The 56,010-nt window shown below is 74.0% G+C and carries 54 protein-coding genes, 1 tRNA gene, 2 pseudogenes and 1 riboswitch (2 of these 58 only partly in view); of the genes and pseudogenes, 29 read left to right on the top strand and 28 right to left on the bottom strand.

Features of this window, described 5'->3' with window-relative positions:
• From JQN72_RS03135 to JQN72_RS03165, 7 genes are all read right to left on the bottom strand, one after another.
• Positions 1-206, bottom strand: partial view of a DUF6596 domain-containing protein gene (locus JQN72_RS03135; protein WP_307812389.1) — the beginning only. The gene continues 1,135 nt to the left of window position 1, outside the view; only the first 206 of its 1,341 coding nucleotides appear in the window; it begins with the start codon at positions 204-206; the stop codon falls past the left edge of the window.
• A gap of 4 nt (positions 207-210) precedes the next feature.
• Positions 211-573, bottom strand: coding sequence for a YciI family protein (locus JQN72_RS03140; RefSeq protein ID WP_204133711.1), 363 nt, complete (start codon positions 571-573; stop codon positions 211-213).
• Between the two features lie 172 nt (positions 574-745).
• The gene (locus JQN72_RS03145) at positions 746-2,599 is read right to left on the bottom strand and encodes a DUF2339 domain-containing protein (RefSeq protein WP_204133712.1); all 1,854 of its coding nucleotides are present in this window, start codon (positions 2,597-2,599) and stop codon (positions 746-748) included.
• Between the two features lie 106 nt (positions 2,600-2,705).
• A complete protein-coding gene (locus JQN72_RS03150; protein WP_204133713.1) occupies positions 2,706-4,127 on the bottom strand; it encodes a S1C family serine protease in 1,422 nt (473 codons plus the stop codon).
• A 66-nt stretch (positions 4,128-4,193) separates the two neighbouring features.
• Positions 4,194-5,681: a cell wall metabolism sensor histidine kinase WalK gene (locus JQN72_RS03155; RefSeq protein ID WP_204133714.1), complete on the bottom strand. Its 1,488-nt coding sequence runs from the start codon at positions 5,679-5,681 to the stop codon at positions 4,194-4,196.
• Complete coding sequence (locus tag JQN72_RS03160; protein ID WP_204133715.1) at positions 5,681-6,394, bottom strand: response regulator transcription factor; 714 nt, start codon at positions 6,392-6,394, stop codon at positions 5,681-5,683. The genes JQN72_RS03155 and JQN72_RS03160 overlap by 1 nt, the downstream gene beginning before the upstream one ends.
• 58 nt (positions 6,395-6,452) lie before the next feature.
• Positions 6,453-7,262, bottom strand: coding sequence for a hypothetical protein (locus tag JQN72_RS03165; RefSeq protein WP_204133716.1), 810 nt, complete (start codon positions 7,260-7,262; stop codon positions 6,453-6,455).
• Positions 7,263-7,373: 111 nt separating this feature from the next.
• Here JQN72_RS03165 and JQN72_RS03170 point away from each other — a divergent pair, with 111 nt between their 5' ends.
• Positions 7,374-8,312, top strand: coding sequence for a hydroxymethylglutaryl-CoA lyase (locus JQN72_RS03170; RefSeq protein ID WP_204133717.1), 939 nt, complete (start codon positions 7,374-7,376; stop codon positions 8,310-8,312).
• A 15-nt stretch (positions 8,313-8,327) separates the two neighbouring features.
• On the opposite strand, the gene JQN72_RS03175 is transcribed toward JQN72_RS03170, so the two are convergent.
• The gene (locus JQN72_RS03175) at positions 8,328-9,641 is read right to left on the bottom strand and encodes an MFS transporter (protein ID WP_204133718.1); all 1,314 of its coding nucleotides are present in this window, start codon (positions 9,639-9,641) and stop codon (positions 8,328-8,330) included.
• A gap of 172 nt (positions 9,642-9,813) precedes the next feature.
• On the opposite strand from JQN72_RS03175, the gene JQN72_RS18775 reads away from it, so the two are divergent.
• On the top strand, positions 9,814-10,212 hold the full coding sequence (locus tag JQN72_RS18775) for a cold-shock protein (protein WP_204133719.1): 399 nt from the start codon (positions 9,814-9,816) through the stop codon (positions 10,210-10,212).
• A complete protein-coding gene (locus JQN72_RS03185) occupies positions 10,212-10,958 on the top strand; it encodes a DUF3027 domain-containing protein (RefSeq protein WP_204133720.1) in 747 nt (248 codons plus the stop codon). The genes JQN72_RS18775 and JQN72_RS03185 overlap by 1 nt, the downstream gene beginning before the upstream one ends.
• Positions 10,959-10,988: 30 nt before the next feature.
• On the opposite strand, the gene JQN72_RS03190 is transcribed toward JQN72_RS03185, so the two are convergent.
• Positions 10,989-11,252: a DUF2530 domain-containing protein gene (locus tag JQN72_RS03190; protein WP_204133721.1), complete on the bottom strand. Its 264-nt coding sequence runs from the start codon at positions 11,250-11,252 to the stop codon at positions 10,989-10,991.
• A gap of 74 nt (positions 11,253-11,326) precedes the next feature.
• Between JQN72_RS03190 and JQN72_RS03195 the strand changes: the two genes are divergently transcribed.
• The 3 genes from JQN72_RS03195 to JQN72_RS03205 all read left to right on the top strand — a co-directional run bounded on the left by JQN72_RS03195 (position 11,327) and on the right by JQN72_RS03205 (position 14,791).
• Positions 11,327-12,829 carry an NCS2 family permease gene (locus tag JQN72_RS03195; protein ID WP_204133722.1) on the top strand — a complete coding sequence of 501 codons (1,503 nt, stop codon included), beginning with the start codon at positions 11,327-11,329 and terminating at the stop codon, positions 12,827-12,829.
• A 214-nt stretch (positions 12,830-13,043) separates the two neighbouring features.
• Positions 13,044-13,487, top strand: a complete 444-nt coding sequence (locus tag JQN72_RS03200) for a MarR family winged helix-turn-helix transcriptional regulator (protein ID WP_204133723.1) — start codon at positions 13,044-13,046, stop codon at positions 13,485-13,487.
• Positions 13,484-14,791: an MFS transporter gene (locus tag JQN72_RS03205; protein WP_204133724.1), complete on the top strand. Its 1,308-nt coding sequence runs from the start codon at positions 13,484-13,486 to the stop codon at positions 14,789-14,791. Before JQN72_RS03200 ends, JQN72_RS03205 begins: the two co-directional genes overlap by 4 nt.
• Before the next feature lie 192 nt (positions 14,792-14,983).
• Here the strand turns inward: JQN72_RS03205 and serC are convergent.
• Positions 14,984-16,075 (bottom strand): annotated as a pseudogene (serC, locus tag JQN72_RS03210) (phosphoserine transaminase); the annotation flags it as partial.
• A 289-nt stretch (positions 16,076-16,364) separates the two neighbouring features.
• On the opposite strand from serC, the gene JQN72_RS03215 reads away from it, so the two are divergent.
• Both JQN72_RS03215 and JQN72_RS03220 read left to right on the top strand, forming a co-directional pair.
• The gene (locus JQN72_RS03215; protein ID WP_204133725.1) at positions 16,365-16,658 is read left to right on the top strand and encodes a hypothetical protein; all 294 of its coding nucleotides are present in this window, start codon (positions 16,365-16,367) and stop codon (positions 16,656-16,658) included.
• A gap of 121 nt (positions 16,659-16,779) precedes the next feature.
• Positions 16,780-17,619, top strand: a complete 840-nt coding sequence (locus tag JQN72_RS03220; protein ID WP_204133726.1) for a nucleoside-diphosphate sugar epimerase — start codon at positions 16,780-16,782, stop codon at positions 17,617-17,619.
• A gap of 24 nt (positions 17,620-17,643) precedes the next feature.
• On the opposite strand, the gene JQN72_RS03225 is transcribed toward JQN72_RS03220, so the two are convergent.
• Both JQN72_RS03225 and JQN72_RS18165 read right to left on the bottom strand, forming a co-directional pair.
• Positions 17,644-18,756: a citrate synthase 2 gene (locus tag JQN72_RS03225; RefSeq protein ID WP_204133727.1), complete on the bottom strand. Its 1,113-nt coding sequence runs from the start codon at positions 18,754-18,756 to the stop codon at positions 17,644-17,646.
• Positions 18,757-18,831: 75 nt separating this feature from the next.
• Positions 18,832-19,725 carry an NYN domain-containing protein gene (locus JQN72_RS18165; protein ID WP_239100037.1) on the bottom strand — a complete coding sequence of 298 codons (894 nt, stop codon included), beginning with the start codon at positions 19,723-19,725 and terminating at the stop codon, positions 18,832-18,834.
• Positions 19,726-19,798: 73 nt separating this feature from the next.
• Between JQN72_RS18165 and JQN72_RS03235 the strand changes: the two genes are divergently transcribed.
• Entirely contained in the window at positions 19,799-21,079 is a 1,281-nt protein-coding gene (locus JQN72_RS03235; RefSeq protein ID WP_307812390.1) for an MFS transporter, read from the top strand.
• Positions 21,080-21,184: 105 nt separating this feature from the next.
• Complete coding sequence (gene pdxH, locus JQN72_RS03240) at positions 21,185-21,862, top strand: pyridoxamine 5'-phosphate oxidase (RefSeq protein ID WP_204133728.1); 678 nt, start codon at positions 21,185-21,187, stop codon at positions 21,860-21,862.
• A 157-nt stretch (positions 21,863-22,019) separates the two neighbouring features.
• Here the strand turns inward: pdxH and JQN72_RS03245 are convergent, their stop codons facing one another.
• Both JQN72_RS03245 and JQN72_RS03250 read right to left on the bottom strand, forming a co-directional pair.
• Positions 22,020-22,775: an SDR family NAD(P)-dependent oxidoreductase gene (locus JQN72_RS03245; protein ID WP_204133729.1), complete on the bottom strand. Its 756-nt coding sequence runs from the start codon at positions 22,773-22,775 to the stop codon at positions 22,020-22,022.
• Positions 22,772-23,512, bottom strand: a complete 741-nt coding sequence (locus tag JQN72_RS03250; RefSeq protein ID WP_204133730.1) for a hypothetical protein — start codon at positions 23,510-23,512, stop codon at positions 22,772-22,774. The genes JQN72_RS03245 and JQN72_RS03250 overlap by 4 nt, the downstream gene beginning before the upstream one ends.
• Before the next feature lie 97 nt (positions 23,513-23,609).
• On the opposite strand from JQN72_RS03250, the gene JQN72_RS03255 reads away from it, so the two are divergent.
• The 7 genes from JQN72_RS03255 (at position 23,610) to JQN72_RS03285 (ending at position 31,801) form a co-directional block, all read left to right on the top strand.
• The gene (locus JQN72_RS03255) at positions 23,610-24,824 is read left to right on the top strand and encodes an MFS transporter (protein WP_204133731.1); all 1,215 of its coding nucleotides are present in this window, start codon (positions 23,610-23,612) and stop codon (positions 24,822-24,824) included.
• A 9-nt stretch (positions 24,825-24,833) separates the two neighbouring features.
• Positions 24,834-25,532, top strand: a complete 699-nt coding sequence (locus JQN72_RS03260; protein ID WP_204133732.1) for a metal-dependent transcriptional regulator — start codon at positions 24,834-24,836, stop codon at positions 25,530-25,532.
• Between the two features lie 112 nt (positions 25,533-25,644).
• A complete protein-coding gene (locus JQN72_RS18170) occupies positions 25,645-26,439 on the top strand; it encodes a hypothetical protein (protein WP_239100038.1) in 795 nt (264 codons plus the stop codon).
• Between the two features lie 215 nt (positions 26,440-26,654).
• Positions 26,655-26,807, top strand: a riboswitch (cyclic di-AMP (ydaO/yuaA leader).
• A 2-nt stretch (positions 26,808-26,809) separates the two neighbouring features.
• Positions 26,810-27,625 (top strand): C40 family peptidase, encoded by an 816-nt coding sequence (locus JQN72_RS03270; RefSeq protein WP_204133733.1) that lies wholly within the window; start codon positions 26,810-26,812, stop codon positions 27,623-27,625.
• 218 nt (positions 27,626-27,843) lie between these two features.
• The gene (locus tag JQN72_RS03275) at positions 27,844-30,099 is read left to right on the top strand and encodes a bifunctional diguanylate cyclase/phosphodiesterase (protein WP_204133734.1); all 2,256 of its coding nucleotides are present in this window, start codon (positions 27,844-27,846) and stop codon (positions 30,097-30,099) included.
• Complete coding sequence (locus JQN72_RS03280; RefSeq protein ID WP_307812391.1) at positions 30,096-31,547, top strand: glycosyltransferase family 2 protein; 1,452 nt, start codon at positions 30,096-30,098, stop codon at positions 31,545-31,547. Before JQN72_RS03275 ends, JQN72_RS03280 begins: the two co-directional genes overlap by 4 nt.
• Positions 31,544-31,801: a hypothetical protein gene (locus JQN72_RS03285; protein ID WP_204133735.1), complete on the top strand. Its 258-nt coding sequence runs from the start codon at positions 31,544-31,546 to the stop codon at positions 31,799-31,801. Before JQN72_RS03280 ends, JQN72_RS03285 begins: the two co-directional genes overlap by 4 nt.
• A 14-nt stretch (positions 31,802-31,815) precedes the next feature.
• Here JQN72_RS03285 and JQN72_RS03290 read toward each other — a convergent pair whose 3' ends face one another.
• The 5 genes from JQN72_RS03290 to JQN72_RS03310 form a co-directional block, all read right to left on the bottom strand.
• On the bottom strand, positions 31,816-32,361 hold the full coding sequence (locus tag JQN72_RS03290; RefSeq protein WP_204133736.1) for an O-acetyl-ADP-ribose deacetylase: 546 nt from the start codon (positions 32,359-32,361) through the stop codon (positions 31,816-31,818).
• Positions 32,362-32,428: 67 nt separating this feature from the next.
• The gene (locus JQN72_RS03295) at positions 32,429-32,872 is read right to left on the bottom strand and encodes a PA2169 family four-helix-bundle protein (protein WP_204133737.1); all 444 of its coding nucleotides are present in this window, start codon (positions 32,870-32,872) and stop codon (positions 32,429-32,431) included.
• A 56-nt stretch (positions 32,873-32,928) separates the two neighbouring features.
• A complete protein-coding gene (locus JQN72_RS18820) occupies positions 32,929-33,408 on the bottom strand; it encodes a helix-turn-helix transcriptional regulator (RefSeq protein ID WP_204133738.1) in 480 nt (159 codons plus the stop codon).
• Positions 33,409-33,491: 83 nt separating this feature from the next.
• Positions 33,492-34,175: a DUF305 domain-containing protein gene (locus JQN72_RS18180; protein ID WP_204133739.1), complete on the bottom strand. Its 684-nt coding sequence runs from the start codon at positions 34,173-34,175 to the stop codon at positions 33,492-33,494.
• Complete coding sequence (locus tag JQN72_RS03310; RefSeq protein ID WP_204133740.1) at positions 34,172-34,807, bottom strand: DUF3105 domain-containing protein; 636 nt, start codon at positions 34,805-34,807, stop codon at positions 34,172-34,174. The genes JQN72_RS18180 and JQN72_RS03310 overlap by 4 nt, the downstream gene beginning before the upstream one ends.
• A 226-nt stretch (positions 34,808-35,033) precedes the next feature.
• Between JQN72_RS03310 and JQN72_RS03315 the strand changes: the two genes are divergently transcribed.
• Entirely contained in the window at positions 35,034-35,690 is a 657-nt protein-coding gene (locus JQN72_RS03315; protein WP_204133741.1) for a TetR/AcrR family transcriptional regulator, read from the top strand.
• A gap of 38 nt (positions 35,691-35,728) precedes the next feature.
• Here the strand turns inward: JQN72_RS03315 and JQN72_RS03320 are convergent, their stop codons facing one another.
• A complete protein-coding gene (locus JQN72_RS03320; protein WP_204133742.1) occupies positions 35,729-37,309 on the bottom strand; it encodes an FAD-dependent monooxygenase in 1,581 nt (526 codons plus the stop codon).
• Positions 37,310-37,808: 499 nt separating this feature from the next.
• Here JQN72_RS03320 and JQN72_RS03325 point away from each other — a divergent pair, with 499 nt between their 5' ends.
• Positions 37,809-38,792, top strand: a complete 984-nt coding sequence (locus tag JQN72_RS03325; protein WP_204133743.1) for an ATP-binding cassette domain-containing protein — start codon at positions 37,809-37,811, stop codon at positions 38,790-38,792.
• A complete protein-coding gene (locus tag JQN72_RS03330) occupies positions 38,789-39,547 on the top strand; it encodes an ABC transporter permease (protein ID WP_204133744.1) in 759 nt (252 codons plus the stop codon). The genes JQN72_RS03325 and JQN72_RS03330 overlap by 4 nt, the downstream gene beginning before the upstream one ends.
• 93 nt (positions 39,548-39,640) lie before the next feature.
• On the opposite strand, the gene JQN72_RS03335 is transcribed toward JQN72_RS03330, so the two are convergent.
• From JQN72_RS03335 to JQN72_RS18665, 3 genes are all read right to left on the bottom strand, one after another.
• Positions 39,641-40,456, bottom strand: coding sequence for a DeoR/GlpR family DNA-binding transcription regulator (locus JQN72_RS03335; protein ID WP_204133745.1), 816 nt, complete (start codon positions 40,454-40,456; stop codon positions 39,641-39,643).
• The gene (locus JQN72_RS03340; protein WP_307812392.1) at positions 40,456-41,052 is read right to left on the bottom strand and encodes a beta-galactosidase trimerization domain-containing protein; all 597 of its coding nucleotides are present in this window, start codon (positions 41,050-41,052) and stop codon (positions 40,456-40,458) included. Before JQN72_RS03340 ends, JQN72_RS03335 begins: the two co-directional genes overlap by 1 nt.
• A gap of 120 nt (positions 41,053-41,172) precedes the next feature.
• A complete protein-coding gene (locus tag JQN72_RS18665) occupies positions 41,173-42,504 on the bottom strand; it encodes a sensor histidine kinase (RefSeq protein WP_204133747.1) in 1,332 nt (443 codons plus the stop codon).
• 109 nt (positions 42,505-42,613) lie between these two features.
• Here JQN72_RS18665 and JQN72_RS03350 point away from each other — a divergent pair, with 109 nt between their 5' ends.
• Together JQN72_RS03350 and JQN72_RS03355 are read left to right on the top strand one after the other, a co-directional pair.
• A complete protein-coding gene (locus JQN72_RS03350) occupies positions 42,614-43,498 on the top strand; it encodes an ABC transporter ATP-binding protein (protein WP_204133748.1) in 885 nt (294 codons plus the stop codon).
• Positions 43,495-44,268: a hypothetical protein gene (locus JQN72_RS03355; protein WP_204133749.1), complete on the top strand. Its 774-nt coding sequence runs from the start codon at positions 43,495-43,497 to the stop codon at positions 44,266-44,268. Before JQN72_RS03350 ends, JQN72_RS03355 begins: the two co-directional genes overlap by 4 nt.
• An 18-nt stretch (positions 44,269-44,286) precedes the next feature.
• On the opposite strand, the gene JQN72_RS03360 is transcribed toward JQN72_RS03355, so the two are convergent.
• Entirely contained in the window at positions 44,287-44,958 is a 672-nt protein-coding gene (locus JQN72_RS03360) for a response regulator transcription factor (RefSeq protein WP_204133750.1), read from the bottom strand.
• A gap of 74 nt (positions 44,959-45,032) precedes the next feature.
• Here JQN72_RS03360 and JQN72_RS19030 point away from each other — a divergent pair.
• A pseudogene (locus JQN72_RS19030) lies at positions 45,033-45,938 on the top strand (acyltransferase family protein); the annotation flags it as partial.
• A 154-nt stretch (positions 45,939-46,092) separates the two neighbouring features.
• Entirely contained in the window at positions 46,093-46,401 is a 309-nt protein-coding gene (locus JQN72_RS18195) for a hypothetical protein (protein WP_239100041.1), read from the top strand.
• A 282-nt stretch (positions 46,402-46,683) separates the two neighbouring features.
• On the opposite strand, the gene JQN72_RS03370 is transcribed toward JQN72_RS18195, so the two are convergent.
• Positions 46,684-46,755: transfer RNA gene (locus JQN72_RS03370), tRNA-Arg, on the bottom strand.
• An 86-nt stretch (positions 46,756-46,841) separates the two neighbouring features.
• On the opposite strand from JQN72_RS03370, the gene JQN72_RS03375 reads away from it, so the two are divergent.
• The gene (locus JQN72_RS03375; protein WP_204133752.1) at positions 46,842-47,558 is read left to right on the top strand and encodes a hypothetical protein; all 717 of its coding nucleotides are present in this window, start codon (positions 46,842-46,844) and stop codon (positions 47,556-47,558) included.
• A gap of 77 nt (positions 47,559-47,635) precedes the next feature.
• The gene (locus JQN72_RS03380; protein ID WP_204133753.1) at positions 47,636-48,925 is read left to right on the top strand and encodes an MFS transporter; all 1,290 of its coding nucleotides are present in this window, start codon (positions 47,636-47,638) and stop codon (positions 48,923-48,925) included.
• Positions 48,926-48,947: 22 nt separating this feature from the next.
• Here JQN72_RS03380 and JQN72_RS03385 read toward each other — a convergent pair whose 3' ends face one another.
• Positions 48,948-50,072, bottom strand: coding sequence for an aldo/keto reductase (locus JQN72_RS03385; RefSeq protein ID WP_255541702.1), 1,125 nt, complete (start codon positions 50,070-50,072; stop codon positions 48,948-48,950).
• Between the two features lie 115 nt (positions 50,073-50,187).
• Between JQN72_RS03385 and JQN72_RS03390 the strand changes: the two genes are divergently transcribed.
• The 3 genes from JQN72_RS03390 (at position 50,188) to JQN72_RS03400 (ending at position 55,288) form a co-directional block, all read left to right on the top strand.
• The gene (locus JQN72_RS03390; protein WP_204133755.1) at positions 50,188-51,147 is read left to right on the top strand and encodes an AraC family transcriptional regulator; all 960 of its coding nucleotides are present in this window, start codon (positions 50,188-50,190) and stop codon (positions 51,145-51,147) included.
• Positions 51,148-51,273: 126 nt separating this feature from the next.
• A complete protein-coding gene (locus tag JQN72_RS03395) occupies positions 51,274-55,098 on the top strand; it encodes a DNA helicase (RefSeq protein WP_307812393.1) in 3,825 nt (1,274 codons plus the stop codon).
• A complete protein-coding gene (locus tag JQN72_RS03400) occupies positions 55,091-55,288 on the top strand; it encodes a hypothetical protein (RefSeq protein WP_204133756.1) in 198 nt (65 codons plus the stop codon). The genes JQN72_RS03395 and JQN72_RS03400 overlap by 8 nt, the downstream gene beginning before the upstream one ends.
• Positions 55,289-55,361: 73 nt before the next feature.
• Here JQN72_RS03400 and mscL read toward each other — a convergent pair whose 3' ends face one another.
• Positions 55,362-55,730 carry a large conductance mechanosensitive channel protein MscL gene (gene mscL / locus JQN72_RS03405; protein WP_204133757.1) on the bottom strand — a complete coding sequence of 123 codons (369 nt, stop codon included), beginning with the start codon at positions 55,728-55,730 and terminating at the stop codon, positions 55,362-55,364.
• 122 nt (positions 55,731-55,852) lie between these two features.
• Positions 55,853-56,010, bottom strand: the final stretch of a protein-coding gene (locus JQN72_RS03410; protein ID WP_204133758.1) for an SAF domain-containing protein. It continues 541 nt past the right edge of the window; only the last 158 of its 699 coding nucleotides appear in the window; its start codon lies beyond the right edge, outside the window; the stop codon is at positions 55,853-55,855.

Raw genomic sequence — 56,010 nt, forward strand, 5'->3', positions numbered from 1 at the left:
CGGGCGGTGACGGTCAGCCAGCCCGCCGGCCGCGGGGGGATGCCCTCCTCGGGCCATCGACGAACGGCCTCCGAGAAGGCCTCCTGCGTCATCTCCTCCGCGAGCGAGAGGTCGCCGAAGCGTCGGGTCAGCCCGGCGACGATGCGACCGAACTCGGCGCGGTAGAGGGTGTCGACGGTGGTGAGGGCATCCCCCGAGCGGGTCATCTGCTCACTCGCTGGCGAGCGGGCGGACCTCCACCCGCTGGCCGCAGGCGGCCGAGCCCTTGGCGGCGATCTCGATGGCGGCGTCGAGGTCGGAGGCCTCGATGACCCAGAACCCGCCCAGGAACTCCTTGCTCTCGGCGAACGGGCCGTCGGTGGTCGTGACGTCGCTGCCGGTGTTGTCGACGACCGTGGCACTCTCCGGCGGGGTGAGCCCGCCGGCGAAGAGCCAGGCGCCGGAGGCCTGGAGCGTCTCGTTGAACTCGTCCACGGCGGCGATGGCGGCCTCCATGGCCGCCTCGTCCGCGTAGACCTCTCCGGCCTCGTGGACGCCGGCCGCGTGGTAGACGCCGAGCATGTACTGAGCCATGGTGCTTCTCCTCCGTGTCGTGGCCACGGCCTCCTGCCGTGCCCTCACCCGTCCTACGAACGCGCGGTCGCGGATGCGACACCCACCTGCCGACAAATCTAGGACGCCCCGGGGCTGCCGGGAGGGGTGGGGTCCGGCGGACGGCGGGCCGCCTGCGAGCCGGCGCCCGGCGTCAGGCCGCGCTCTCGGAGGACTGCGCGGCCGGCGGGGTCCGGCGGACGTCCTCCCACGCGCGGGCGTAGCGGCTCCCGGTGGTGAGGAGCAGCAGCCCGGTGCCGATGAAGGCGAGCGAGCGGACGACGCCGTCGAGGGCTGCGAGGTCGAAGAGGAACAGCTTGGCGACGGCGACCGCGGCGACGACCAGACCCGTGCGCAGCGCGACGTCCGCGCCGCTCGCGTGGTCGAGCGACCACAGGAGCAGGCCCGCCGCGACCGCCATCCAGGCGAGCGTCGCGAACGCGTGACCCACGGTGAAGCCGGTCTCGGCGTGGGCGAGGCCCAGCCCCGTCATGGTGCCGAGGCTGACGAACAGGGTCGTGACGGCGCCCAGGCCGACGGCGAGGCCGGTGACCCGGGCGGCGGTCCGCAGTGGGCGGGGGACACCCCGGACGACCGTGGCCGCCCAGACGCCGACCATGCAGAGGACGACGGTCAGCACGCCGTCGAGGAACGTGACGGGCAGGTCGTGCCGAGCGGAGCTGCTCCAGTCGGTCACCGCCGCCGCGTGGTCGAGCCATCCGAGCACGGCCGGCGCGGACATGCCGGTGCCCAGCGCCAGACCGATGCGGGAGCGGGCGGTGCCGGCGACGGCGAGGTGGCCGAGCGCGAGCACGAGGAGCCCGGTGCCGACGAACGCGGACGGGGCCCCGGTGACGGCGGCGAGGACCGCCGCCACCGCACCGCCGCCGGCGGTCGTCGCGACGAGATGCGTGGGCAGCGGGCCGAACGGCGGCCGACCCCAGGTGGTCGCGGTGAGCAGCAGAGCGGCCGCGACGACCAGGTGGGTCAGGGTGTCGAGCGGCGCCTCCTGGGCGGCGTCGACCCCGAGCGTGGCGACCACGGCGAGACCGACCGAGACCGTCGGAGCGACGCCACCGACGCTCCGACGGGCCGCGTCCCCGGCCATGGCGAGCGAGGCGACGAGCACCACCGCGGCGACCGCGGCGAGCCCGAGCGCCTCGACCGGCGGCGGCGTCGTGGCCGCCGCCGCGAGGAGGGAGAGGACGGCGGGCACGGTCCGCACGACGGTGAGGACCGGGACGGCACGTCCGTCCGCCGCCCACCACCCGACGACGAGGAGGACGGTGAGCAGCGCCGAGAGCACCCATCCGGTGCCCCCGGCGACGACCGGGCCGAAGGTCCCGGCGCCGGCGACCATGAGGACGGCCAGGGTCTCGCTCGACCAGGCCCGGGCGAGCCCGAGCCCCGCGACGGCCACGCCGAGGCACAGGACGAGCCCGACGACCGGTGGTATCCAGCCGTAGGCCACGGTCACCGCGACGACGTCGAGGAACGCGGCGGCCGCACCGGTCGCGACGAGAGCCACCGCGGCAGTCCCCACGGGTCGTCCGAGCCCTCGGTCACGCGCCCCTCCACGCGCGCCGAGGACACCGAGGACGGCCGCGAGGGCGGCGCCGGCACTCACCCGGGCCGCCGGACCGAACCACCCGTGGCGGACGGCGATGACGAGGAGCATCGCGATCCCGGCCAGCGTGACGACCGCGCCGGAGACCGCGAGCACCCGGGTCACCGCCCCCTCGCGCCGGTACCACGGGACCGGGGTGGGGAGCGGGGACGAGGCCCGTGCGGGTCCTGGCAGCGGTGCGACCGGGACACCCCGGGTCACCGTCCCACCGGTGTGCGCGCCCGTGGCCGGCTGCGGCTCCGCAGCGCCCGGGGGGCTCGTCGCGGCATCGTGGTCGAGCTCGGCCCGCATCCGGGCGAGCCCGTTGCCCACCACGTACATGCGCTGCATCGCGTCGGCGAACTCGCGCTCGAGCCGCACCACGTCATCCCTCTGCGTCATGACCGACAGCCTCCCCGCAGCACGCGACAGGGCGCCTGAGCACGGGTACTCATCCCGTGCCCAGGCGCCCTGTCGGTGGCGCTCCGGGGTGATGCTCCTGTGGATGTCAGCCGGCGTCGGCGTCCCGGGCTTCGAGGGTCGCGGTGAGCTCCGTGCTCCTCCCGTCACGCAGCACCGTGAGCTGCACGGTGTCGCCGACCGTCTTCTCGCGGATGTGGGCCACGAGCGACTCGGCGGAGTCCACCGCCTCGCCGTCGACCGCGACGACGACGTCGCCCTCCTGCAGCCCGGCCTGCGCGGCGGGGGTGCCCTCGCCGACCGAGGTGATCTCGGCGCCGGCCCGGGTGGCCGAGCCGTCCGAGGCCGAGCCGTCCTGCGGCGTGACACCGAGGTAGGCGTGCTTCGCGGTGCCGGTCTTGATCAGCTGGTCGGCGATCGAGCTGACCTCGCGGACCGGGATGGCGAACCCGATGCCGATGCTGCCGGACTGGCCGCCGTTCGAGCCGCCGAGCGAGGCGATCGAGGAGTTGATGCCGACGAGCCGGCCCTCCGCGTCGACGAGCGCCCCGCCGCTGTTGCCGGGGTTGATCGCCGCCGAGGTCTGGATCGCGTTCGTCACGACCGGCTCGGCCTGCTGCTGCTGGAAGTCGCCGTTGCCGAAGGGGCTGGACGGCTGCTGCTCGGCCTGCGTCGTCACGGGACGGTTGAGGGCGCTGACGATGCCGGTGGTCACGGTCCCCGCCAGCCCGAGGGGGTTGCCGACGGCCATGACCGGTTCGCCGACCGTCAGGGCGTCGGAGTCACCGAGGGTGACGGGGGCGAGGTCCTGCGGTGCGTTCTCGATCGTGATGACCGCGAGGTCGGTCGAGGGGTCGGTGCCCTGGACCTCGGCCGCGTAGGTGCGGCCGTCGGCCAGCGTGACCTGGAGCTTCTGGGCGCCGGCGACCACGTGGTTGTTCGTCACGACGTGCCCGTCACGGTCGATGACGACGCCCGAGCCGGCGGCCTCGCCCTGGTTGCTCGCGGCGTCGATCGCGACGACGCTCGGCGACACCGCGGCGGCCGTCGCGGTCCAGTCCGGGGCGTTCGCGTCCGCCTGGGCGACGGGGCCCTGCTGCTCCGTGCCGGGGTCCGGCTGGGCCGACGACTGCGCAGTGGAGGGGGTCTGCGCGTCGTCGGTCAGCCGGACCGCGGCGAGGGTGCCGCCGGTGGACAGGGCGGCGGCGAGCAGGGCGACCGCGGAGAGCTCCGCGACGCGCCGCCGTCCGGAGCCCGAGGAGGGAGATCCCGGGGGGCCGGACGCCCCCACCGGACCGCCCGGCCCACCGTGAGGGGGAGGGGGGACCGAGGGGCCGGTGGGGTGGTTCTGGGGGGCGTGAGGCTGCTGCTGCGGTGCGGCGGGCAGCGGAGCGGTCTGCGAGCCCAGCTCCGGCCGGGTGGCGGTGCCCGTCCCGCCGTGGGGGGTGTACCAGGTGGGGGTGGTCCACTCGGGGCCGTTGCTGCGGGGGGTGGGCTGCTGGTCGCTCATCGCTCGTTCGTGCTCCTTCGGCTGGACTACGCCCTACTCAACGCGGTCGAGGTGGACACCGGCTGTTCAGTGGCTGGGAGCGGGCTGTGCGAACCGGACGACGAAGGTCGCACCGCCCCCGGGGGTCGGAGCGACGCCGACCCGGCCGTGGTGCGCCGCGACGATGGCGGCGACGATGGCCAGGCCCAGCCCGCTGCCCCCGCTGCCGCGACCTCGGGACGGGTCGACCCGGAAGAACCGCTCGAAGACCTTCGCCGCGATCTCCGGGGGGACCCCGTCGCCGTGGTCGCGCACCTCCAGAGCCGTGCCGTCGGCGTCCTTCCCCACGGCCACCTCGACGGGTGTGCCCTCCGGCGTGTGCCGCAGGGCGTTGGCGACGAGGTTGGTGACGACCTGACGCAGCCGGGGCTCCGAGCCGCTCAGCACGGTGGGCTCGACCGCCCCGGTCAGGCCGACGAGCGCGATGCGCCGCTCCGGGGCCCGGGCCCGGGCGTCGGCGACGGCGTCCGCCGCGAGGACGGTGAGGTCGACGTCGGTCGTCTCCTCCTCGGGCTCCTCGTCGAGCCGGGCCAGCATGAGCAGGTCCTCGACGAGGACGCTCATCCGCCCGGACTCGGCCTCGATGCGCGCCATCGCCGACCCGACGTCCGCCGGGTCGCGGACTGCCCCCTGGCGGTACAGCTCGGCGTAGCCCTGCACCGTCGCCAGGGGTGTGCGCAGCTCGTGGGAGGCGTCGGCGACGAACTGCCGCATCCGCTCCTCGCTCGCCTCCCGGACCGCGAAGGAGGACTCGACCCGCGCGAGCATCCGGTTGAGGCTGCGCGAGAGCGAGGTGACCTCGTCGTCGGCCGTGCGCACCGGGACCCGCTGGGTGAGGTCGCCCGCCGCGATGCCCGCCGCGGTGTCCTCGATCCTGCGCAGCGGCCGGAAGGCCCGGCGCACGGCGAAGTGCCCGAGGACGAGGGACAGCACGAGCGCCAGCGTGCCGAGCAGCGCGGTCGAGGCCAGGAGCCGGGTCACCGTGTGCGAGACCGTCTCGAGCGGCACGCCGACGGCGACGACGGCGTCCGCGTCGGCGACGGGGGCGGCGACGAAGCGCCACCGGATGCGCGAGTTCTCGGACCCGACGGTGAACGGGTCCTGGGTGCGGACCCGGGAGTCGTCGCGGGTCAGCACCGGCACCGCGGGGCGGGCGCTCTGGCCCGTGGGCGACCGGGAGATCGTCCCGGCCGGGCTCTGCAGGACGAACGCGTAGCTCGTGGGCAGCGGGTCGCCCTGCGAGCGCAGGTCGTCCAGCGCCTGGTTCGCGACGGGGGTGAGCACGCTGCGCAGCTCGGTGTCGATGCGGGCGTCGAGGTCGCTCTTGAGGAGGTAGGCCGTGACCACGCTCGTGGAGACCAGGGCCGCACCGACCAGCACGCCGACGATGAGGAGCAGCCGGGTCCGCAGCGGGACGGCCTCGAGCTGCCGAACCGTGCCGGCGACGACTCCGGGGCGGGTCGGCGCGGGACCGGCGGCCTCCGGCCCGACGGGAGGCGCCGACGTCGCCGCCATCAGGTGGACGGGGGCAGCCGCAGGACGTACCCGACGCCGCGCTTGGTGTGGATGAGCGACGGCAGGCCGTCGGTGTCGAGCTTGCGTCGCAGGTAGGAGATGTAGGACTCGACGATGCCGGACTCCCCGCGGAAGTCGTAGTCCCAGACGTGGTCGAGGATCTGCGCCTTGGAGAGCACCCGGTTCGGGTTGAGCATGAGATAGCGAAGGAGCTTGAACTCGGTGGGGCTGGTCTCGACGACCCGGCCCGCCCGGCGGACCTCGTGGGACTCCTCGTCGAGCTCGAGGTCCTCGAAGACGAGGACGTGACGGTCCTCGTCGGACTCGCCGCGGGTCCGACGCAGGACGGCGCGGATACGGGCGACGACCTCCTCGAGGCTGAACGGCTTGGTCACGTAGTCGTCGCCGCCGACCGTGAGCCCCTTGATCTTGTCGTCGACCGAGTCGCGGGCCGTGACGAAGACGATCGGCAGCTGCCGTCCCTGGTCGCGCAGCCTCCGGGTGACGGTGAAGCCGTCCATGTCCGGGAGCATGACGTCGAGGACGCACAGGTCGGGGTCGTGGTCGCCCGCGACTCGGATGGCCTCCGACCCGTTCGCGGCGGTGGCGACGTCGAAGCCGGCGTAGCGCAGCGACGTCGCGAGGAGCTCACGGATGTTGGGCTCGTCCTCGACGACGAGGAGGCGGGCCTCGGGGGACTCGGTGGCGGTCACCGCCCTATTCTCGGGCCGAAGCCTGGGAGTTCGCTGGACGCCCCCTGTGCGGGTGCGCTCAGTAACCCTGGTCGTAGGTCTCGAAGCTGCTGCTGCCGCCTCCGTCGGCCACGATGACGAACACGACGAAGGTGACGAGGACGAGGACGTTGACGACGAGGCCGATGGTGAAGGCGATCCAGCCGTGCCGGGTGGTACGCCGCGAGCCCTCGGGGTCCGAGGACTGCTTCGTCAGGGCGACGATCCCGAAGACGAGGGCCGGGATCTGCAGCAGCCCGACGCAGAAGAAGATGAGGGCCCCGGAGACGATCGTCAGCGCGAGGGCGCTCCCGTTGGTCTGGGTCGGGGCGTATCCCACGGGTGGGGCGGCGTACGGGGAGCCACCGGGCTGGACCGGGGTTCCCTGAAGGGCGGGCGGCGGGTACCCCGCGGCGGGGCTGCCGACAGGCTGGACGGGCCCGCCGCCGTACGGCGGCTGCCCGCCGTGGGGGGTCGTGCCCGAGGAGGGGTAGGGGGTCCCGGCGCCGGGGTGGCTGCCGTAGGGGCCCTGGGCACCGGGCGCCGGGGCCGTGCCGTACCCGCCGGGCGCCGGCGGTGTGCCCTGGGGCGCCGCCGGCGGCGGCGCGCCGTAGGGAGAGCCGTACGTGGGGGACTCGTACGTCGGGGTGGAGTAGCTGGGCCCCACGTACCCCGGTGGCTCGGGGTACGTGGGGGTCGCCTGGGTCTCGTCGGTCGACACCGGCTGGGTCGGGGCGCTGCCGTACGACGGTCGGTCGGGCAACGGCGGCGGGGCCGTCGGGTCCCCGAAGGTGTCCTCGGCGGGGGCCTGGCCGTCCCGCTCGTCCCGGTCGTCGCGCTCGTCGCTCACTCTTTCGTCCCCTCGGTGGTGCCGGAAACGGCCCGGTCACCCGGTGCCGCGGTCGAGGGTAACGGTCGGTGCCCGTCTCCGTGGCAGGGTCCGGCATGTCACGATGCCGGGATGGACCGCCCGCTGCCCCAGCTCGAGCCGGACCCCTCGCTGCCGCGCCGGGTCACGGTGTACGAGGTGGGGCCTCGGGACGGACTCCAGAACGAGGCGACCGTCGTGCCACCGGCCGTCAAGGCCGAGCTCGTCCGCCGGCTCGCGGCCACCGGGCTCGGCACCGTGGAGACCACGTCCTTCGTCGACCCGCGCTGGGTGCCGCAGCTCGCGGACGCCGAGGAGGTGCTCGGCCTGCTCGGGGAGGACGGCACCGGGTCGCGGCGTCCGGTGCTAGTCCCCAACGAGTGCGGTCTCGACCGCGCGCTCGCCGCCGGGGTCGGAGCCGTCGCGGTGTTCGGCAGCGCCACCGAGACCTTCGCGCGCAAGAACCTCAACCGCTCGGTGGAGGAGTCCGTGGCCATGTTCGCGCCGGTGGTCGAGCGTGCGCGGGCCGCGGGTCTCTGGGTGCGGGCGTACGCCTCGATGTGCTTCGGCGACCCGTGGGAGGGGCCCGTCCCGGTGGAACAGGTCGTCGACGTGTGCCGGCGCCTCATGGACCTCGGCTGCGACCAGCTCTCGCTCGGCGACACGATCGGGGTCGGGACCGTCGGCCACGTCCACCGGCTGCTCGCGGCCCTCGACGCCGCCGGGATCGGCCCGGAGCGCACCGCGGTGCACTTCCACGACACCTACGGCCAGGCCCTGGCGAACACCATGGCGGCCCTGCGGGACGGGGTGACGGTCGTCGACGCCGCCGCCGGAGGGCTCGGTGGCTGCCCCTACGCGAGGTCGGCCACGGGGAACCTCGCGACCGAGGACCTCGTGTGGGCGCTCGACGGCGCGGGGGTGGAGACCGGGGTCGACCTCGACGCGCTCGTCGGGACGTCGGTGTGGATGGCCGGGCACCTCGGCCGGCCGTCGCCGTCCCGGGTCGTCAAGGCGCTCTCCGGTGGCTGACCCCCCGTCCGGCGCTCAGGTGTCGGTGACCCCGTTGACCTCCGCGGTGATGCTGCGCTCGAGCGCCAGCGCGAGCCCGGCGACCACCAGGAGGCAGCCGAGCAGCAGCGCGACGAACATCCCGCCGAGACGCCGGTCGAGCATCAGCCCCGCGACGACGGGCGCGGTGACGGCCCCCATCTGCATGGCCATGGCGGACACCGCGTTGTACCGGCCACGGTCCCGTTCGCTCGCGAGGTCGTTGACGATCGCCGGCACCGTGGGCTGGAGCAAGGTCTCGCCCAGCCCGAAGAGGGCGAGGAACAGCACGACGCCCGCGCTGGCGGCGAGGGTCCCGGAGACGACGCCGGTGGACCCCAGGAGGAGCCACGAGGCAACCCACACCCCGCCGAGCACGAGGAGCACCCGGGTGCGCCGATGGCCGTCGATGAGCCGCAGGACGAGGAACTGCATGAGCACGATCACCGCGGTGTTCGCGGCGAACGCCAGGCCGACCGTCCGGGTGGAGACCTCGCTGACCTGCCGGGCGAACGCGGGGAACCCGGTCTCCAGCTGCCCGTAGCCGGCGAAGCTCGTCAGGAAGGTCAGTGCCGTGACCCAGAGCACCGCGGGGCGGCGCAGGATGGCGAGGTACCCCGCACCGGCCGGGGAGTCGTCGGACGCCGGAACCCGCCCCGCGACCCGGCGCAGCGGTCCGAGGAGCAGGACGACCGGGACGAGCAGGCACACCGCGTCGGCGAGGAAGACGGCGGTGAACGTGCCCGGGCGGTCGACGTCGGCGACGAACCCGCCGATCACCCCGCCGACGCCGATCCCGAGGTTGACGAGCGCGAAGTTGACACCGAAGTACTGCACCCGCAGCCGGCCGCCGACGATGCTCGCGATCATCGCGCTGGAGGCCGGCCGGCCGGCGCCGAAGCTGACCCCGAGGAGGCCCAGCGCGACGGCGAGCACCGGGACGCTGGAGGCGAAGGCGATGACGGTCACCCCGAGGACCTGCGCGAGCAGCCCTGCGACCACGACGCGGCGGGCGCCGAGCCGGTCGGTGAGGATGCCGACGGGTGCGGTGACGACCACCGCGACGACCCCGATGAGCGCCATCAGCGCGCCTGCGACGTCGAGCGGGACGCCTCTGACCTCGTGGATGTAGATGACGGTGAACGGCAGGGTCAGCCCCCGCCCGAGCGTGGAGATCGCGATCGTGGAGAGCAGCCATCGCCCCGCCGGCGGAAGAGCCGCCCAGAAGGCGCGCAGGGTGAGGCGCCGGGGCTGGGAGGGCGTTCCGGGAGGAGGCTCGCGCGGTGGCGGGGCCTCGACGGTGTCGGACACCGGCCCAGACTCGCACGCGCCGCCGACGAGCGCGCACGCGGTGCTGTCGCGGAGCCGGTACGGCGGCCCGGTCGCTGTCGGAACCGGGCAGCGCAGGGCGGACCGGAGCGGCTAGCCTTGAGCGTCGGTGCCCGCCGGGTGCCGTGCAGCACGACGACGGATGAGGTGGACCGTGCCGAGTGGCAAGGTGAAGTTCTTCGACGCCGAGAAGGGCTTCGGTTTCGTGGCCGGCGACGCCGGTGAGGGTGACGTCTTCGTCCCCGCATCGGCCCTGCCGGAGGGGGTGACCGGCCTCAAGGGCGGCCAGCGCATCGAGTTCAGCATCGCGGAGGGCCGCCGTGGCGCGCAGGCGATGGCCGTCCGGCTCCTCGACCCCGCGCCGTCGGTCTCGACCAACCGCAAGGTCCGCGACCGCAAGCCCGCGGACGAGATGGTCGTCATCGTCGAGGACGTCATCAAGCTCCTCGACGACGTCTCCGAGTCGCTGCGTCGCGGGCACTACCCCGACAAGGCGCACGGCGCCAAGCTCGCCCAGGTCCTGCGCGCCGTCGCCGGCGACCTCGAGGCCTGATGGCCGCCGCAACCGCCCTCCGCCCCGACGCCACGCTGCGCGGGGGTGCCGAGGCCGCCCGTGCGGCGGCTGCCGAGGTCGCCGGCCCCGACGCCGTCGGGGACCACCTCGGGATGGAGATGGTCGAGGAGCGCCTCGGCACGCACTACTTCGCCGCCGCGGTGGCCGCCTACCGCGGCTGGCGCTGGGCCGTCTCGGTGGCCCGGGTGCCGCGATCGAAGACCGTCACGGTCTGCGAGGTCGACCTCGTGCCGGGCGACGGCGCGCTGCTCTCCCCGGAGTGGGTGCCCTACGCCTCCCGGCTCGCCCCGGGCGACCTCGGCCCCGGCGACGTCACGCCGTTCGTCGAGGACGACCCGCTGCTCGAACCCGGCTTCGAGGCCACCGGCGACGAGGACGTCGACGCCGTGGCCCTCTGGGAGCTGGGCCTCGGCCGGCCGCGCGTGCTGTCCGCGGAGGGTCGCGACGCCGCCGCACAGCGCTGGTACGACGGCGAGCACGGGCCCGCCGCGCCGCTCGCCACCAAGGCGGCCGAGGCCTGCGCCACGTGCGGGTTCTTCCTCCCCATGGCCGGCGCGCTCCGGACGGTCTTCGGGGTCTGCGCCAACGCGTGGTCCCCCTCGGACGGCTCGGTCGTCAGCCTCGACCACGGCTGTGGTGCGCACTCCGAGGTCGACGTCGAGGCGCCTGCCCCCGAGAAGGTGTCCGCGCCGATCCTCGACGACGACGCGCTCGACGTCTCCTGAGCGGGGCGGCCGCGCGGTCGCCCGGCCTGGTCATGCGGCGCCGGCGTTGCCCCTGCCGCGCCGCACGTACCACCAGGCGAACACGCCCAGGGCGATGCCCGTGACGCAGGTCCACGGCCACCAGGACCGCTCGCCGGTGTGCAGAGCCGGAACGGCCAGCGTGACAAGGAGGGCGAGGGCCCACAGGCCGGTGCCGACGAGGGCGAGCGTCCGGGTGGGCACGGTGGGCGGCTCGACGGGCGCGGCGTCCCCGAGGGCCGGTGGCCGCGGCGGGGCAGGGCTGTCGTCGGTCACGCCGTCAGCCTATCCAGTGGGACCGTAACGCTCTGGAAACGCACGGCCCTCGGGGTCCCACTACCCTGCGGCTCATGGCGAAGACCACCACCCCGGCCCGTGACACGACCCGCGCCCCGGGCGGCGCGCTCGAGCGGTTCTTCCACATCTCCGAACGCGGCTCGACGGTCGGCCGCGAGGTACGTGGTGGGTTCGCGACGTTCTTCACGATGGCCTACATCGTCGTCCTCAACCCGCTCATCCTCGGGTTCGTCCAGGACGCCGACGGGAGGTTCCTCGGCGGTGGTGACGCACCGAACCTGCCGGCCATCGCGGCCGGTACGGCGCTCGTCGCCGGGGTCCTCACGATCCTCATGGGGGTCGTCGCGAACTACCCGCTCGCCCTGGCGACGGGCCTCGGTCTCAACGCTTTCGTCGCGTACGCCATCGCGAGCCGGATGACCTGGGCGGACGCGATGGGGCTCGTCGTCCTCGAGGGCGTCATCATCCTCGTGCTCGTCCTCACCGGCTTCCGGCAGGCCGTCTTCCACGCCGTCCCGGCCCAGCTCAAGGTGGCCATCTCGGTCGGGATCGGCCTGTTCATCGCGCTCATCGGCCTGGTCGACGCGGGGTTCGTGCGGAGGACGGGTACCGGCCCGGTACCGGTGGAGCTCGGCGTCGGCGGACAGCTGGCCGGGTGGCCCTCCCTCGTCTTCGCTCTCGGGCTGGTCCTCGTCGTCGCCCTCTGGGTGCGCCGGGTGAAGGGCGCCATCATCATCTCGATCCTCACGATGACGGTCGTCGCGTTCGTCGTCGAGGCCGTCGCCGAGGTCGGGCCCACCGTCACGGGCGTCGACGCCGACGGCGAGAACATCGTCAACCCGACCGGGTGGAACCTCAACGTGCCGGCCTGGCCGGACGAGATCGCGTCGGTGAGCTTCGGGACGCTCGGCGAGTTCAGCCTGCTCGGCTCCTTCTCGCGGGTCGGGGTCGTCGCCGCCGTGCTGCTCGTGTTCACGCTGATGCTCGCCGACTTCTTCGACACGATGGGGACGATGACGGCGATCGGCGCCGAGGCCGGCCTGCTCGACGAGGAGGGCAACCCGCCGAACACCCAGCGCATCCTCGTCGTGGACTCCGTGGCCGCGGCCGCCGGTGGCGCGGCGGGCGTCTCGTCGAACACGTCCTACATCGAGTCGGCGTCCGGCGTGGGCGAGGGGGCGCGCACCGGTCTGGCGTCGGTCGTCACCGGGCTGCTGTTCCTCGTGGCGGTCGTCTTCGCGCCGCTCGTGCAGGTCATCCCGAACGAGGCCGCCGTACCGGCGCTCGTGCTCGTCGGCTTCCTCATGATGCAGCAGGTCACCCAGATCTCCTGGGACGACCTCGAGATCGCCATCCCGGCCTTCCTCACGATCATCCTCATGCCCTTCACGTACTCGATCACCGTGGGCATCGGCGCCGGGTTCGTGGCCTTCGTGCTCATCAAGGTGGTGCGGGGCAAGGCCGGCCAGGTGCACCCGATGATGTGGGTCACGGCCGCGCTGTTCGTCGTGTACTTCTTCATCGAGCCGATCACCTCCGTCGCCTCCGGGGGCTGACCCCGCGCCTCGCCGCGAGTGGACGGCACGCGCCGGCCCCCAGACGGCGGGCGCACACCCCATGAGGGATGGGCGCGCATCCGGTGCCCCGGCGGCGGGCGCGCACCCCGTGAGCGATGGGCGCTCATGAGGCGTGCGGTGGGCGGGACGGAATAGTTAGCAGACGTAATGAGTTGTGCTAACGACCGACCGCCCACCGAAGCCTGGAGCCCCCATGTCCGCCTCCGCCCCGACGCTCACCCGCGCCCAGAAGGACCGCCTCACGAGCGACCTGCGCATGGCGTGCATGCGGATCTCGCGGCGGGCCCGGTTCGAGAGCACGGCCGACGTCGCGCCGCACCAGTTCTCCATCCTCGCCCGGCTCGAGGACGGCCCGAGCACTCCCAAGGAGCTCGCCGACATCGAGCGGGTGTCCGCACCGAGCATGACGCGCACGGTGGCTGGGCTCGTCGACCGAGGACTGGTCGACCGGGCCGACGACCCGCAGGACGGCCGGCAGGTCATCCTCTCGCTCACCGCGGACGGTCGCCGGGCGATCAAGGAGACCCGACGCCGCCGGGACCTCTGGCTCGCGACCCGGCTCGAGCACCTCACCGACGCCGAGCGTGCCCTCCTCGTCGAGGCCACCGCCCTGCTCGAACGGGTGGCCGCCGAATGAGCCCGACCTTCACATCGCTCGAGGTCCGCAACTACCGCCTGTGGTTCGTCGGCGGTCTCGTGTCGAACATCGGCACGTGGATGGGCCGGGTCGGCCAGGACTGGCTCGTCCTCACCGTGCTCACCGCGGGCTCGGCGACGGCGCTCGGCGTCGTCACCGGGTTGCAGTTCCTGCCCTTCCTCCTGCTCGCGCCGTGGGCCGGGCTCGTCGCCGACCGGTTCTCGCGCCGACGCATCCTCGTCGTCACCCAGAGCATGCTGGCCCTCACCAGCCTCGTGCTCGGCGTCCTCGCCGTCACCGGCGCCGCGCGGCTGTGGCACGTCTACGCCATCGCCCTGGTCCAAGGCGTGACGACCGCCATCGACAACCCGGCCCGACAGGCGTTCGTCTCCGAGATGGTGCCCGCCGACAAGCTGGCCAACGCCGTCGCGCTGAACTCGGCCTCGTTCAACACCGGGCGGCTCGTGGGGCCCGGGCTCGCCGGGCTCGTCATCCACTGGTGGGGCACCGGTGAGGCGCTGCTGCTCAACACCCTGACCTTCGTGTTCGTCCTCGGCGCGCTCGGGATGCTCACGGTCTCCGAGCTGCGCTCACCGTCCCGGGCCCGGGCGCGCGGCGGCATCCGCGAGGGGTTCGCCTACGTACGGCACCGCCGCGACATCCAGCTGGTCCTCGTGCTCGTCTTCGTGTTCGGCACGTTCGGGATGAACTTCCAGATCACGATGGCCCTCATGGCGACGCAGGTCTTCGACAAGGGGGCCGGCGAGTTCGGGCTGCTCGGCTCGGTCATGGCGGTGGGGTCGCTGTCGGCGGCGCTGCTGTCGGCCCGACGGAAGCAGCCCCGGCTGCGCGTGCTGCTCCTCTCGCTCGTCGGGTTCACGGTGTTCTCCGCGCTGTCCGCGGCGGCACCCACGTACTGGACGTTCGCCGCGTCCCTCGTCCCGGTCGGCCTGACCGCCCTCACGGCGCTGACCACGGCCAACGCGATGGTGCAGACTCGGGTCGCACCGGAGATGCGTGGCCGGGTCATGGCCCTCTACATGGCGATCTTCATGGGCGGCACACCCGTGGGGGCACCGATGGTCGGGTGGGTCGCCGAGCAGTTCGGGCCGCGCTGGACCATCGGGGTGGGGTCGGTCGCCGTCGGGCTGACGCTGGTCGCCGTGGCCGTCTGGCTCGGCCGTTCCGAGAACGTGCGGGTCAGCTACGAGTCCCAGCGGCGGCCGCGGGTCTCGGTGACGTCCGAGCCGGTCGTGCGCGACCGTCATGACGAGCACGTCCCGATGCCGGAGCCGGCCCGGTGACGCCGCTGTTCCGCCGCCGGATGACCCTCGGCGTCCTCGCGGTGCTCGTCGTCGTCGCCGTCGTGTACGCGCTCGTCGCCTGAGCGTCACCGTCCCCGACGCGCGGCGGCCCCCCCCCCCCCCGGGGGGCGGGGCGGGGCCCGGGGGGGGGGGGGGGGGGCCGCGGCGCCCCCCCCCCCGCGCGGGACCCCCCAAGAGCTTGCTCACGTCGTCGGGCTCGACGGCCGGGAAGCACGCGACCCGCAGCTGGTTGCGGCCGAGCTTGCGGTACGGCTCGACGTCGACGACGCCGTTGGCGCGCAACGTCTTCGCGACGGCCGAGGCGTCGACCGCGTCGTCGAAGTCGACCGTCGCGACGACCTGGCTGCGGTGGGCGGGGTCGCTGACGTACGGGCTCGTGTAGCCGGTCCGCTCGGCCCACGCGTAGAGGCGACCCGAGGAGTCCGAGGTGCGGGCGGTGGCCCAGTCGAGGCCGCCGTTGCCGTTGAGCCACTCGACCTGGGCCGCGAGCATGGCGAGGGTCGCGACGGCCGGGGTGTTGTACGTCTGGTCCTTGCGTGAGTTGTCGATCGCGGTCGGCAGGCTGAAGAAGTCGGGGACCCAGCGGCCGGTGCCGGCGATCTCCTCGACACGGGCGAGGGCCGCGGGGGAGAACAGGCCGATCCAGAGGCCGCCGTCCGATGCGAAGGACTTCTGCGGCGCGAAGTAGTAGACGTCCGCCTGGGAGACGTCGACGGGCAGGCCGCCGGCGCCGGACGTGGCGTCGATGAGCACGAGCGCGTCGTCGTCCGCACCGTCGACCCGCCGGACGTCGGTCATGACGCCGGTGGAGGTCTCGTTGTGGGCCCACGCGTAGACGTCGACGCCGGCCTCGGCCACCGGGTCGGGGCGGGTGCCCGGCTCGGAGGTGATGACGGTGGGCTCGCCGAGGAACGGCGCCTTCTTCGTGACGGACGCGAACTTGGACGAGAACTCGCCGAAGGACAGGTGCTGGGCGCGGCCGCGGACCAGACCGAACGCGGCGATGTCCCAGAACGCCGTGGACCCGCCGTTGCCGAGGACGACCTCGTAGCCGTCCGGCAGGTCGAAGAACGTGCCGAGGCCCTCGCGGACGGCCTTGACGAGGTTCTTCACCGGTGCCTGCCGGTGAGACGTCCCGAGCACCGTGCGGCCGATGGAGGAGAGCGCCTCGACCTGCGCCGGGCGGACCTTGGAGGGTCCGGACCCGAAGCGACCGTCGGCGGGCAGCAGGTCGGCGGGGATGGTGATGGGGGCGTCGCTCACGTGGGGTCTCCGTGGTCGGTCGGCCGCCGTGCGGTGCGCGCGGCGGTGGCGCGGAACGGTGGCGCCGGAGGCGGTCGGGCCGGCACCGTCGACGGCTCGACCGGGTTCCATCGTCACAGGTGCTGCCCGGATGCCGGACATCGGGTCCACCTGCTGGGCAGAGGCCATGGGGCGGGCGCCCGGGCAAACCTCGACGCGGCGGGGCGGGTGAGGTCGTCGCGGGGCGTGCGGGCGGGTCGGCGTTGCACCGTGGCGGGAGACGGAGGACCTGACGAAGGACGGAGTGTCGATGATCAGCGGTGAGGACGAGCAGTACCTCGAGGTCCGGGCGCGGGAGGCGGCGCTCCAGGAGATCCTCGACGACCTCGTCCGGACCCCACGGGACTGGACCGTCGACGGCGCGGCCGAGGAGCTGCGCGGACGGATCGAGGCCCGAGGCCTGCCGCCCCGGGCGCCGTCGTGGGTGACGGCGGCCGCCGAGGGGATCGGGCGCGGCGAGGCCTACGTCGTGTCGGCGGAGACCAAGCGCGAGGAGGACGTCCCGCCGCCCCCGCGCCACCTCGAGAACAAGGTCGTCGACTGACGACGGGTCCGTCCGGGGCCGCGGGCCACGACCGGGTCCGCCGCCGGGCCGGCGCCGTGAGACCGTCGAGGGTGGTGGGGCCGGCCGGCTCCGTCGGAGGGCGAGGTGGAGGGACAGCGCGATGACCCGGGTGCTGATCACGGGAGTCCGAGGCAAGACCGGGGTCCCGCTGGCCGGTCTGCTCACGGCACGCGGCGTCGAGGTGCGCGGGGGGAGCAGCACGCCGGAGCGCGTCGACCTCCCCGGTGTCGTACCCGTGAGCTTCTCCTGGGACGACCAGGAGGGCTGGGCGGGCGCCCTCCTGGGGGTCGACGCCGTCCAGGTCGTCCGGCCGGACCGCGCCGATGCCCCGGAGCTCGTCGGCGCTCTCGTCGACCGGGTGTCGCCGACCACGCGGGTCGTCCTGCTCTCGGAGCGGTCCGCCGACACCGAGGGTCCGGAGGGCTGGGCGATGCGGGCCGAGGCCGCCGTCACGCGGCACCCCGGCGACTGGTCGGTGCTGCGGCCGAGCTGGTTCATGCAGGTGCTCGGCGACCCCCGCTTCTTCCGGGACGTCGTGGTCGACGACCGCACGCTGCCCTTCCCCACCGGCGGCGCCGCCCTGGCGTGGATCGACGCGCGGGACATCGCGGCCGTCGCGGCGGCGGCATTGCTGGACGAGGGCCACGCGCGGGCGGTCCACGAGCTGACCGGCCCGGAGTCGCTCACGCTGGAGGAGACCGCAGCGGTCCTGTCGGCGGGCCTCGGCGGGTCGCCGGTGCAGCCGCGGGACGTGGGCGTCGACGCGGGGTTGGCGGGGCTCGACGGGTTCGAGCGCGAGTTGACGGCCCTCACCTACGACCGGGTGCGGGCCGGGGTCTTCGCTCCCGTCACGGACACGGTCGAGCGGGTCCTCGGACGTCCGGCCGGCACGCTGCGGACCTGGGTCGCCGACGCGGGGCCCGGTCTGCGCGACGCCTGAGGCCGGTGGGCCGACCGACCCTGGTCAGGCGGGGGTGCGATAGCCGGGCACGGCGGAGAGCGGGCGCTCGCCGGGGCCGACGTAGCGCGAGCTGGGCCGGATGAGCCGTCCGGTGCGCTTCTGCTCCAGGATGTGCGCCGACCACCCGGCCGTGCGCGCGCAGACGAACAGCGGCGTCATCATCTCGCCGGGCACGTCGGCGAAGTCGAGCAGCACCGCGGCCCAGAAGTCGACGTTGGTCTCCATCCGGCGCTCGGGGTACCGCTCGGCCAGCTGTGCGATGGCCGCCTTCTCGAGCTCGAGCGCCACCTCGTACCGGGGAGCGCCGAGCCGCCTGCACGTGTCGCGCAGCACGGCCGCCCGCGGGTCGTAGGCCCGGTACACGCGGTGCCCGAAGCCCATCAGCCGCTCCTTGCGGTCGAGGACGGACGTCACGTACCGCGACGCGTCACCCATCCGCTCGACGCCCTCGATCATGTGCTGCGCCCGGGACGGGGCCCCGCCGTGCAGCGGCCCGGACAGCGCCCCGATGGCGCCGGACAGGCAGGCCGCGACGTCCGCCCCGGTGGAGGCGATGACCCGCGCCGTGAAGGTCGAGGCGTTGACGCCGTGCTCGGCCGCCGAGATGAAGTAGGCGTCGATGGCCTCGACGTGCTTCGGGTCGGGCTCGCCGCGCCAGCGGATCATGAACCGCTCGGGGATCGTGCGCCCCTTGTCGACCTCGGACTGCGGCACCATCGGCTGCCCGACGCCGTGCGCCGACTGCCCGATGAACGACAGCGCCATGACCGACGCCCGAGCCAGGTTCTCGCGCGCCTCGGCGTCGTCGATGTCGAGCAACGGCTTGAACCCCCACAGCGGCGCGAGCTGCGCCACGGCCGACTGGACGTCGACCCGGATGTCCCCGGTGCGGACCGGGAGCGGGAAGGGCTCGGCCGGCGGCAGGCCGGGGTCGAGCTCTCCGTCGACGAGCAGACCCCAGACCTGGCCGAAGGAGACACGTCCGACGAGGTCCTTGATGTCGACGCCGCGGTACCGCAGCGCGCCGCCCTCCTTGTCGGGCTCGGCGATCTCGCTCTCGAAGGCGATGACCCCTTCGAGGCCCGGGGAGAAGGTCGGGTCGGACTGCGTCGTCATGCGGGGTGCCTCTCGCTCGTCGCCGATGTCGGGCGGGCCCCCATTGTGCATGCCGGGGTGTCCGGCCCGTCCGACTCAGCCCGCGTGGGGGTCGCGCACGGCCATGTCGGGGGTCCCGGGGTCGCGGATCTCGAACAGGTCGGTGGTCTCGATGAGCTTGCTCAGCTTGGCGTAGCCGTAGTTGCGCGCGTCGAACGAGGACTGGTTGGAGATGCGCTGGCCGACGGTGCCGATCTTGGCCCAGCCGGAGTCGTCGGAGGCGCTGTCGACCGCCCGGCGCAGCAGCGCGACGAGCTTGGCGTCCTGGCGTAGCTGCGAGCGCGACGCCCGTTCGGTGGGCGCCGGGTCGGTCGCGGCGGCGCTCCTCTCGGAGCCCTTGTCGGGGGTCGTGTCGGCACTCTTCTCGGCCGCCTTCGCGGTGCTCTTCCCGGCCGTCTGCGCCGCAGTCTTCCTCGTCGTCGACCGCGCCGTGCCGCCCCGCCCGCCGGAGGCCGAGCGCGAGCGGGCACCGTCCTCGTCGTCGTCGCCGCTCGGCGCCGAGAGGCGGTCGAGGACGAGGAAGCGGGTGCACGCGCTCTGGAACGGCGCCGGGGTCTTGGCGTCCCCGAACCCGTAGACCTGCACGCCGTGCTCCTTGAGGTGCATGACGAGCGGGGTGAAGTCGGCGTCGGAGGACACGATGGCGACGGCGTCCGGCTGCTGGGTGTGCAGGATCTCGACGGCGTCGACCGCCAGGGCCATGTCGCTGGCGTTCTTGCCGCGGGTGAGGTCGAACTGCTGCACCGGCCGGATGCCGTGCTCGTGGAGGATGTCGACCCATCCCTTGAGCCCGGGCTTCGTGAAGTTGCCGTACGCCCGGCGGATGGTGGTCTCGCCGATGGTCGACAGCTCGCCGAGCACGACGTCGATGCGGCGGGCGCGGGCGTTGTCGGCGTCGATGAGGAGAGCGATGCGGGCGGTGTCTGCCATCCCGCGAGGCTAGCGGCCGGGGCGCCCGCGGACCGCCCGCGGGTCGGCTCTGCCCACGGGGGATGATGCGAGCGTGCTGCGCTCGCTCCTCCCGGACCTCACCCCGATGCGGCGCAACCCCGACTACCGCCGACTGTGGACCGGCTTCACGCTGTCCAACGTCGGCTCGCAGATGGCCGTCGTCGCGATCGGCCTGCAGGTGTACGACCTCACCGGGTCGACGGCGTCGGTGGGGGTCGTCGGGCTGTTCGCGCTCGTCCCGCTCGTCGTCATGGGCCTCTACGGCGGGGCGCTGATGGACCACCACGATCGCCGGCTCGTCGGGCTCGTCGCATCCGTCGTGGCGTTCGCGACGAGCGTCGTCGCCGCCGCGCAGGCCTGGGCCGGCGTGCAGTCGGTGTGGCTGCTGTACGTCGTCGTCGCGGTGTGGAGCGGGGCGGCGGCGGTGTCCGGCCCGGCCCGGACGAGCATCTACCCGCGCATCCTCGAGCCCGAGCAGCTGCCCGCGGCCAACGCGCTGTCGGTGTTCGCGATGAACACCTCGCTCACCGCGGGTCCGCTGCTCTCCGGCGTGCTCGTCGACCTCGGCGGCTACCGGGCGGCGTACACGGTCGACGCCGTCCTCACCCTCGGTGCGCTGTACAGCCTCTGGCGGCTGCACCCGGTGCTGCCCGAGCCGGACGAGGACGGCGCGCCCCGCCGCCGAGGGGTGCGCTCGGTGCTCGACGGCTTCGCGTTCCTCGGGACGGCGCCCAACGTGCGGATGACGTTCATCGCGGACATCGCCGCCATGCTGCTCGCCCAGCCGCGGGTGCTGTTCCCCGCGGCCGGCGCGGTGGTCCTCGGCGGCGGCGCGACGACTGTCGGCGCCCTGTACGCGGCCGCGGCGGTCGGCGGCATCCTCGCGATGCTCCTCTCCGGCCGGCTCGGTGGCGTGCGCCGGCAGGGTCTGGCGATCCTCGTGAGCGTGGCGGGCTGGGGCGTCGGCATCGCGGGGTTCGGGGTGGCGCTGCTCGCCGCCGGCGGCGTCCTCGACCGGCGACACGCGTTCCTCGGCGCCCTGGCCGCGATGGCGTTCGCGGGCGCGGCCGACTCGGTGAGCGCGGTGTTCCGCACGACGATCCTGCAGTCGGCGGCACCGGACCGGATGCGCGGGCGGCTGCAGGGGGTGTTCATCGTCGTCGTCGCGGGTGGCCCCCGGCTGGGGGAGCTCGCCGGGGGCGGCGTCGCCGAGCGGCTGGGCGAGGGCTGGACGGCCGTCGCCGGTGGAGCGGCGTGCGTGGGCGCCGTCGTCGTGCTCGGGCTGTGGCAGCGCGGCTTCGTCCGCTACGACGCCCGCCACCCGACCCCGTGACACCCGCCTCTTCTCCGCGGTCCGCACGCCGGCGCCTCCGGGGCGCCCGGTCACGCGGGGGCCGGCGGCGGAGGTCGGGGCGCGGGGCGGCCTAGGGTGATGGCCATGGACCCGCGGCGCGTCGACTACACCGGTGAGGGCATCAGCGAGGACGAGCTGCTCGGGACGCCGTACGCGCAGGTAAAGGCCTGGGTCGACGACGCCGTTACGCGCGCCGACGCGCAGGACGACGTCCCCGAGCCCTACGCCATGGCGGTCGCGACCGTGGACGCCGACGGCCGGCCGAACGTGCGCACCGTCCTCATGCGGTTCTTCGACGAGCGGGGGCCGGGTTTCGTCACGGCGACGACCTCGACGAAGGGCCTGGAGCTCGGGGCGAACCCGTCCGTCGCGGCGGGGCTCACCTGGCCGGCGATGTTCCGCGCGGTCCGCTTCCGGGGCCGGGCGGTGCCCGTCGACGCCGCCGAGCTGCGCGCGTACTGGGCGTCCCGGCCGTGGGCCTCGCGGATCTCGGCCTGGGCGTCGCAGCAGTCGCAGCCCGCCGGGTCGCGGGCCGACCTCGAGGCCGCGTTCGAGCAGCGGGCCGCGCAGTTCCCGGACCACGGCTCGGACGATGACGTGCCGGTGCCGGACTTCTGGGGCGGGTACCGCGTCGTGTGCGACGAGGTCGAGCTCTGGGGCGGCCGGCGGGACCGGCTGCACGACCGCATCATCTACACCCGCACCGGGGAGGGCGACCTCGGAGACGCCGCGTCGTGGGCGGTCTCCCGTCGCCAGCCCTGACCGCGCCGCCACCACGACTTTCTCGCCTGGTGCCGGAACCTCGCGTCGCGCACCCCGAAGTTCGGGGTGCGAACCGCCACCTTCCGGCATGAGGCGAAAAAGGGTGGGACCAGGGGAGCGGGGGGGGCGGGGAGCAGGGAAGGTGCGGGGTGGTGGGTCAGGAGATGCGGTGCACCTTGTGCGGGGCGGCCTGGGCCCGCGGCTTGATGACGAGGAGGTCGACGTTGACGTGGGCCGGCCGGGTGGCCATCCACACGACGGCGTCGGCGACGTCCTCGGCGACGAGCGGGCCGGGCACGCCCTCGTACACCTTGTCGGCCTTCTCCTGGTCGCCGTCGAACCGGGTGAGCGAGAACTCCTCCGTGTGCACCATCCCGGGAGCGATCTCGGTGACCCGCACCGGCTCGTCGTAGAGCTCGAGCCGCAGCGTCTCGGTCATCACGTGCACACCGTGCTTGGCCACGGTGTAGCCGCCGCCACCCTCGTACGCGAGCAGCCCGGCGATCGACCCGACGTTGACGACCACACCCTCGCCGTCGGCGGCCCGTAGCGCCGGCAGCAGCGCCTTCGTCACCCGCAGGGTCCCGAGGACGTTCGTGTCGTACATCCGCTGCCAGAGGTCGAGGTCGGCCTCGGCCACCGGCTCCAGCCCGAGCGCGCCGCCCGCGTTGTTGACGAGGACGTGGACGGTCCCGCCCGCCACCTCCGCGAGCCGGGCGACGTCGGCGTCGACGGTGACGTCGCAGGTGACGGCGACGCCACCGACCTCGGCCGCGAGCGCCTCGACACGGTCGGCCCGCCGGGCCGCGCACACGACCCGGAAGCCCTCTGCGGCGAGCAGCCGGGCGGTGGCGGCACCGATGCCGCTGCTCGCGCCGGTGACGACCGCCGTGCGCGGTTCCGTGCTGCTCATGACGTCACCGGGGGTCGGAAGCTCGCGGGGTCGACGGCGATCCAGGTGGACTCGGCACGGCCCAGCATCTCGCCGTCGGCCGCGTGCAGCACCGACGCGGCACGGTGTCGCCGGCCGTCCCCGCCGCGCTTCCAGGCCGTGACGACGAGCTCCTCGCCGGGGCTCGGCACCCGCCAGACGCGGGCGGTCATCGTGCCGAGGACCATCGGGCGGCCCGCGACCCCCGCCGCCCAGCCGCCGGGGCAGTCGAGCGCCGCCCACGACACGGCACGGCTGACGTCCTCGGTGACGGTCCAGGTGGTGGCGTACCGGCCCGAGCCGTCGGCGAGCGGGCCCGGGCGCAGGTGCAGGCCGTCGCCCTGCGGGCGTGCGGTGCCGCACGCGAAGCACAGCGGGAACGGATGGTCCGCCGCGCCCTCGTAGCGCTCCTCGGCGGCCCGCGCCTCGTCGGGAGTGGCCGGGGCGGGCACCGGCTCGTCGAGCTCGGCGACCGGTGACCCCGTGGCGACGAGGACGTCGCCGTCGAGGAGGCGGAGCACCGGGGTGCCGCTCAGGACCTCGGGGTCGTCGGCGACGACCGCCATCGGGCGGTCGAGCGGGGGCGGCGAGCTCAGCCGGACGCTCACGGCGGGGGCGTCGATGGCGTTGCGGACGTGGGACGCCAGGGCCCCGCCGACCCAGCCGCCGTTCGCCGAGTCGGGCGGCCCGCAGTAGTGCCGGGGGACGGTCAGCTCCACGCGGCCAACCTAACCGAGGCCGCCGCCGGAGGACCATGGGTGGCGCGCTCGGGGTCCGGAAGGAGAGTATCTTGATGTCGAGATAGTCGGGAGGGGTATGGCGGAGGAGTTCTCGCTGCGGCGGGTCGCGGTCCCGGCCTTCGGGCCCACGGCGACGTGGTCGGTCGGTCTCGGCGCGGCCATGCCGGTCATCGCGCTGAGCGCCCGGGACCTCGGCGCGTCGGTCTCGCTCGCCGCTCTCTTCGCCGGCCTCGGCACGGTGGCCGAGCTCCTCTCGGCCGTCCCCGCCGGCGTGCTCGTCGACCGGTTGGGGGAGCGCCGGGCGCTCGTCCTCGCGGGCGTCGCGGACGCTGCGGCCTCGTTCGTGGCCATGCTCGCCCCGTCCCTGTGGGTGTTCGCCCTCGCGATGGTCCTCACCGGGCCGACGGGTGCGGTCTTCCTCCTCGCCCGGCAGTCCTACCTCACCGCCGCGGCGCCTGTGTCGATGCGTGCCCGGGCGATGTCGACGCTCGGCGGGGTCACCCGCATCGGGCTGTTCGTCGGCCCGTTCCTCGGCGCGCCCCTCGTGCACGCGGCGGGTCCCCAGGCCGCGTTCGGCATCGCGGTCGTCGGTGGCCTCGTCGCGGCGGCGGTCGCCTGGGCCTCACCGGACCTCGGCGCGCACGCGCGACCCGTGGGCGCGGCCCACGAGGTGGCCCGGGTGCCGGTGCTCGAGGTCGTCCGCCGGCACCGGGCGGTGCTGGCGACCGTCGGGCTCGGCGTCCTCGCGATCGGCCTGGCCCGGTCGTCCCGCGTCGTCGTCGTCCCGCTGTGGGCCGAGCACGTCGGGCTCACGGCCGCCCAGACCTCGCTCGTGTTCGGGGTCGCCGGCCTCGTCGAGGTCGTCCTCTTCTACCCGGCCGGCTCGCTCATGGACCGCCGTGGCCGGGTGTGGGTGGCGTTTCCCGTCACCGTCCTGCTGGGGCTCGGGCTGCTCGTCCTGCCACTCACCGGATCGCTCCTGGCCGTCGGGGCCGTGGCTGCCGTCATGTCGGTCGGCAACGGTCTCGGCTCGGGCATCGTCATGACGCTGGGGGCGGATGCCGCGCCGGATGTCGGCCGCGCCCCCTTCCTCGGCGTGTGGCGGCTGCTCTCCCTCGTCGGGCACAACGGTGCCTCGGTGGTGGTCGGGGGGCTGGCGGCGGTGGCCTCGATCGGGGCCGCCAGTGTCGCCGTGGGCGCGCTCGCGCTGGTCGGGGGCCTGTGGCTCCTGCGTTGGCTGCCGCGCTACGACCCGCGACGGGCGGCGCCGCCCGTCGGTGCGGCGGACTAGGCTGGCGGGGTGACGGACCTCATCGACACCACGGAGATGTACCTCCGGACCATCTTCGAACTCGAGGAAGAGGGCATCCCTCCGCTCCGGGCCCGTATCGCCGAGCGGTTGGGGCACTCCGGGCCCACCGTCTCCCAGACCGTCGCCCGGATGGAGCGCGACGGTCTGCTGAGCGTCGGGGGGGACCGCCACCTCGAGCTGAGCGAGGAGGGGCGTCTGCTGGCCACCCGCGTCATGCGCAAGCACCGCATCGCCGAGCGCCTGCTCGTCGACGTCATCGGTCTCGAGTGGGAGTACGTCCACGAGGAGGCCTGCCGGTGGGAGCACGTCATGTCCGACCGCGTCGAGCGCAAGATCCTCGAGATCCTGCCCAGCCATCTCGAGTCGCCGTACGGCAACCCGATCCCGGGCCTCGACGAGCTCGGTGAGGTCGGCGAGGTCGTCGACTTCCGGCTCGGGCTCAGCACCCTCGACAGCGTGGCCGCCGCGGACCCCGTGGAGGTCGTCGTGCGTCGGATCGGCGAACCGGTCCAGGTCGACCACGAGGCGCTCGGCCTGCTCACCGAGGCCGGCCTGCTCCCGGGGCAGCCCGCGCAGGTGCGTCGTGACGGGGACCGGGTCGTCGTGAGCCGCGACGGCGCGGACGAGGCCACCGGCGTCTCGCTGCCCCTCGACATCGCGACCCACGTCTTCGTGGCCCCCGTCTGACGGCCGTTCCTGAGAACACGCCCAGGCAACGCGTTACCGAAACGTGACGTGAGGGCCTCCGGTACCGTACGGTGACTCGCGAGTAGTACACCGCCCCGGAAGAGATCTGCCTGTGCGTTCCACCCGCCACACCGGTCGTCGCCGCGCGCCTGGCCGCGTACGCCGCCTGCCCGACGGCTTCCCGCGCCTCGGCGCCTCGTTCGCGATGAAGTCTGTCGCGAGCCTCGGTGTCGTCGGCGGCGCCGCCGTCGCCCTGACCATCCCGGCCGAGATCGCCGACGCCGGGACCGAGCCCGCGGCCGTCGCCGCCGACTCCCTGACCGCCGCGGCGCTCGTCGAGCGAGGCTCGTCCGAACGCGCCTCGCGGTCGGACTCCCGGGAGGTGCCCGCTCCCGCCGTCTCGGCTCCGGCCGGCGCGACGCCACGCCAGCCCGAGGCCGTCGGCGTCGGTGGCGTCAAGGCCGTCGCGAAACCGACGCCCAAGCCCACCCCCACCCCGAAGCCCGCGGCGGAGAGCTCGCCCTCCGGGTCGTCGAGCGCCTCGGTCACGGCCAAGTCCTGGTCCGGTTCGCTCACCGGCAGGTGCACGGGCATCGGGCTCATCCCCAACGCGCAGCGACTGTGCTCGGCCGTCGACTCCGCCTACGGGCCGCCGTCCATCGGCGGACGCCGGGCCTCCAACGACGAGCACGGCACGGGCCAGGCCATCGACTTCATGATCGGCAGTGCGGCCCAGGGGGACGCGATCGCCGCGTACGTCCAGGCGCACGTCGGTGAGTTCAACGTCAAGTACCTCATCTGGCAGCAGCGCTACTGGGCTCCCGGCGAGGGCTGGAAGATGATGGCCGACCGCGGCTCCGCGACCGCCAACCACTACGACCACGTCCACGTCACCTGCAACTTCTGACGTCGACCACGAGGCCCCGACCGGACACCTCCGGTCGGGGCCTCGTCGCATGTCGACGGCCAGCCGGGGCGACCGGTCCGGGTGACGAACCCTGAGAGATTCCTTCGTGACCGTTCTGTGACCAGGGGCCGTTCCGGTGCTACGTTCGTCACGGCTCGACCACGCATCGGTCGAGCACCCGTGGCGGACGCCGAGTCCTGTCAGTCGCCGCGGGCCCTCGTTGACAATCCGCTGGCAGGAGCGGGGGACCCAATTCCGGGGCCGTGTCCGCACGGTCCCTCGGGGTGAAGCCGGACGGCCCTCGGGCCGCACGGCCGGGCGACCTCAGCCCGAACCCGACAGCTGACCCCGCAGGCTCGAGAGGTGTGTTGTGTCCGATCGCATGTCCGTCGGGCGGCATCGCAGTGCCGACCCGTACAGCCCCGTCGCCGAGCTCTCGACCATCGTCCGTACCGCCGCAGGCGCCGGTGCCCGAGCGTCCGCCGTCCTGGCCGCCTCCGGCGGTCTCGCCGCCGCCGTCGCCGTCCCGGCCCACGGCCACCCCGCCCTGATGGGCGGGTCGTCCACGTCGTCGTCGGCCTCCTCGGCCCTCGTCGCCGCCACACCCGCCGCGTTCACCACGAGCGGTGCGGCACAGAAGCCGGCCGTCGTCGCCCCGGAGGTGGCCGCCCCCGTGGCGTCCGACCCCGTCGGCGTCGCCGGCATCAAGGCCGTCGCGAAGCCCAAACCCGAGCCGAAGCCGAAGGCCGAGACCGAGCAGGTCGTCCAGGAGGCCGTCCAGGAGCGTTCCCGCACCGCCGCGGCGAGCCGCTCGGTCACCCGCTCCGCCCCGGCCAAGGCCGTCCCGCAGTCCTCGAGCCAGGTCGTCAACATCGCCCGCGGACTGCTCGGCATCCCCTACTCCTACGGCGGGACGAGCCCCAGCACGGGCTTCGACTGCTCCGGCTTCACGTCGTACGTCTTCGGCAAGGCCGGCATCTCGCTGCCGCGCACGGCCTCGCAGCAGCAGGCGGCCGCCACGCCGGTCAGCGACCCGCAGCCCGGTGACCTCGTGTTCTTCGGCTCCCCGGCCTGGCACGTCGGCATCTACACCGGCAACGGGATGATGATCGACAGCCCGCGCGAGGGGAAGTCCACCTCGGAGCGGTCGCTGTTCAGCGGCGTCAGCGGGTACGGCCGCTTCTGACCTTCCCGGACGCCCCACCTCGACGGACCCCGGACGATCTCGTCCGGGGTCCGTCGGTGTCGTGTGTCGTCGGTATTCCCGTCCGGTCCGGTCCCGGACGTTCGGACGGGATGTCCCCACCGACCGGTCCGAACGACCCACTCGACGTGCGCGGCGACGGGCCCCTCGGAGACAATCGGGCGGCAAGCAGAGGCCCACTCATGTCCAGGATCACCGGCGTGCTCGTTCGCACCGTCCTCTTCGCCCTCGCGTTCGCCCTCGCGACCGCGGTGGGTCGAGCGACCGTCGTCCCCGAGAGCAACCTCGCCCTCTTCTGGCCCGCGGCAGGCATCGCCGCGCTCTGGGGCGTCGTGGCTCCGACCCGGCGCCAGGTCCTGGCCGTCGCGCTGGTCGTCGGTGTGATCTCGGGTGGGGGCAACGTCCTCACCGGGTTCCCGGTCCTCGCGGGGATCGTCCTCGGCGCGGCGAACGCCGTCATCGCCGTCGGCTGCCGCGGGGTCATGTCCTGGCTGCGCAGGTACACGGCCGCGGGCGTCGACCGGAACCGTCTGACCCGCCTGCGCGACGTCTACCGCTTCGTCGCCGCGACCGCTGCCTCGGTCATCCTGAGCACTCCCGTCGGGATGTTCGGCCTCGAGCTCGCCGGGACGGCGCCGAGGTGGGAGGACGCGCTGCTGTGGGTGGTCCGCAACGCGGCGGCCGTCGTCGTCATCGCCGGCCCCGGTCTCGCGGTGCGGGACACCCGCGGCCAGGTGACCCGGGCCCGGCTGCTCGAGAGCCTGCCGACGTTGCTCGTCACGCTCGCCACCCTGTGGTTCGTCTTCGGCCCGGGGCACACCCTGCCGCTCAGCTTCCTGCCCATCGCCCTCGTCCTGTGGTCCGCGTTGCGCCTGCCCCTGCCGCTCGCGGCCGCGCAGGGCCTCGTCGTCGCCGTGGGGACGTTCGCCCTCGTGCGTGGCGTGGACGGCGGGCCGTTCGGTGCGATCGGATCCGGCCCCGCCCTCGCGGTGACGTTGCAGGCCTACATGCTCGTCGTCGTCGCCCTCTCGCTCGTCATCGCGACGGTCCAGTGGGAGCGCGACCGGCTGCTGGACGAGGTCGCACAGGCCGCCCTCGACGCGAGCCACCAGGCGGACCACGACGCGCTCACCGGGCTGCCGAACCGGCGCCGTCTCGACGCCGCCCTGCAGCAGCACCGAGCCCGGACCGGGCCGGACGAGCCGGTCGGGGCCCTGCTCCTCGTCGACCTCGACAACTTCAAGGAGGTCAACGACACCCTCGGCCACGCGGCGGGGGACGAGCTCATCGTCACCGTCGCCGAGATCCTCCGCGGGTCACTACGCGAGAACGACCTCGTGGCGCGGCTCGGCGGCGACGAGTTCGCCGTCCTCCTGCCGGAGGCGGACCAGGCGGGAGCCCGGGTCGTCGCCCACGGCATCGTCGAGCGGATCCGGCACTGGAGCAGTGCGCAGGGCGGGGTCCGGCGACGGGTCACGGCGAGCATCGGGGTCGCGACCTTCGCCGCGGCAGCGCAGCGTGGGGTCGCGCCCCTCGTCCTCGCCGACATGCTCCTGTACGACGCGAAGGAGGCCGGCCGCGACCGGCTCGCGGTCCTCGGGGCCGACGGCGCCGACGAGCCGCGCACCGGGGCCCGGCTCGAGGTGGCAGCCCGGGTGGAGGAGGCCATCGCCCGCGACGTCCTCACCCTGCACCTCCAGCCGGTGCTCGACCTCCGCACCCTCCGGATCGTCGGGGCAGAGGCGCTGGTCCGGCTCACCGACGGCGGCACGCACGTCTCTGCCAGCGAGTTCGTCGACGCCGCGGAGCGGGCCGGGCTGGCCTCGCGGCTCGACTGCTGCGTGGTCCGGAAGGGGGTCGCGGTGCTCGCCGGTCTGCACGACCGGGACCCGGGGCTCTCGCTCGCACTGAACGTCTCGTCCCACTCGGTGGGGGACCCGGCACTGGAGGCGACCCTCACCGGCGCCCTCGAGGATCACGCCGTGGCCGCCGGACGCCTCGTCCTGGAGATCACCGAGACCGCCGCGGTCGCCGACCTCGCCTCGGTGCGGGCCTTCGGGGACATGGTCGGAGCCCTGGGCGCCCGCGTCGCCATCGACGACTTCGGGGCGGGCCACGGCTCCTTCCAGTACCTCAAGCACCTGCCGTTCGACATCGTCAAGATCGACGGTGGCTTCGTCGAGGGCTCGCCCCTGTCGAGCACCGACCAGGCCATCCTCCGCTCGGTCGTCGGCCTCGCGCGCGACCTCGGGGCCCGCACCGTGGCCGAGTTCGTCACCGACGACTCGGTGCTCGCCGTCGTGCAGGAGCTCGGCGTCGACCTCGCGCAGGGGTACCTGGTCGGCGAGCCGGTGCCGGTCGAGGAGTTCGTCACGCGGTACCTCCCGGGCGGTACGGGGCGGTGGACGACGGAGGGCCCGCAGCCGAGGGCGGTCTCGCGGACCGGGTCGCCGTGAGCAAGCGCAGGCACCTGGAGCGGGGGGTGGGTGTCGTCATCCTCGGGATGGCCGCGGGCGCCGGCGTGATGCTGTGGTTCGGACTGGCCCTGTCCGACCCGGCCACCCGGACCCCTCCCCAGGAGGGGGCGCTGTTCGGGGTATGGCGGGTGCTGTACGACACCCAGGCGCCGACGGTCCCGCTCATCCTCGTGGCCGTCGCGATCGCGGTGCTCCTCGCCCTCGGGGTGGCGACGATCGAGCGCCGGATCGCCACCCGGTACCGCCGGTCGGAGGACGTGGTGGGCACCCCGCTCGCTCCCAAGCCCGTCATGGCACGCACCGCCGGGGTCTACCACGGGCCGGTCACCGTCACGGTGCTCATCCCGGCGCACAACGAGGGCGACCGGATCGCGGCCACCCTGGACTCCCTCGCCGACCAGGAGGAGGGCCCGGACCGCGTGATCGTCGTCGCCGACAACTGCACCGACGACACCGAGGCCATCGCCCACGAGCACGGCGCGGAGGTCGTCCGCAGCGTCGGCAACAGCGACAAGAAGGCCGGGGCGCTCAACCAGGCCCTCGCCCGGCTGCTGCCGGACCTCCGCGAGAACGACTGCGTCATGGTCATGGACGCCGACACCGTCCTCGACCAGGGGTACCTGACCACGGTGCGCCGCAGGATGGCCGACGACCGCGCCCTGATGGCCATCGGAGGGCTCTTCTACGGCGAGGAGGGTGGCGGGGTCCTCGGACAGCTCCAGCGCAACGAGTACACCCGGTACAGTCGGGAGATCCGGCGCCGCCGGGGGCGGCTGTACGTCCTCACCGGCACGGCCTCGGTGTTCCGTTCGGCCGCTCTCCGCGAGGTCGCCGCGCAGCGCGGGCACGGTCTGCCGGGACGCACCGGGGACGTCTACGACACCGCGGCCCTCACCGAGGACAACGAGCTCACGCTGGCCCTGAAGTCGCTCGGGGCGCTCATGGTCTCCCCCCAGCAGTGCTCGGTCGTCACCGAGGTCATGCCCACCTTGAAGGCGCTGTGGGCGCAGCGGCTGAGGTGGCAGCGCGGAGCGCTCGAGAACCTCGGCGCCTACGGGGTGACGCCCCAGACCCTGCGGTACTGGGCGCAGCAGCTCGGCATCGGTTACGGGGTGGTCGCCCTGACGGCGTACTTCGTCCTCATCGTCACGATGGTCCTCGCCCTCGACGAGCCCGTCGTCTTCCCCTTCTGGGTCACGATCGGCGCCGTCTTCGTGGGCGAGCGGGTCGTCACCGCGTGGTCCGGCGGGTGGCGGGCGCGGCTGCTCGCGGTGCTGCTCCTGCCCGAGCTCCTGTACGCCTCGTTCCTCAACCTCGTGTACGTCCGCGGTGTCTACGACATCCTCACCGGGCGGCGTGCCCAGTGGCAGCACGTCGTCACCTCCGCCGACGGCCGGGTGTCCGTCCGGGACGGTGGGCGCGTATGAGCTCGTTGGTCCCCACCGGCCTCGTCTTCCCGGAGTCCGTGCTGGCCTCGGGCTGGTTCGCTGTCCTCGGCGTGTTCGTCGCGATCAACACCGTGATGTACGTGGCGCTCGCGGTCGGCAAGATGCTCCCCAAGGTCTACGTGCAGGACTGGACCCGGCGCCGGTACACCCGTTCCCAGACGCGGTCCATCCACCCGGACGCCGACGAGGCCCGTCGCCCCGACCGGCCTGGGGCGCCGCCCGCGGGGTCCTGAGGGAGACGTACCGCTCAGCGCGGACGGTCGCGGGCGTCCAGGGCGGCGCGGAACGCCGCGAGGAGGGTGTCCGAGAAGAGGACGAAGCGGACGAGCCCCGGTGTCCCCGTGCGGGTGACCTGCTCCACGACGGACGCCACCGCGACGACGGCGGCGTCCTCGGCGTCCCACCCGTAGGCTCCTGCACCGACCGCCGGAAGGGCGACGCTGCGCGCGCCGAGCTCGTCGGCCACCTGCAGGCTGCGGGTGAAGCACGAGGCGAGCAGGGCCGGGTCGGTCTGCCCCCGGTTCCGGTTGGGGCCGACGGTGTGGACGACCCACCGGCACGGCAGGCGACCGGCCCCGGTGGCGACGGCGTCGCCGACCGCCAGCCCGTCCCGGTGGCTCGTGTTCCGCAGCCGGCGGCACTCCTCGAGGAGCCGTGGGCCGGCCGCCGCGTGGATGGCGTCGTCGACCCCGCCGCCACCGAGCAGCGTCGAGTTGGCGGCGTTGACGATCGCGTCGACCCGTTCCGCGGTGATGTCCCCGCGGACGGCCTCGAGGACGGTCGGGGAGCTCACGGCCCGAGTCTGCCCGAGGTCGGGTGACCCGGGCACCCCGGGCCACCCGACCTCCGGAGGTCGGGGCTCAGCCCGCGTCCGCGAGCGCCTTGACCTCGTCGCGGGCCGCGACGACCTCCCCGTGCTGGCGCTGCACGAGCGCGCGGAAGCCGGCGCTGAGGTCCTCCTCGAGGGCCTTCTCGTACTCGGACACCGCGTGGTCCTCGCCCTTCGCGGCGGCACCCAGCACGCCGGACGCGTCGTCGCCCGTCAGGGCGTCCTTGACGGCCAGCCAGCCGCGGTGCAGGGCGCCACCGGCGGACCCGCTCTCGTCGACGTCGTCGCCGTAGTCGTGCCCCATGTCGACGATCTCGCGGGCGAACGTGGCGCGCTGGTCGGACAGGCGCTGCATCGTCGCGGCCCACTGCGGGTGGTCGCTGTCGCGCAGCTTCTCGGCGGCACTGGCGAACCCTGCACGGCCGTCCTTGAGCGTCTCCACGAGGTCCTTTGCGGCCTTCTCGTCGGCAGACATCGTTCTCCTTCTGTCGTCGGATGTGACCCCGACGTCCTACCCGGTGGGAGTGCCTCTCACGCACGCTCACCGTGGACGAGGTCGTCACCGAGCGGCGTCCGCCAGTAGAGGACCTCCCGACCGGACCGCCGCCTGACGACCAGACCGGTACCGCGGAGGACCGCGAGGTGGTTCCCGACGGAGCCGAGGGGGAGCCCGGTCCGTGCGGCGAGCTGGGTCGGCGACGTGGGGGCGACCAGGAGGCGCAGGAGCCCGGCGCGGTTGCCGCCGACGAGCCGGTCCAGCCCGGTGGTGACGTGCGCGGGCTCGACGATGCCGGTACCCGTGGCGGGGTAGGTGATCGCGAAGCGGTGGGCCGGCAGGTCCCAGAGCACGAGACCCCGGCCCTGCTGGACCGGGTGGAACGCGAGGGACGCCTCGGCGAGGTCCTTCGGCGGCACGTCGTGCGCCGTCGCGTCGCTCGCCGTGACGCTCACGACGATGGCAACGGTCCGGCGCTCCTTCGACGTGACGAACGAGGAACTCTCGGGGCCCACGGGTTCCGCGGAGTCAGGGCCATCCCGCCGGCTCAGGGGGCTATAGCGCCATGACTGCGCGGGATGGCCCTGACCCCGGAGAGTCACTCGCGGTCGGCGAGCATCGTCTCCATCAGGGTGATCTCCGTCGTCTGCGCCCGGTCGATCGCGTCGGCGAGCGTACGCACCTCGTCGGTCGTGGCGTCCGCCAGAGCGGCCTTCGCCATGTCGACCCCGCCCTCGTGGTGAGCGATCATGAGCCGCAGGAAGATCCGTTCCGCCGCCACCCCGCGAGCGGCACGTAGCTCGTCCAGCTGGGCATCCGTCGCCATTCCCGGCATCTCGTCGGCCTCACCGTGGGCGGCGTGCTCACCACCGACCCAGGCCATGGGTGCCCGGGGTCCGGTCTGGGGCAGGTCCCACTGGACGAGCCAGCCGTACATCTGGCCTGCCTGCTGCTGCTGGCTCGTGATGATGTCGAAGGCGAGCGTGCGCACCGCGGGGTCGTCGGTGCGGTCCCGGACGAGGAAGCCCATCTCGACGGCCTGCCGGTGATGGGTCTGCATGTCCCGCGCGAAGCCGGCGTCGACCCCGGTGTCAGGGACCGAGGAGCCGTCCGTCCCGCGCAGGACGAGGACTGCGCCCAGGGCACCGATGACGAGGGCCGCCACGGCGGTACCGACGAGCACGGCCGCCGACGGCCCGGCGCCGCGCCGGTCGCCGACGTGACCGTCGTTCTGCCACTCGTCCTGGGAGGAGGCCGCGGTGAGGCCGGGGTCCTCCGTCACGGGGCGGGCTCGTCCATCCCGGCGCCGTCGGTACTCGTGCCGTCGCTGCCGCCGGTGCAGGCCGCACCGGGCTCGGGGGTCTGCGGGCCCTGCCGGTACTCGCGGACGAACTCGGCGAGCCGGGGGTCGTCCACGCCCTCGAGCCGGAGCTGGTGGCCCCAGGCGGAGGCGACGACGGGCGAGGGCAGGTCCTCGTACGGCGAGACGACCATGTACTCGTCGGGCACGCTCTCGACGAGCTGCTCGACCTGGTCCGCCGGGAGGTCGGGGCGGTAGGTGACCCACACCGCGCCGTGCTCGAGGGCATGGACGGCCATCTCGTTGGGGACCGGCTCGTCGTAGACGCCGCAGTTGAGCCAGACGGGGTTGTGGTCCCCGCCCACCGGCGGGGACTGCTCGTAGGTCACCGGGGTGGTGACGTGGTTCGCGGTGACCTCGTAGGTCTGCACGGCGTCCAGGGTGGGGCGGTCGGCGACGTCGCGGGCGATGGTGACTCCCACGACCCCGACGATGGCGAGGATGACGACGGCGACGCCGCCGACCCACAACGCGCGCGCTCGGCGCTCCTTGGCGCGCTGCTGCTTCTTCAGCTCCTCGAGACGGGCTCGGGAGGGACGGGAGCTCGGGGCCACGGGGGACTCCTGGGTGGTCTCGGGTCGGGATCGTAGGTGTCAGCGAACCAGCGCTGCCGGGAGTTCCGGCGGTGTGCGGACCACGCCAGGGTACCCGGAGCCATATACCCCTATGGGGTACCTGCTGCCGGCCCGCCGAGGACCTCGGGGTCTCGACGGCGCCGGGGGCTACCGCATCGAGGGCTGAGCCTCTTCACCCGGGCCCGGCCTCGCCTACGCTGAGGCGGTGGTCCGGTCCATCGCAGCAGTGCAGACGCCGGGGCGCCGGCTGCGCTCGGAGGCCAAGCGGGCCGCCGTCCTGGACGCAGCCCGGGCGCTCTTCCTCGCCGTGGGGTACGACCGCACCACCGTCGACGACGTCGCGGCGTCGGCCGGAGTCTCCAAGCGCACGGTCTACGACCACTTCGGCGACAAGCGCACGATCTACCTGCGGGTCGTCGACCGCGTGGGTGAGGCCCTGTCGCTCGCCGTCCGCTCCGCCATCGACGAGGAGATCGTCACCGGTCGGCCGGTGCGGGAGGCGCTCGGCGCCTTCGCCCGGCGCATCGCGACCCAGACCCTCTCGTCCTCCGACTACGTCGCCTACCGGCGTCTCGTGGCGCAGCGCCCACCGGGCACCGTGCCCGCGGCGGTGGTCCGCGACGGTCCCGAGCGGATGCTCGAGACCCGCTTCGCCGAGCTCGCGGTCGCCGGCGAGCTCAGCGCGCCGGACCCGGGCGTGGCTGCCCGGCACTTCGTCGCCCTGACGATCGGCCTCGCCCGCGAGGGCATGGACGAGCACGGCGGCGCGGAGCCCGACCCTCGAGACGTCGTGGAGGTCGTCGACGCCGGGGTCGAGGCCTTCCTCCGGGCGTACGGCCCGCCGGGGTCGGCCGCGCCCTGAGCGGGCGGGGGGTGCCCCCGGCGGGCCGCGGTGGTCGCTCAGGCGACGTCTGCGGGCCGGAACGTCGAGAGGTGGCCGACGAGACCGAGCTCCTGGGAGGCGGGCACCCGAGCCGCGACGTAGCCGTCGGGACGGACCAGGACCAGCTCCTCCGGACGTGGTGCGTACCCGCGCCGGACCTCGCCGCGGGTGTCCCGGAGGGTGCCAGTCCCGTCCTCGGTGAAGCGCAGCACCCGCAGGTGCCCCTCCCCGGCCCCGTCGAGCAGCAGCGGCCCGGCGTGGTCGAAGACGAGCAAGGTCCAGTGTGACCCGCGGAGCAGGTCGAACATGCGCCCCTCGAAGAAGTGGCCGTGGTCGTCCACACCGACGATGCCCGAGGCGTCGGGGGCGCGGCTCCCCGCCGGGAGGACCGTGTTCGGCATGCTGCCGCGGTAGGTGAGCGTGCTGTCCGGGTAGGCCACCGGCAGGCCGGAGGTGAGGTCGTCCGACAGCGAGCCCAGCGTCGCCGAGAGCCGGCCTGCCCCGTCGGTGCCCGCCCGGCTGGTGAGGCTCATCTTCCCGGCACTGTCGTCGAGCACGGCGCGAGCGACCGGCGCACGCTCCTCGCTGTACGAGAGCAGAAGGCGAGGGTCCGCGCCGCGCAGCACGGTGGAGAGCTTCCACGCGAGGTTGTAGCCGTCCTGGATGCCGGTGTTCATGCCCTGCCCGCCGGCCGGCGGGTGGACGTGGGCGGCGTCCCCGGCGAAGAGGACCGGCCCCGCGCCGTAGGACTCCAGCATCCGCACGTTCGTGCGGTAGACGGAGAGCCAGGTCGCGTCGCTGAGCGTCACCGTGCCGGCTCCCGCCCGCTCGTCGAGCATCCGCTGGTAGTGCTCACGTGACGGCACGTCCGGCTCGGTCACGTCCTCGGGGATCGGCGCCTGGAACTGCCAGAGGTCCGTGCCGGGAAGCGGGGTCAGGCCGACCATGCCGTCCGGGTTCGGCCACACGTGCATCGCGCCACGGTCGAGGGTGCCCTCGGTGCGCACGTCGCCCAGGTACCAGCGCTCGGCCTCGTTCGTGCGCCCGGGGAGCTCGAGGCCGAGGAGCTCGCGGACGGTCGACCGGCCGCCGTCGCAGGCGACGACGTAGCGGGCCCGGATCCGGGTGGGGTGGCCGTCGACCCAGAGGTCGACGTCGACGCCGTCGGCGTCGACCCGCAGCCCGGTGACCTCGCTGCCGAGCTCGACCTCGACGCCGGAGAAGGCGAGCCGGTCACGCAGCGCGGCCTCGACGTCGAACTGCCCGATCCACAGCGGGTCGGGGTAGGGGACGCCGACCGGGTCGGTGACCCGGATGCTGATGCCGGGCCGTTCGGTGACCGACCCGTCGTCCTCGTGGACGTGCATCGGCAGGTCGACGACGCCCTGGGCCAGGACGTGGTCGGCGGCGTCCAGGTCGTCCAGCACCTCGAGGGCCCTGGGCTGGATCGTCTTGGCCTTCGAGGCGGTGTTGTACTCGGGCGTGCGGTCCACGACGCGGCACTGCACGCCGTCGCGCGCGAGGCCGCAGGCCAGCGTCAGCCCGGTGGGGCCGGCGCCGACCACGAGGACGTCGATCCGGTCGATGTGCCTGGTCATCTCATCTCCTGGGGGTCGGGTCGTCCGATGGCTCGGAGGACGGTCCTGCATGCGGGGTCGTGGAGGGTCCGGTGGAGCTGGTCCGTCCCGTCGCCCGCGGAGTCGGCAAGGGAGCTGCCAACCACAGAAAGCACACTAAAAAGTGTGCTTTCGGGTGGGCTGCAGATCGGCTGGGCTTCTGCTGGGGACCAGCGGCCGGTGTGACGCCCCGGGGTGCAGCGGCCGGGCGTTGTGCCCTCAGCCGGGTTCCTCGACGGGGCGCTGTTCGACGGCGTGCTCCTCGACCGACCGCGAGCCGGTGAGCGTGTGCGCTCCCCAGGCGGCCAGGAGGCCGACGAGGACGGCCAGGACCACGAACGTGACCCGCTCGCCGGAGGTCCCGGCACCGCCGGGCGGCTGAGGCGACGAGCGGCCGTCGTTCCCCAGCGAACCTGCAGGAACGCTCCAGCCGACAAGAAACCACACCTCATAGTGTGGTTTCTTTCGGAAGGAGCCCACCATGACCAACACGGCCACCCAGGCCTCGCCCCGCCCCCTCGCGCCGCACCCCGGTTCGGGGAGCGGCCATGTCAACGACATCCGGGCCCGAGGGCTGACGAAGCGCTACGGCCGCAGGACCGTGGTCGACGACCTGTCCTTCCGGGCCCGACCCGGCGTCGTCACGGGGTTCCTCGGCCCCAACGGCGCGGGCAAGAGCACGACCCTGCGGATGCTGCTCGGCCTGGCCGCCCCCTCCGCGGGCGACATCCTCGTCGGCGGCACCACGGTCGGCCGGCTCGCCGACCCGGCCCGCACCATCGGCGCCCTCCTCGACGCCCGCGCCCTGCACCCGCGGCGTACCGCCGCCGACCACCTCCTCGCGTTCGCCGCCGCGGCCGGGCTCGGCCGCGCTCGGGTCGACGAGGTCCTGGGCCTCGTCGGTCTCGACGCCATGGGAGGTCGCCGGGCCGGGGAGCTCTCCCTCGGCATGCAGCAGCGGCTCGGGATCGCCACGGCGCTCCTGGGCGATCCCGGCGTCCTCGTCCTCGACGAGCCTCTCAACGGTCTGGACCCCGACGGCATCCGCTGGCTGCGCACCCTGATGCGCGGTCTCGCCGCCGAGGGGCGCACCGTCCTGTTCTCCAGCCACCTGATGTCCGAGATGGAGCTCACCGCGCACGACCTCGTGGTCATCGGGCGGGGCCGGCTCATCGCAGAGTCGCCGCTCGAGGAGCTCATCCGCACGCACACCCACCCACAGGTCGTCGTCCGGACCCCCGACCCGGCGGACCTCGCCCGGGCCCTGGAGCGCGCGGGCCTACGGTACGAGCGGCCCTCCGACGGAGGATTCCTCCTCGCCGGCCTCGACACCTCGACGGTCGGGCGGGTCGCCGCCGCCGAGGGCATCCCGCTCGACGAGCTCGCCGCGGTCCGGGAGTCCCTCGAGGACGTCTTCCTCCGGCTGACCGACGACGCGGCCGACCACGAGGGCGGCCGGCGATGAACGCCGTCCGGTTCGAGTGGGTCAAGCTCCGCAGCCTGCGCAGCTCGTGGCTGACGGTCGCGGCCACCGTCCTCTCCGCGGCGGCGCTGGGCGTCCTCGGCATCTCCGACGTGCTCGGCTCCTCGCCCGCCGAGCTGCCTGCGGACTGGGACCCCACGGCGGTCGGCTTCAAGGGGTTCCTGTTCGCCCAGCTGCTCATCGGCATGCTGGGCGCCCTCACCATCGCGCCCGAGTACGCCAGCGGCGTCATCGCGGGCAGTCTCGTCGTCGTCCCGTCCCGGACCCGCCTGCTGGCCGCGAAGGCCGTCGTGGTGGGCTGCGTGGCGGCCGCCACGGCACTGGCCACCACGCTGGTCAGCTTCGGCGTGGTCCAGGCCCTCCTCGCCGCCGACGGTCTCCCGGCCGCCTCGCTCGGCGACCCAGGTGTCCTGCGAGCGCTCGCCGGCGGCACCTTCTACCTCACGGCGGTCGGCCTCGGAGGTCTCGCCGTCGGGGTCGTGGCCCGGTCGGCAACGACGAGCCTGGCTGCACTCGTCGGCGCCCTCCTGCTCTTTCCCGCCCTGGCACCCGGCATCGTCGGCGAGTCGCTCGCGCCGTACTGGCCGGTCACCGCGGCGCAGTCGGCCTATGCCACCGTGCAGGTCGCGGGTACAGCCACTGCGACGGTCGGCGTGCTCCTGCTCACCTGGCAGGTGGTCGGCCTGAGCCTGGCCGGGTACATCGCCTTCCGGCGGCGCGACGTCCACGAGGCGTGAGACGGCTCCACCGGCCGGTGCGGCGGGTGGCCGAGCGACGTGACACGGCGGTGCGAGCCCGGACGGACGATACGGCGGGCGTGCACCCCGGTGTCACCCGGCGTTGTCCGCGCGGGACGACGCCGAGGGCCCTCCGGTGGGCTCGGCGCGGACGAGGTGCATCACCGACTCCTCGAGCACGGCCCGGTCCTTGGCCGAGACACCCGAGTCCGTGATGAGGGTGTCGACCTCGGACAGGCCCATGAAGGTGGACAGCCCGATGATGCCCACCTTCGTGTGGTCCGCGAGCACGCACACCGTGCGTGCCGACCGCACGAGGGCGCGGTTCGTCTCGGCCTCGACCAGGTTGGGTGTCGTGAGGCCCGCCCACCGGTCGATGCCGTGGGCGCCGAGGAAGAGCCGGTCGACGTGCAGCCCGCCCAGGGCCGTGACGGCGACCGGGCCCACGAGCGCGTCGGACGGCGTGCGGACCCCGCCCGTCAGCACGACGACGTGACCCGCCGCGGCGGACTCGTGGAGCAGCTGCGCGACGGGCACCGAGTTCGTGACGACGGTCAGCTGCGGGACCGCACGCAGGACGCGGGCCAGCTCGTAGGTCGTCGTGCCCGCGGAGATGCCGATGGTGGCGCCCGGCTGCACGAGCCTGGCGGCCTCTGCGGCGACGGCCTGCTTCTCGGCCGTCATCAGGGTCGACTTCACCGAGAAGCCCGGCTCGTCCGCTGCGCGTGGGGCGGCCGCGACCGCTCCGCCGTGCACCCGCTCGAGAAGCCCTTCGCCGTCGAGGCGCTCGATGTCCCGCCGGACCGTCATGTCCGACACCCCAAGCCGTTCGACGAGCTCGGAGACCCGGGCGGCGCCGTGCTCCTCGACGATCGCGACGATGGCGGCGCGGCGCTGGCTCGCGAGCATCATCCCTCCCGGACGACGGCTGCGGAGCGGGCCGGGACGGTGGCCACCGGCCCGATGTCGGTGCGCGAGACGAGGTCGTGCCCGCTCACGGCCACCTCGCAGTCCGCGTCGGTGTGGTTGAGGACGAACAGCCACGAGCCGGTGGCGGAACGCCGCCGGGTCACCTCGACCCCGGGTGGGACCTCGGCCGCGGGAGCGACCCCGGCCTCGACGAGGACCCGGTCCAGCAGGGCCCCGAGGGTGGCGTCGTCGGGCAGGGTGCCGAGGTACCACGCGGCGCCCGAGCCCACCGGCCGTCGCGTCACGGCCGGATGCGACGCGAGGGGCCCCGAGGTGTAGGAGTGCAGGACCTCGACGTCGTCCTCCACGCGGGCGTGCTCGGACCAGATGCGCCCGGACCCGGCGTCGTCCAGGGCCACCTCCTCGCCGGCGCGGAGCGGGAAGAGCTCCGGCCGTGTCCTCGGCGAGGCCGGGCTGCCGCTGCCGGTGCTCGCACCGGCACAGGGGCTCCTCCTGCACCTCGAGGCCGTACCAGCCCGCTGAACGGACCGCGACGGGCCTCCGGAGAACCCCTGTGTCGCTCGTCCGAGCGACACAGCTGCCTGGACGCGCAGTGGGTCGCGTGCACCGCGGTCTCGGTCACCGTCGTCGTCCCGGGTCCGAGATGGTCGGTGGTGGTCCGACGTGCGGTCGTCACCGCAGGGCGACGTCGGGCGTCACGGTTGTCCGGGGTCGACGGCACGCATCACCACGAGGACCAGGCCGAGTGCCAGCGGGGCCCAGAAGGCGGCCAGAACGCCACGCTGGAGCTGCCGTCGTGCTGCGGTCCGGGCTTCCCTGGCGGGCAGGGGCGCAGCGGCCGGTGCCGGTGCCGGTCGGGGGGTGACCGGGATCCGTGCCCGGACGGCGAAGCCGCCGGTGACGGGGGTCGCGGTCATCGTGCCGCCTGCGAGCCGTACGCGTTCGTCGATGCCGATGAGCCCGTGACCCATGCTGCCGAGGGCTCGGGTCGGCGGGGCCTTCCTCGGTGGGACGCCGTTGACGACCGTCACGGTGAGGTGACCCCGGGTCTCGTCGAGCCGCTGCGTGACAGTCACCGGGGCTCCGGGCGCGTGACGCGCGGCGTTCGTCAAGGCCTCCTGCACGACGCGGTAGGCCGCTCGCCGGCCGGCTTCCGGAACGGCGACCGGCGGGCGGGACGGCGCGTCGTCGAGCACGACCGGCATCCCCGACTCCGCGGCGCGGCGGACCAGCGCTGCGACGGAGTCGTCGGCCGGGAGGACGGACGGCTGTCCGTCGTCCTCGCGGAGCACGCCGACGATGTCCCGCATCCGTTCGGTGGCCGCGGCAGCGGCCCGGCGTAGCTCCCCGGCGGACCGGTGGCCTCGCGCTCCGACGTCCGAGGAGACCTCCAGAGCAGCGGCGCGCACCGCGATGAGGCTGAGCTCGTGCCCGAGCGAGTCGTGCATGTCGGCGGCGATGCGCGCGCGTTCCCGTAGCCGGACCTGCTCGGCGACGACCTCGCGTTCGTGGTCGAGCCGTTCTGCCAGCTCCCATCCGCTCCGGAGCAGCTCTGCGTACTGGCGCACGTACTGCCCCGCCGTCCACGGGAGCGCTGCCTGCAACAGCAGCGAACCCGCCAGCTCGAGCCAGCCCTCGACCGAGCCGCCGCCCACGGCGACCGCGTGGAGCAGGGCGACCAGGACGAGAAAGCCGGCGAGCTGCACCGCGGCCCGTGAACCCGTGGTGCGACGACCCAGCAGGAACGCGAACACCGGCTCGGCCAGGAGGAGCTCCTCGCTGTAGAGCTGCCCGGTCAGGACCAGCGCGTAGGCCGCAGGCAGCAGGGCGGCCGCCAGGGGCGCGCGGCGTGCCAACGGCACCGCGGCGGCGAGGAGCACCAGCGCGCCGACCCGGAACGTGCCCGCCGAGACGGCCGAGTCCTCGGGGAGCGGTTCGGACGCGAGCACCACCGGGAGGGCGACGGTCACCCACACCGCGAGGTCGACCGCGGGTGCCCGCCTCATCAGGCCGCGGAGACGTTCCACGATGGCTACGCTACGCATCATCGAGCCGCGGAACACCGACGAAGGTCAGTACCGGGTCGTGACGATCGTCGGCTGAGGAGGGCGTGCGTCCTCCGTAGCGTCCTCGTCCGTGATCCGACTGGTCGACCTCACCAAACGCTACGGCGACAAGACTGCCGTCGACCGCCTGAGCCTCGAGCTCGAGCCCGGTACCGTCACGGCGTTCCTCGGCCCCAACGGTGCCGGGAAGTCCACGACGATGCGGATGGTTCTCGGGCTCGACGCGCCGACCTCCGGGACGGCCCACGTGGCCGGTCGCCCCTATGTCGAGCTCGAGCAGCCGTTGCGCACCGTCGGCGCGTTGCTCGATGCCCGAGCCGTCCATCCGGCGCGCTCGGGACGTGACCACCTGAGAGCCATGGCGCTGTCCCAGCGCATCCCGGTCGCCCGGGTCGATGAGGTGCTCGCCCTGACCGGCATGACCGAGGCCGCTCGGCGTCGGGCCGGGACGTACTCGCTGGGGATGGGTCAGCGGCTCGGGATTGCCGGTGCGCTCCTGGGGGATCCCGAGGTCGTGATGCTCGACGAGCCCGTCAACGGGCTCGACCCCGACGGCGTGCGCTGGATCCGGGGGCTGCTGCGCTCGCTGGCGGCCGAGGGGCGGACGGTCTTCATCTGCTCGCACCTGATGTCCGAGGTGCAGCAGACCGCAGACCGGCTGGTCGTGGTCGGCAGGGGTCGGCTCGTCGCGGACGAGCCGATGTCGGCCCTGCTCGCGGGCCGGGGGACCCGTGTGCGCGGCCCCGACCTGCGGCAGCTCACCGGGGCCTTCGCGGATGCGACCTGGTCCGGTGCCGAGGAGCTGTCGATCCCCGGCGTCACACCCGAGCGGGTGGGTGCCGTCGCTCACGAGCTCGGTGTGCTCCTGCACGAGCTGACCGCGATCGAACCGACTCTGGAGGAGTCCTACATGCGCCTGACCGCTGACAGCGTCGAGTACGGAGCAGAAGCATGAAGGCTCCGACCGCTGCGACCGGCCCGCCGCCGGCGGCGACCACGATGTCGACGGCCGCCGCCGAGCTGCTCAAGGTCCGGACGCTGCGGTCCACCTGGTGGTTCTGCGGCGGCTCGGCGGCGTTGCTGGTCCTCGTGGCGTTGCTCGAGACGGACGACGGCGATCCCGGCACCGTGCAGTCCGTCGTGGTGGTGACCGGTGGTGTCCTGTACTTCGTCCAGTACGTGCTCGCGGCCTTCGCCATGCTGATGATGACCGCGGAGTTCGCCTCGCGCAGCATCACCGTGTCGGTCGTCTGTACGCCGGTGCGGTCCCGGGTCGTGGTGGCCAAGGCGCTGGTCGCGGCCGGAACGGTTTCCGGGCTCGGGTTGGCCGTCGTGACGGTGGCGGTGCTCGTCGCGGCCGCGCGCTTCGGAGAGCTCGGCGATCTGGGGGTCTCGCAGCTGCGCGACGTCGCGGCGTTGGCCGCCTACCTCGGAGCCGTCGCCGTGGTCGCGTCGGGGATCGGGGGCGTCCTGCGCCGTACGGCCGGGGGAATGGCGGTCCTGGTGCTCCTGCTCCTCGTGGTACCCGAGCTCCTCCAGCTGGGCGCGGAACGTCTCACCGGGTCGGCCCTGGGGGAGGTCTTGGCCGCGGTGGGGGACCACACACCGGCACCGGCCGGGTACCGGTTCCTCGCGGGCGAATGGGCCGACGGCCTCGTGCTCGTCGGCTGGGCGGCCGCCGCCGTCGTCGCGAGCATCGTCGTCCTGGGCCGCCGCGACGTGTGACCCGGGCCGCGGGACGGGTCAGTGCTCCTCGGCCGTGTCCTCGGGGACGAGTCCCGCCTCGTGGGCGAGCACCGCCGCCTGGACTCGGTTGCTCACACCGAGCCGGCCCATCAACGAGCTGACGTAGGCCTTCACCGTGCCCTCGACGAGATGGAGCCGTCGCCCGATCTGGGCGTTGGACAGACCCGCGCCCACCAGTGCCAGCACGTCACGCTCCCGGGGCGTGAGCGCCTCGAGGCGCTCCCGTGACGCGATCTGGCGGGACCAGCGGCTGCCGCGCACCTCTTGGATGACGCGGTGAGCCACGGTCGGCGAGAGGTACGACGCGCCCTCGTGTGCGGTGCGCACGGCAGCCATCAGCTCGTACGGGTCCCCGGACTTGAGGAGAAAACCACTCACGCCGCTCTCGAGGGCCCGCGCGACGTACTCGTCCTCCGAGAACGTCGTCAGCATCACCACCGCCGTCTCGGGGAGGACGCGTCGCAGCTCCTCCGCAGCCGACAGCCCGTCGAGGACCGGCATCCGGATGTCGAGCAGCACGACGTCCGGCCGGTGCGCTCGGGCGACCGTCACCGCCTCCCGCCCGTCGGCCGCCTCGGCCACCACGTCGATGTCCGGGGCCGAGGCGAGGATGGCCTGTACACCGGCCCGGATCATCGCCTCGTCATCGGCCAGCACGACGCGGATCACCTGGCCGACGATACCCAGGCCCCACCTGCCGGCGGGCGCGCGAGGGTGGCGGGCACCCGCACCAGCGACGACCCATGACTCCCCGCACGGTGCCGCGCACCCCGTCTCCCCGTCTCCTGGTCGTCACCGGCACGTCATGTCCGGTCCCGTTCCGCGTCATCGGGCTGCCGTGGGATGAGGGGGTGGCTTCCGCTGGACGTGCCCCGGCCGGGCGACGTGACGACATCGAGGGCCTCCGTGCGCTCGCGGTGCTGCTCGTCGTCACCTACCACGTGTGGCTGGGGCGGGTCTCCGGCGGTGTGGACGTGTTCCTCTTCCTCTCCGCGTTCTTCCTCACCGGCGGCCTGGTCCGCCGGCTGGAGCGAGAGGAACGCGTGGACCTGCGTCGGTACTGGCTCCGGATCTTCCAGCGGCTGCTGCCGGCGGCGGCCGTGGTCGTGGCCGCCACCGTGGTCGCCGTGTGGCTCCTGCTGCCGGCGACCCGGTGGCGCGCGGTGCTCGTCGACGCGGCCGGGTCCACGGCGTACGTCGAGAACTGGGTGCTCGCCCAGCGCGCGGTCGACTACTACGCGGCCGACAAGGGCGCGGCGAGCCCGCTCCAGCACATGTGGTCGCTGTCGGTCCAGGGGCAGGTGTTCCTCCTCTGGCCGGTCCTGCTCGTCCTTCTCGCGGTCCTCGCCCGGCGGACCCGGGTCCCCGTCCGGGCCGCGGTGGGTGCCGGGCTCGGAGCCGTCGCCGCCGCGTCGTTCTGGTACGCGGTGGCGACCGTCGGGACCCGCCAGTCGTTCGCCTACTTCGACACCGGGGCCCGGCTGTGGGAGTTCGCCCTCGGTGGTCTGCTCGCACTCGTCGTCACGCGGGTCCGGGTGTCCGCGGTCGTGGCGGTGCCGCTGGGGTGGGCCGGCGTCGCCGGGCTGCTGTCCTGCGGCCTCCTGCTCGACGTGACGCGCTCCTTCCCGGGTCTGCCCGCCCTGTGGCCGCTGGCCGCGGCGGCCGCCGTCGTGCTCACCGGCACGGCCCCGTCGCGCTGGGGGGTGGGGCGCGTCCTGTCCGCCGCGCGCTCGATGCCGTCGGGGTGCCCGACCCACGCCTCTTCGTCCGCGGCGACGAGGTGGAGGTGCACCGGCGCGTCTCGTGCGCAGCGGGCTCGGGTACGGGACATGCCTCGACGCCGGCTACCTCCATCCCTCCGGCATGGCGGACGTGCGGCGGGTCCTCGGAGGCCGCGTGCCGGTCTACGTCCCCGCCGACCCCGAGCGCGCCGCCATCACGTACCGCAACCTCGGGTACCTGACGAGCCGCCCCGGACTGCGCTGGCGGCGGCTGCCGGACGAGGCCCGCTACGCCTGGTTCCACCTGGTCGAGGCCCGCGACTACGAGGGATGGCGGGCGTGGCGCCGGCTCAGCCGCGCTGGCCGGCGCGAGCGGTTCGTCGCGAGCTGAGCGGCGCCGGACGGGGTTCGGAGGCTGGTGGGACGGGCTGCGCGTCGAAAGGTCGTCGCCGTCCGGATGGTCCCGTCGGCCCCGTCCCAGCCCGCGCCGGCGCGCGTTCGGGTTCGGTGCCCCCGCCGGCGCTCTCACTCCGTTCGAGCGCCTGTTACCTCTGCCGAGGCCCCGCCCCCGGCAGGACCCGCAGTACGAGCCGGTTCGTTCCTCACCGCCCGGTATTGCTCCCGTCATCCGCCCGGGGGCACTCACTCGCGCTCGCGAGCTCGCGCGAGTGAGTGCCCCCGGCAGGATTCGAACCTGCGACACCTTCTTTAGGAGAGAAGTGCTCTTCCCCTGAGCTACGAGGGCGGGAAAGACCGCGGACCAGCCTACGGGACGACGACCTCCGCGCCCGACCGCCGGGAAGCGCCCTGCCCGGCCGGTAGGTTGGCGGGATGCGCCTGCCCTCCGTACCCGGTCCACGCGACGTGGTCGACGCCGTGTCGCGCACCGGCGACGTCGTCGACTCCCTGCTCGACGCCGTTCCGCGCATGGTCGGGCTGCTCGGGGAGGCCGAACAGCTCGTCAAGGACGCCCGCTCCCTGGTGCGCCGCATCGAGCGCACCCGCGCCGAGGCCGACGCCGTCATCGAGCACACCGACGTCACGGTCGCGGCCGCCGAGGATCTGCTCCTGCGCGTCACGGCCACCGTCGAGGCCGCCGACGGCGTGCTCGCCCGGACCGCCGTGGCGGTCGACGCCGGCGACGCCGTGCTCGCCCGCACCGCCGCCACCGTCGGCGAGGCCGAGGTCGTGCTGCGCCGCACCGCCGCCACGGTCGACACGGCGGCCCCGGTGCTCACCCGGGTCAGCGAGCTCACCGACGGCCTCGCCCCGTCGCTCGCCGCGCTCCAGCCGACCATCGAGCGGCTCGCCGAGACCACCGAGCCGCACGAGGTCGACGCGCTCGTGTCCCTCGTCGACACCCTGCCGACCCTCGCCGAGCGCCTGCAGAACGACGTGCTGCCGGTGCTCACCACGCTCGACTCCGTCGCGCCCGACATCCACGACCTGCTCGACGTCAGCCGCGAGCTCAACCTCATGATCGCCAAGCTCCCCGGCATGGGCATCATCAAGCGACGCGTCGACGAGCAGCAGGCCGAGGAGGGCTGAGCGGCCCGGTCACGACCCCCGCTGCCACGGGTGGGACGCCGGCCCGGCCGGTCCGACGCCGTCGGCATACTGCTCACGTGACGACCGGACCCGCCCCGCACCCGGCGGCGGCCGAGCGCGAGCGCACCCAGGGGCGTGTCGTCGGGAGCCTCGTGGCCTCCCAGGTGCTCGGGGGAGTGGGCGTCGGCGCCGGGGCCACCGTCGGCGCGCTTCTCGCCGAGCAGGTCTCCGGGTCGGCCCGCTACGCCGGCCTCGGTGGGACGTTCCAGGTCCTCGGTGCGGCGCTCGTCGCGGTGCCGATGGCCCGGCTCATGGCGGCGCGCGGACGTCGCCCGGGGCTCGCCCTCGGCTACGGTCTCGCCGCCGTCGGGGCCGTCGGTCTCGTCACCGCCGGTGCCATCGGCAGCTTCACGCTCCTGCTCGTGTCGAGCGTGCTCTTCGGCGGCGCGGTCGCGTCCAACAGCCAGAGCCGGTTCGCGGCCGTCGACCTCGCCACCCCCGAGCGTCGTGGGCGCCAGCTGAGCCTCGTGGTGTGGGCCACGACCATCGGCAGCGTCCTCGGCCCGAACCTCGTCGGGCCCAGCGCGCCCGTCGCGCGGGCCCTCGGGCTCCCGGCGCTCGTCGGGCCGTTCCTGTTCTCGCTCGCCGGTCTCGTGCTGGCCGTCGGCGTCGTCCTCCTCACCCTCCGTCCGGACCCGCTCCTCGAGGCGCGGCGCCGCCGCCTCGACGACGGCGAGGAGGACGAGGCCACCCACGGCTCGGTGCTTCGTGGCCTGCGCGTCGTCGCGCAGCGCCCGGTGGCCCGGCTCGGCCTGCTCGCCCTCGCCCTCGGCCACGCCGTGATGGTGAGCGTCATGGTCATGACCCCGCTCCACATGGCGCACGGGCACGCCGAGCTGCGGGTCATCGGCTTCGTCATCAGCATCCACATCCTCGGGATGTTCGCGTTCGCCCCGCTCACCGGGATGGCCACGGACCGCTTCGGAGGTCGCGCGGTGAGCCTCACCGGCGCCGGCATCCTCGCGGCGGCGACCCTCCTCGCCGCCGCGTCGCCCACGGGCAGCTCGACGACACTGCTCGTCGGGCTGTTCCTTCTCGGCCTCGGCTGGTCGTGCACGCTCGTCGCCGGGTCGGCGCTGCTCACCTCGGCGGTGCCGGCGGCCGAGCGTCCGGGAGCGCAGGGCGCCGCCGACGTCCTCATGGGTCTCGCCGCCGGTGGTGGGGGTGCGGTCGCCGGTGTCGTCGTCGAGCGGGCCGGCTTCGCCGCCCTCTCGTACACCTCGCTGGCCTTCGCCGTCGCCATCGGCCTCGCCGCCCTCGTGACACGGGTCCCGGCGGAGGACCCGGCGACCGTCGGCCGACGGTGAGATCGGCCGCGCGTCGAGCCGGTCAGTACCGTTCTGCGCTGTGGGCGAGCATCGGGGCCACGGGGGTGGCGACGCCGTCCACGGTGGCTCCGCCGTTGCGCGCGACGGCGGCCAGACCGGCGTTGTTGGCGGCGGGGAAGTTGAGTGTCGGTGTCGACACCGCGTCGAGGCGCGCGACGAGCTCGTCGGGCAGCTCGACGTCGAGAGCATCGAGGTTGGTGGTGAGCTGGTCGAGGCTGCGTGCCCCGACGAGCGTGGAGCTGACGGCTCCGCGCCCCTGCACCCATGCCAGTGCCACGGCGGCAGGCGACACCCCGAGCTGTGCGGCGACGTCGTTGACGGCGTCGATGACCGGGTAGTGCTCGTCCCGCGGCCCGCCGAGGACCTTGCCACGCGCGGTGTCGACCCCCGAGACGTCGATCCCGCTGCCGTACTTGCCGGACAGGAACCCACTGCGTAGTGGGCCCCACGCCATGACGCCCATGCCCAGCGCCTCGGCCATCGGGACCAGCTCCCCCTCGGAGGTGCGTTCGAGCAGCGAGTACTCCACCTGCACGGCGACGATGGGCGCCCAGCCACGGAAGGCGCTGATGGTGGAGGCATGCGCGGTGGCCCAGGCGGGGACGTCGGAGTACCCGACGTAGCGGACCTTGCCGGCAGTCACGAGGTCGTCGAGGGCGCGCAGCGTCTCCTCGGCCGGTGTCGTGGGGTCGAAGTTGTGCAGCCAGTAGATGTCGAGGTAGTCGGTGCGCAGCCGACGCAGGGAGTCCTCGAGCTGGGAGATGACCGCCTTCCGGCTCGGCCCGCCGCCGTTGGGGTCCCCGAGGTGCAGGTTCCAGAAGAACTTGCTCCCCAGCACGAGCCGGTCACGCAGGCCCGGGCGGCCCGAGAGGTGGTCGCCGATGATCGCCTCGGAGTGGCCGTTCGTGTAGATGTTGGCGGTGTCGATCGAGTTGCCACCGCGGTCGAGGTAGGCCGCGAGGAGCTCGTGCGACTCCTCCGGGCCGGCACCCCAGCCGTGGTCGGGACCGAAGGTCATGGTTCCCAGCGTCAACGGGCTGACGCGCAGGCCGGAACGGCCCAGGGTGACGTAGGACGTGAGAGACAACGCGAGCTCCTCGCAGTTCGACGACGGGTGTCCGTCCATGGGACCGCGAGGGGTGACGACCGGTCGAGGGCCATCCGCTCATCGTGTTGCCCGATCCGCTCATCGCGTGACCTCGGCGACCAGGGTGCGCCCGGTCATGTGGTTCATTTGACCCGTGAGCGCAGTCGTGCGGGCATCGTCGGAGAGTCCCGGGCCGGCCGGCGCCACCCTGCGCGAGATCGGCGAGCGCATCGCCGCTCTGACGGCGGGGCATCGGCAGACCCGCTGGGTCGACGGGATGGGTGTGTTCTCCTCGTCGACACCCACGAGACCCTTGGGGACGATCAGCCATCCGGCGGTCTCGCTCGTCGCGCAGGGGGCCAAACGCTCGATCCTGGCGGACCGGACCTTCGAGTACCGCGCGGGGGACTACCTGGTGGTCGCGCTCGACCTGCCCCTGACCTCGCAGGTCGTCTCCGCGAGCCCCGAGGAACCGTTCCAGGCCTTCAGCATGCCGTTGGACGCCGCGGTGATCGCCCAGCTCCTCATCGAGACTCGGCACAGTCCGGTCCCCGACGGGATGCCTCTGGCGGTGAGCCCGGCCGCGCCGGAGGTGCTCGACCCCGTGCTCCGGCTGCTCCGGCTGCTCGACTCGCCGGCGGACCGCCACGTGCTCGAGGACTCCGTCCGGCGTGAGATCCACTGGCGGCTGCTCACCGGACCCCAAGGAGGACTGGTCCGCCAGATCGGCATGGCCGACGGGCGGATCGCGTTGGTCGCCCGGGCCATCGGCTGGATCAAGGCGCACTTCGACCTGCCGATGCGTGTCCAGGACCTCGCGGACGAGGTCCACGTCAGCGTCGCGACCTTGAACAGACATTTCAGGGCCGCGACCACCCTGAGCCCCCTGCAGTACCAGAAGCGGCTACGGCTGCAGCACGCCCGGGCCAGGCTGCTCTCGGGTGCGGGCAGCGCGGCGTCGGTGGCGCGTGAGGTCGGGTATGACAGCGCGTCACAGTTCAGCCGCGAGTACGGGCGTCTGTTCGGCGAGCCACCCGGGCGGGACGTGGACCGCCTGCGCTCCTCGCCGGTGTCCGTCGACGACGCGATGCCCGCTCCGCGACCCGCCCGGTGACCGGAGCACCGGGGGCGCCGCGCCGTGGATGTCGACCGTGTGGCGGACGGCCGGCCCGATCCTCGCCGCGGGCGACCCACCGCCGACCTCCCCGGCCGGAGGGCCTCCCGTTGTTAGCCTGCGACGGTGAGAGCGAGCGGGTCCGCGCGCGAGGCACCGCCGCGCGGCGGAGGCTCGCAGGGTGACGCGGTGCCCGAGGACCAGGGACGGGGAGGCCACCTGAGCATCGCTCCCGACCCCGCGGAGGTCCGTGCCGAGCGCGTCGCCGAGGCGAAGGCGCGGTGGACCGACCATCTCGTCGAGCTCGGCGGGCCCAACACGCTGCTCTGGTACCGCGACCTCCCCGCCGGCACCCTCGACCTCTCCTCGAGCCATCTCGGGACGCGCAACAGCCTGCTCGGCGGCGCCACCGTGCGGCTCACCGAGCTCGTCCGTGAGCCGGCCGCCCTCGACGACGCCCGACGCCGCGCCGACCGCGTGCACGCCGCCGCCACCGAGCTCGAGGCCGGCCACGGCATCCGCACCACCTTCCTCGGCATCGGCACGGCGTCCTGGACCGTCGTCCTGGCCAACGGCACCGTCGTCCCGCGCGAGCCCGCGGCACCGGTGCTCCTGCGGGCCTGCCGCCTGCGTCCGGCCGACGCCCGGCACCGGGACTGGGTCCTGGAGCCCGGCACCGACCTCGAGGTCAACCCGGCGCTCGTCCAGTACCTGACCACCGAGCACGGGATCGGCCTCGACACCGCGAGGCTCGAGGCGCTCGCGACGGCCACCGGCGGGGTCGACCCGTACCCGGTCTTCGCCGCACTCGCCCAGGCCTGCTCCGCCGTCCCCGACTTCGCCGTCACCCCGCGGGTCGTCCTCTCGACCTTCCCGTACTACAAGGCACCGCTCGTGGCCGACCTCGGCACCGCGACCGACCTCGCGGGAGACGACGTCGTCGCCGCCCTCGCCGGGTACGGCGACGCCCTGCCCGCGGTCACCGTCGGTCCGGACACCGCCGGCCTGACCGACGAGCCCGGCCGCGGATGCGTCCTCGAGGCCGACCCGGCCCAGCGGGACGCCGTCGAGGCGGTCCGCGCCGGGTCGCACCTGTCCCTCGTCACACCGCCCGGGACGGGCGCGACCCAGACCGTCGCGAACCTCGTCTCGGCGCTCGCCGCGGACGGCAAGCGGGTGCTGCTCGTGTCGCCGACCCGTGCCTCCCTCCGAGGGGTCACCGACCGGCTCGACGAGGTCGGGCTCGCCGACCTCGTCCTCGACCTCCCGGACGGCGGCCACGGGCGGAGCGCCGTCGTCGACGCGCTCCTGGGCTCCCTCGACCGCGTCCTGGCCGACCCGTCGGGCGGGCCTGACACCGGACGCGGCTCGTCCGGCCTCGGCCGTGACACGGCCGAGGCGGCCCGTGTGCTGGACACCCACGTCGCCGCCCTGCACGGCCGCCGGGACCCCTGGGACACGACGCTGTACGAGGTGCAGGAAGAGGTCTCGCGGCACGCCCGGCTCGACGTCCCACCCCGTTCGCGGGTCCGGGTGAGCGGCGCGGTCCTGGCCCGCCTCGACCGCGCCACGCTGGACGAGGCCGTCGAGGCTCTCACCTCCCTCGCCGAGCACTCGGCGTGGGACGGCGACGGTGTCGACGACCCCTGGTTCGCCGCGACACTGCGCACCACGGAGGAGGCGGAGGAGGCCGCCGCCCGGGTCGAGCGGCTGTCCCGTGGTGGGGTCGAGGACGCTCGTTCGACGTTCGCCGACGTCTTCCGCGGGATCCATCTCCCCGAGCACCCCACGGTGCTCGACTGGCACCGCGTGCTCTCCACCGTCGGGCAGGTCCGCGACACGCTCGAGACCTTCCGCCCCGAGATCTTCGACATCCCGCTCGGTGACCTCGTCGCCGCCACGGCGTCGGCGTCGGTCCGGCGCGAGCTCGGCAGTGACCTGGGCATGGCGGAACGGTGGCGCATCCGCCGCCAGGCGCGCTCCCTCCTACGTCCGGGCCGCCCACCCGCCGATCTCCACGCCGCGCTCGTCGAGGCCCAGGAGCAACGGCACGCCTGGCGCGAGCTGGCCGGCTCGGGGGGCCGACCGGAGATCCCCGTCGAGCTCGACCGCGCGCAGGCGGCGCACGACCAGCTCCTCGACGACCTCACCTGGCTCGACGCCCGCCTGCCGGTGGGCGAGGACGAGCGGCGGCTCGTCGACGTCGACCTGCGCACCGTCGGCCAGTGGGTCGACGAGCTCGCCGCGGCCCGGACACGTCTGACCGCCGCGCCCCGGGTGCGGGTGGCGCTCGACCGCGTCGAGCTGCTCGGGCTGGGGGAGCTCGTCGCCGACCTCCGGGCCCGGCGGGTACCGGCCGACCGCGTGGCCACCGAGCTCCGCTGGGTGTGGTGGTGCTCGGTCGCCGACGAGATCTCCTCGCACGACCCCCGGGTCCTCGAGCACGACGGCGCCGCGCTCACCGAGGCGGTCCTCGCCCTGCGCGAGGCCGACGACGAGGCACGGGCGTCGCGGGCGCCGGCGGTGCGTGCGGCGGTGGCCGCGAGGGTGCAGGACGTGCGGCGCACCGCTCCCGCCCAGGAGACCGAGCTGCGCGCCCAGGGCGGTCGGGCCACCCGTCCCGACCCGCTCCCCGACCTCCTGCGCCGGATGCCCGACCTCCTCACGGCACTGCGCCCCTGCTGGGCGATGAGCCCGTTGTCCGTGCCGTCCGTCGTTCCCCCGGGCGCCTGGTTCGACGTCGTCGTCCTGGAGGAGGCGTCGCTCATCGCGCCCGCCGAGGCGGTGGCGGCGCTCACCCGTGCCTCCCAGGTCGTCGTCGTCGGCGACCCGCTCCAGCTGCCCCCCGCGCCGTTCGTCGTGTCCGCCGGCGCGGATGCCCCGGAGGACTCCGGCGAGGGGTCGGTGCTGGACGCCCTGGGTGGTGCGCTCCCGGCCCGCCGGCTGACCTGGCACTACCGGGCGCTCGACGAACGGCTCGTCGCCTTCGCGGACGCCGAGCTCTACGACGGTGCCCTCGTCACCTTCCCCGGTACGGAGTCGGGGCCGGTCGTCCGGCACGTCGCGGTCGACGGTCACGGCGTCGTCGCGGAGGGCGAGGCGGCCGTGGAGTCGACCCCCGACGAGGTCGTGCGGGTCGTCGAGCTCGTCCTCGAGCACGCCCGCACCCGGGCCGACCGCTCCCTCGCCGTCGTGGCGCTCACCCCCACCCATCGCCGGCTCGTCCGGGACGCGTTGGGACGGGCCCTCGACGGACTCCCGGACGCCGACCTCGCGTTCTTCGACCCCGCTCGGGTCGGACGGTTCGCGCTGCGCGACGCCGACCAGGTCCAGGGCGAGGCCTGGGACGACGTCCTCATCACCGTGGGGTTCGGCAAGACCCCGCACGGCCGGGTGCTGCACCGCTTCGGGCCCATCGGGACCGAGTCCGGTCACCGCCGTCTCGCCGTCGCCCTGACCCGGGCCCGCCGCACCCTCACCGTCGTCTCGACCATCGGGGCCGACGACCTGGACCCGGACCGGCTCCGCACCCCGGGTGCCCGGATGCTCCGCGCCCTCCTCGCGCACGTCGAGGGTGTGGCGCGCGACGGCGGTCGGCCGGAGTCCCCTGCCGGGGAGGGCCGCTCGATCGTCCTCGGCGACCTCGCGCGAAGGCTGCGCGAGCAGGGCCTCGTCGTGCACGAGGACGTCGGGACCTCGGCGGTGCCCCTGGAGCTCGCGGTCGAGGACCCCGTCCGGACGGGTCGGCTACTGCTGGCGGTGGAGTCCGACGGGCCGTCCTATGCCGGTGGCGGCTCGGCCCGGGACCGTGAGCGGCTGCGTACCGAGCAGCTGCGACGCCGCGGCTGGCGGCACCTGCGGGTGTGGTCGACCGACGTGTTCCGCGACCCGGCGCGGGACGTCGCCCGGGTCCTCGAGGCGGTCGGGGTGCGCGAGGCCCCGGGTGACTGACGCCGCCGACGCCGCCGACGAGCCGCCGCGCAGGACACGTCGGCGGCCACGGAGGGCCGTGCGGCCCGCGACGAACCCCCGCACCGACGACAGCCCGGACCTCGCGGACCACCCGCGCGACGCCGACACCCCGGACGAGCCGCAGCACGACCGGTGGCTGCGCGAGCAGCGCCCGCCGCACTGGGAGTGAGCCGGAACGCGTCCGGGGTGGCGGCCGAGGTGGCTGTGGGCCCCGGACGCGCTGTCGGCGGTGGTGGAACCGGTCAGGCGCGACCGGCGCGGAGCTCGTCGCGGATCTCCTTGAGGAGCTCGGTGTTGGGGTCGATCGTCTCGGCCTCCGGCTCCTTCGGGAAGAGCCGCGCCTGCGCCGCGGCGTACGGCTTGACGATGAAGAAGTAGACGACGAACGCGAGGATGAGGAACGCGACGAGAGCGGTGATGAACGGGCCGACGCTCGTGAACCCGCCCGGCTGCCAGTCGTCGAAGTTCGGTGCGCCGCCGGCCTTGGCCAGCCCCTCGATGATCACCTCGGTGAACGCGGTCACCACGGTGGCGAACGCCGCGCCGATGATGAAGGCGACGGCGAGCTCGACGAGGTTGCCCCGCATGATGAAGTCCTTGAAGCCCTGCATGGGTCTGTCCTTCCGATGAGTGAGCCGATCGACCCCGAGAGTAGAGCCATCGCGCCGTGTCGTCGCGCGCAGCGACGGTCGGATCACGCTGCCGTGCACCCTTGGGCGGCCCGACACCGCGGTCATCCGCGCTCCGCGGTCTCCGCCCGCGGCTCGGACACCGCCGTGACCAGCAGGTTGACGAGAGGTGCACCGTCCAGCCCCCCGTGCTGGGCCAGGACCCCTTCGGCCGCATCCGGGGGCAGCGCGAGCAGCAGCCCGCGGGCGGCCGAGGACGCGG

The organism is Phycicoccus sp. CSK15P-2, assembly GCF_016888005.1.
Classification (GTDB): domain Bacteria; phylum Actinomycetota; class Actinomycetes; order Actinomycetales; family Dermatophilaceae; genus Phycicoccus.

What these genes read in the sequence shown, in the direction of transcription:
- JQN72_RS03170 (WP_204133717.1), top strand. Translation starts at nt 7,374, where the DNA reads ATGGACCGCCCGCTGCCCCAGCTCGAGCCGGACCCCTCGCTGCCGCGC.
- JQN72_RS03200 (WP_204133723.1), top strand. Translation starts at nt 13,044, where the DNA reads ATGTCCGCCTCCGCCCCGACGCTCACCCGCGCCCAGAAGGACCGCCTC.
- mscL (WP_204133757.1), bottom strand. Translation starts at nt 55,730, where the DNA reads ATGCAGGGCTTCAAGGACTTCATCATGCGGGGCAACCTCGTCGAGCTC.
- JQN72_RS03335 (WP_204133745.1), bottom strand. Translation starts at nt 40,456, where the DNA reads ATGCTCGCGAGCCAGCGCCGCGCCGCCATCGTCGCGATCGTCGAGGAG.
- JQN72_RS03195 (WP_204133722.1), top strand. Translation starts at nt 11,327, where the DNA reads ATGGCGAAGACCACCACCCCGGCCCGTGACACGACCCGCGCCCCGGGC.
- JQN72_RS03320 (WP_204133742.1), bottom strand. Translation starts at nt 37,309, where the DNA reads ATGACCAGGCACATCGACCGGATCGACGTCCTCGTGGTCGGCGCCGGC.
- JQN72_RS03145 (WP_204133712.1), bottom strand. Translation starts at nt 2,599, where the DNA reads ATGACGCAGAGGGATGACGTGGTGCGGCTCGAGCGCGAGTTCGCCGAC.
- JQN72_RS03375 (WP_204133752.1), top strand. Translation starts at nt 46,842, where the DNA reads ATGCGCCTGCCCTCCGTACCCGGTCCACGCGACGTGGTCGACGCCGTG.
- JQN72_RS03150 (WP_204133713.1), bottom strand. Translation starts at nt 4,127, where the DNA reads ATGAGCGACCAGCAGCCCACCCCCCGCAGCAACGGCCCCGAGTGGACC.
- JQN72_RS03245 (WP_204133729.1), bottom strand. Translation starts at nt 22,775, where the DNA reads ATGAGCAGCACGGAACCGCGCACGGCGGTCGTCACCGGCGCGAGCAGC.
- JQN72_RS03330 (WP_204133744.1), top strand. Translation starts at nt 38,789, where the DNA reads ATGAACGCCGTCCGGTTCGAGTGGGTCAAGCTCCGCAGCCTGCGCAGC.
- JQN72_RS03185 (WP_204133720.1), top strand. Translation starts at nt 10,212, where the DNA reads ATGGCCGCCGCAACCGCCCTCCGCCCCGACGCCACGCTGCGCGGGGGT.
- JQN72_RS03385 (WP_255541702.1), bottom strand. Translation starts at nt 50,072, where the DNA reads ATGGACGGACACCCGTCGTCGAACTGCGAGGAGCTCGCGTTGTCTCTC.
- JQN72_RS03285 (WP_204133735.1), top strand. Translation starts at nt 31,544, where the DNA reads ATGAGCTCGTTGGTCCCCACCGGCCTCGTCTTCCCGGAGTCCGTGCTG.
- JQN72_RS03295 (WP_204133737.1), bottom strand. Translation starts at nt 32,872, where the DNA reads ATGTCTGCCGACGAGAAGGCCGCAAAGGACCTCGTGGAGACGCTCAAG.
- JQN72_RS03220 (WP_204133726.1), top strand. Translation starts at nt 16,780, where the DNA reads ATGACCCGGGTGCTGATCACGGGAGTCCGAGGCAAGACCGGGGTCCCG.
- JQN72_RS03355 (WP_204133749.1), top strand. Translation starts at nt 43,495, where the DNA reads ATGAAGGCTCCGACCGCTGCGACCGGCCCGCCGCCGGCGGCGACCACG.
- pdxH (WP_204133728.1), top strand. Translation starts at nt 21,185, where the DNA reads ATGGACCCGCGGCGCGTCGACTACACCGGTGAGGGCATCAGCGAGGAC.
- JQN72_RS03205 (WP_204133724.1), top strand. Translation starts at nt 13,484, where the DNA reads ATGAGCCCGACCTTCACATCGCTCGAGGTCCGCAACTACCGCCTGTGG.
- JQN72_RS03225 (WP_204133727.1), bottom strand. Translation starts at nt 18,756, where the DNA reads ATGACGACGCAGTCCGACCCGACCTTCTCCCCGGGCCTCGAAGGGGTC.
- JQN72_RS03325 (WP_204133743.1), top strand. Translation starts at nt 37,809, where the DNA reads ATGACCAACACGGCCACCCAGGCCTCGCCCCGCCCCCTCGCGCCGCAC.
- JQN72_RS03155 (WP_204133714.1), bottom strand. Translation starts at nt 5,681, where the DNA reads ATGGCGGCGACGTCGGCGCCTCCCGTCGGGCCGGAGGCCGCCGGTCCC.
- JQN72_RS03215 (WP_204133725.1), top strand. Translation starts at nt 16,365, where the DNA reads ATGATCAGCGGTGAGGACGAGCAGTACCTCGAGGTCCGGGCGCGGGAG.
- JQN72_RS18165 (WP_239100037.1), bottom strand. Translation starts at nt 19,725, where the DNA reads ATGGCAGACACCGCCCGCATCGCTCTCCTCATCGACGCCGACAACGCC.
- JQN72_RS03255 (WP_204133731.1), top strand. Translation starts at nt 23,610, where the DNA reads ATGGCGGAGGAGTTCTCGCTGCGGCGGGTCGCGGTCCCGGCCTTCGGG.
- JQN72_RS03140 (WP_204133711.1), bottom strand. Translation starts at nt 573, where the DNA reads ATGGCTCAGTACATGCTCGGCGTCTACCACGCGGCCGGCGTCCACGAG.